Origin of the sequence: Nonomuraea jiangxiensis (assembly GCF_900099965.1) — a bacterium.
In the GTDB taxonomy this organism is placed as follows: domain Bacteria; phylum Actinomycetota; class Actinomycetes; order Streptosporangiales; family Streptosporangiaceae; genus Nonomuraea; species Nonomuraea jiangxiensis.
The window spans coordinates 54,404-112,074 of sequence record NZ_FNDJ01000035.1 but is presented as its reverse complement, the minus strand read 5'-3'; the positions used below and the strand labels follow the sequence as shown (position 1 = coordinate 112,074).

The window sequence follows — 57,671 nt, the reverse complement described above, 5'->3', positions numbered from 1 at the left end:
CACGGGTTCGCGCCGGTGGTCGGCCAGAGGTTCCAGTTGCGTGCCGAGCCGATGCCGGGCTGGGACGGGGTGATCGAGGCCAAGGTCCTCGAAGCCAAGGAGCCGCACCGGCCTGAGGTCGCGCCCGTGGGAGAGGGCGATTCCCGTGAGGGCGTGGATCAAGTCCGCAGCGGTTGCTCACGTTTCAGTGGTGTTCCGATGCGAGGAAGCGCAGCTCCAGTGAGAGGCACGGTCAGGGCAGGTCACGGCGGCCTCTCAGGGGTAGGGATTCAGAACTCCCCCAGGCTCGCAGGGGAGCCGTTGGATGTCGTTGCCCTCGCGTGCCACCTCGCTGTGTTTGCGTGCCACCCTCCGCCACGTCGCCTTCCGGTGCTCCCGCCCGCGGGCCCGTCATCCGGATGTCGGGGTGGTCGCGCGGACAACACCGGATGTTAGGGATCGCCCCGCGGCCGGATGATGCGTGCGTCCGCTCCTTCCGACCGCACCCAAGGAGACCTGTCCATGCGACCTCCGCGCCGGTTATGGCGACGGCTCACGCACTGGTGGGCGATCCTGATCGGGCTCGTGACCGTGCTCGCCGCGATCACCGTGATCAGCACCCCGGCGGGCGCCAACGGCTCGATCTTCCCCACCACCCGCCCGACCATCCGGCCGACCCTCCAACCGCCCCCACCGACCTTCCCGCCCCCGACGTTCAGACCGCCGTCCCCGACGCCCACCGACCCATCGACGTGTACGGGGTTCTGCGTGCCCCGGATCCCGTTGAAGATGGTGGTGGTCGGCGACAGTTACACCAGTGGTGAAGGCGCGACCACCAATCACCAGTACGTCAGGATGGTGGACGGCTCCGAGGACTGGCGGCACCAGAGCGGCTACGCACCACCCCATCTGGCCTGGTCCTATCTGGAAGCGACCTATCACAACAGCCAGTACACCGTCGAGCCCGACAAGATTCGCACCGAGTGGAATGGCGACCGCCTCTACTTCAACGCGTCATCAGGGGCCGAGGTCAGACACCTGAAGGAGGTGCAGTTCGAGGACGAGGATCATACCGACATCAGGGAGGTGAAGAACGTCGCCCAGCTGGCGGGCGTCCCCCGGGACACCAACATCGTCTACTTCGGGCTCGGCGGCAACGACGCCGACTTCGGGCCGCTGATGAAGACCATGCTCATGGCCTACTACTCGACCCTGCTCACCGACAACTACATCGACAGCCGCAGGGCTCAGGCACGCGCCGTCCATCTCAAGGTGCAGCAGTTGCTGCAGACGATGGGGCAGGTCTCGGCGAACGTCGAACAGGGCCTGGTGAACGTGAAGGACGCCACGGACCACGCGGAGATCATCGTGGCGCTCTACCCGCTGGCCGTCAAGCCGTCCGGCAACACCACGTACAAGCACATCGGCGGCCCGGCCATGGACCAGCTCTATCCGTACATCGTCGCGGTGAACAAGGCGATCCAGGACGCGGTCCAGCGGTTCCGGGCGAGGTTCCCGCAGGTCCAGGTGCACGTGTTCGACCCGAACACGGCGGGGCCGAACGGCACCAGCGTGGTGGCCGGTCACGAGATCGGCCAGCCGGACTCGTACTTCAACGGCGTGATAGCCCGGAACGACCTGCTGCGGCAGGGCCGGATCTTCAACGGGCTCCAGGAGAGCTTCCACCCCAATGAGCGCGGTTCCGTGGCCATCGGCCGGGCGCTGGCGACCTGGATGGCCGAAAGGTTCTCGGGCTTCTTCCCGAACGGTCCCGACTTCAACCGCGTCGTCACCAACGCGCAAGCCTCCGCCGATGACCCGGACGCCGAACGGGAATTCGACGAGTGGGCAGTCGAAAACACCGACAAGCTGTGTGATGGAGCCTCCATCGACAGCATCTGCCACTACATCGACACAGATGGCGACATCTCGGTGCCGTTGGAGGTGCTGCTGAACCCGATCCCCCTGGCGCCGGTACCGGGAGCTCCGACGGTCGGCGGCCCTGGCGGCGGCGCGCCGGGTGGTGGGGTATCGACGTCGACCTGGATTTCGGCCACCTACAGCAGCGCCCCGTCCGGCGTCCCGCCGGACGGCGGCATCGGCAACACCGCCACCGGGGACCCCTGCGCGCTCACGGCCGTGGATCCCTACCAGCGGACCGTGGCGGTCTCCACGTCCGTGCTGAGGGGCGGCAACCTGCAAACCCCCATCGAGCTGACCTGGATCCACTTCAACCGGACCGTGGACGACGACCCTTGCGTCAAGGGCGAGAAGGTCGACCCGGAGGCCCTCCGCGAGCAGGGAGAGGCGTGGTTGAACGGCGGTCCGCTCCCGGAATGATCGGCACCGGCTGACACCGGCGACCACCGCCGCCGGGCGGGCGAGTACCGCCCGGCGGCACGGCCCCGGCGGGCTACTCGGCGACCGGGAGATCCTCCCGGCTCGCCAGCCGCCGGGCCAGCGCCACCCGGGAGCGCACGTCGTACTTGCTGAAGATGCGCGCGACGTGGGTCTCCACCGTCTTCTGGCTGACCTGGAGATGCTGGGCGACCTCCCGGTTGGTCAGTCCCTGGCTGACGAGTTCGGCCACCTGCCGCTCCCGAGCGGTCAGCGGCGGCGGACCGGCGCTCTGCCGCGCCGCGTACCGGGGGCCCCGCGCGGCCAGGCGCCGCTCCTCCCGCGCGAGCCGGCCGGCCAGCCAGTCCGCGCCCGACTCCTTGTAGGCGGCCTTGGCCCGGCCGAGTTCGGTACGGCATCGCGCCACGTCGCCCATGCGGCCGTGGACGTCGGCGAGCAGTTGATGCGCCAGGCCGCGTTCGGCGGCGGCACCGCTCTCGGCGAACCGCTCGGCGGCGATCTCGGCCGCTGCCGCGGCTTCGTCCAGTTCGTCCCGGTGGCACAGCGCGCGGGCCCGGGCGTCGTACGCGATCCCGAGGTGATAGGCGGGACCGCCCGCCGCGGCGGCGAGCGCCCCGGCCGACCGGGCGAGCGCGGTCCCGACGTCACCGTCCGCGCCGGCCTGGAGCGACTGCACCGCCAGCCGTTCCACCTCGGTGTCGCTGGACAGGGCCGGCGGCAGCGGCGGCGCGTGCACCCGGGTACGGCCGGCGGCCAGGCGGACCCTGGCCACGGCCACGTGCGCCATGGCCAGCCACCACGCCGAGCCGGGAGCGGCGTCGGTGAGCTGGTCGGCGAGTTCCATGGCCGGGCGGACGCCGTGCCGCCACAGCACCGGCAGCAGCATGACGCATCGGGCCATCGCCAGGGTCTCGCTGCTGCGGATGTACTCGGAGGCGGCGGCGGCGTGTTCCGCGGCGTCGATGGCCTCCGCCAGGCGGCCGCCCCGAGCCTTGCGGTGGGCCTGGGCGATCAGCAGGTACGGCATGTCGTTGCTGCGGCCGGACATCCTCGCCAGGTCGATGCCCCGGTCCAGGTGGCGCTCCGCGTCGGCGGGCCGCTCCAGGCAGGTCTCGCCCCAGGAGAGCGCCGCGACGAGCTCCACGTGCGTCGCGAGGGCGGTGTCCGGCGCGCTGTCCATCAGCCACCCGGCCCGCCTGCTGTGCGAACGCGCGGCGGCGACGTCGCCGTCCTGCAGGCACGCCAGGGCCAGCAGGGCGTACGCCGCGGCGCCGAGCGTCGGATCGGCCGCCTTGGCGAGCAGCCCGATGGCCTCCAGCGCATGCCGGCGCGCCCCCTCGGGATCCGCGCGCAACACGGCAACGGCGGCCACCTCGACCAGGAGCGGGGCGCGCACGCGCGGGTCCTGCCCGGCCCGGCGGGCGTGCGCGCTCAGCAGGGCGCGCGCCTCGTCGAGCCGGCCGAGCAGCCGCGATATCACCGAGGAGAAGGCCACCGCCGCCGTGGCGACGTCATGCGGCAGGTGGATGACCTCCTGCAGGATCCTCCGGGCCTCCGTCAGCGAGCCCGGCGCCGTGCCCCGGGCCAGCCAGGTGAGCAGATGGCCCCGGTACGGCACCAGGTCGTCGCGTTCGGGCAGCAGGCGCAGGGCGTCGCTCAGCAGCCGCACGGCGGTGGCGGGCGCCGAGTCCACGTACGCGATGCCCGCCTCGCCCAGCGTCCTGGCGGCCTCCTCGTCGCCGTGCTCGGCGCACCGCTCGGTGTGGTGGGCCAGCAACGCCAGGGACCCGTCGTTGCGGCGCAGGTAGTCGGCGACCCGGGCGTGGGCGGCGATGCGCCAGCCGGGCCCGCACGTGTCGTAGGCGGCGGCGCGTACGAGTGGATGGCGGAACACGAACCGCGCGCCCGCCAGCGTGCCGAGCCCCTGTCTGCAGAGCTCGTCCACGGCGGCGGCTGCCGTCGCGGCGTCCAGCTCCGCGACGTGGGAGATGACGAGGAGCGAGGCGAGCTCGCCGGAGACCGCCGCCGCGTGGGCCGCCCGGCGGCCGGTGGGGGTGAGCCGGTCCAGCTCCCTGCGCAGCACCGCCAGCAACGTCTGCTCAAGTGCGAGCGCGGCCCCGGGCCTGCCGTCGGCCAGTTCGGTCAGCGTGGTGTCGCCGGCGTCCAGGAGTGCCCGCAGGAAGAGCGGATTGCCGCCGCTGACCCGGTGCAGCAGCCGACGCCGGCGCGGGCCCACATCGGCCGGCATCAGCGACGCCACCGCTCCCTCGTCGAGCGGGGCCAGACTCAGCCGGATGACGCGGGGATCCCGCCGGGCGACGGCGTCGCCGACCATCGAAGGGATCAGATCCGATCGGCAGCCGATCGCCAGCAGCAACCCGACCGGCGGGCGGCGCAGCAGGAACTCGGTCAGTTCGAGCGACGGGGCGTCCGCCCAGTGCAGGTCGTCGAGCGCCAGTACGGCGCCCCGGTCGGCGGCCAGGTGGGACAGGAACGCTCGAATGCCTCGATAGGTGTGGTAGCGATCCAAACGGGCCCGGACGGTGTCGCCGTCGCTCGTCCCGCCCATCGACAACAACGTACGCAGTGCCGCCTCGGCCAGGTCGCCGGCCGGCGTTCCGCGCGGGGCGCCGTACTCGTCGGACAGCCGGGTGAAGGCGTCCACGTACATGCCGAACGGGACGAGGCTCTCGAACTCGGTGGCGCTGCCGGCGAGCACGGTGCGCCCGGCCGCGTGCGCCCGCTCGACCAGGTGCTCCAGCAGCCGGGTCTTGCCCATGCCCGGCTCGCCGTCGATGAGGACCAGACGGCATCCGCCGGCGACGGCCTCCTCGACGCGGGCGAGTTCGCCGGCCCGCCCGACCAGCGCGGGCGGGGAGGGAGGCACGGATGCCGATCCGGTCAGCCCACCATCCGCCATGGCGCCCCCTCCGGTCGGTCCGGCGATCGCACCGGCTGCCGGAGCGCAAGTCGGCGAGCACGCCGGGACCCAGTCGCACGGTCAACGTCGCGATGATCTTACAAAGCGGGTTCGATGTCCATCGCGAGCGGGGTCACCTGCGCGGGCCGTACTCTCCAGGGCTTCCTTCCCTGGCGGAACGGCTCGCGGGGCCGCTCGTCGGCGGGCGTTCGTTCAGTCCAGGTCGGGGGAGTCAGGAGGGCTGGCTCCGGCCGAGGCCGTTGGGGGTGGCCTTGGTGGACAGGCGCTGGCGGGTCTCGCCGCGGCCCTCGGGGAGGACCTCCAGTTCGCCGGTGCCGTACACGCCGGGGAGACCGGCGATGAGGTCGGCGCGGCGGTCGCCGCGGACGTCGGCCAGGCGCAGGCTCGTGCCGTATCCGGTCTCGTAGGTGTCGTGGGAGTAGCGGCGGGCCGGTTGGTTGGTGACGCCGGTCACGGTGCCGGGGTGGAGGACCGCGTGGTCGTGGTTGCCGTTGGAGAGGTGAACGGCCAGGTCGGCGCGGCCGTCCCCGGTGATGTCGCCGAGGCCTACGCCTGCGGGGTGGTCCTCGCCGTACGTCAATGTCTGCGCGGGGGCGAAGCCGGTGCCCCGGCTGAGCTGGACGACCACCCCGAACGTCTCCCCGCCGGCCGAGGTGATCCGGACCAGGTCGGCCAGGCGGTCGCCGTTGACGTCGCCGACGGCGAGATCGCGGGCGGCGCGCTCGGCCGGGGTGATCGACCAGGCGCGTGACAGCGAGAGTCCCGAACGGGAGCCGGGCACGACCGTGATCCGCTGTGGCCCGACGGGGTCGGGGTAGGCCACCCGGTGTTCGGTGGTCACGAGGTCGGGCAGCCGGTCGCCGTTCACGTCCCCGGCGGCCAGTTCCGCGCCGAACCGCGGGGCGCCGTCGGCCAGCCGTCCGGACGGGCGCAGGCCGTGTTCGCCGCCGCGCAGCACGACGACCTGTTTGTTCCCGGTGACGGCCACGTCCCCGTAGCCGTCACCGTCGAAGTCGGCGGCGGCCATCGCGGGCGCGGTGACCGGCCAGGGGATCACCGTGGCCGCGTCGCCGCGCAGCCCCGCCTTCGAGCCGTGGAAGGCCACGAGCCTGCCGCGGGCCGAGGTCAGGACATCGGCATAGCCGTCCCGGTCGAAGTCGCCCGTGGCGAGCGTACGCCCGAGATTCTCCCTGGCGACGGGCGTGGTGAGGGTGACGATCCGCCCCGTGGCGGACACCTTCGCCGGGCCGCCGAAGTAGACGACCACCCCGCCGGCCTCGCTCCTGCCCTTCACTGCCAGCAGGTGCATGCCCGCGATCACGTCGGCACGCCCGTCCCCGTTGACGTCACCCGCCAGAGCCGGTCGCGCGGCCGCCGCCTGGGCAGGACTCACCGGCCCCGGCAGGCCGATCACGGCGGCCATGAGGCCGGCCCTCCACACGGCCCGGGAGACTCTGCGCACGGTAATCACCTCTGTCCAGGCAGGCCATCGAACGGGAACTCATGGCGCTCACTATGCGACGTTCCGGACATGAACACCAATGCCGCTCCAGCCCACGCTCCCGCCCCACCTGCGGCACGCTGGTCGCGATGAACGTCCTCGGCCACCACGAGATGCGCAGGCCGGCCAGTCGGTCAAGGTTGCGTGTGCCGGTCGAGGCCGAGCGTGGCGATGAGGTCTTCGTGGAGCTGGAACCAGACGCGATGGCAGGAGTCGACGTCGGTGCGGTCCACCCAGGCGCTTTCCCCGCCCCTGGCGCGCGTCAGGGCCGCGGTGAATCGGGTGTCGTATCCGCGCAACCGGGTCAGGACGCTCCCGAGCCGGTCGGCCAGCGGCGTGAGTGCGCGGGAGATGCCGGCGAGCTCGTGGAGGACCCCGGCGTCCCAGACGGGATCGCGGTGGTCATTGACGGCGAGCCGGTCGCCGGGGGTGGGCCGGAGTTGCCAGTCGGTGCAGGCCCGTAACAGGAGGGCGTTCAGCGGGAGGAACTCGCGGTAGACGTCCCGGACCTCGCCGGCACCGCCGACGCGTGCGAGCTCGGCCGCGAGCAGGCGCTCGTTCTCGGCCCGGCCCGGTTCGGTCAGCGACCAGCCCGCGGTGCCGGCGAAGGCGGCATGCCCGGCCCAGCCGCACGCCTCGTAATCGCGCAGCAGCTCTTCCGTCTGGGCCGCATCGAGCCCGTACCGCTGCGCGACCATCGGGGTGTCCGCGAACCCGAGGATGCGCACCGCGTGCAGGACCAGCAGGCCCGGCGGAGAGTCGCGCGTCACCGGTCGGCGTCCTGTCGCGCCGTCAGGCGGGTGTAGTGCTGCTGGCACGCCTGGGGGGAGTTGAATCCCATCGCGTTCGCCATCTGCGCCCAGGTCAGTCCGGCGCCGCGGGCGATGAACAGCAGGGCTGATTCGAGTCCTTCGACTTCGGCGCGCGCGGCGGGCAGGAGAGCCAGCGCGCTCAGGGCGTCCTCCGGATCCAGGTCGGCGTTGCGCCAGACGGCGAACTGGACGAGGTCGACCGCCGATGGCGGGGCCGGCGAGGGGCGCCACGGACGGGCGTCGAGCGCGTCCGCGCCCAGGCGCAGAAGGCGTTCGCTCGCGTCGTGCTCACGGTCGGCCTGGGCGTGGTCCGCGCGCCCGGTGTGAGTGATGTCCTGCTTGCGTGACATACCCTTCATGATCCACAATCAAGAAATTGTTGTCAATCTTTCGTTGAAAGGCGGGGCGGATGATCGTACCCCTCATGTCGGCGGACGCCGATACGTGCGGGGGCAAGGCCGGTGCGCTCGGCGCGCTGCTTCGCGCGGGACTGCCGGTTCCCGACGGCTTCGTCGTGCCGTTCGCCGCTTATCGCGCCGCCGTTCGCGACCTGGACCTCGAGCGGTTCGCCGGCGAGCCGGACCATGTCGACGCCGTGCGGCGGGCGATCGAGGCCCGCCCGGTCCCCGCCACCCTGATCGACGCGCTCCGACGCGCGCTCGACGAGCTCGGCGATCCGCCCGTCGCGGTGAGATCATCCGCCGCGCATGAGGACACCGGCCAGACGTCGGCGGCCGGTCAGCACGACAGCTTTCTCGCCGTGCGCGGAGTCGGCGCGGTCACCGCCGCCATACGCGCCTGCTGGGCCTCGCTGTTCACCTCGCGCGCCATCGACTACCGGGACGCCTCCGGCCGGCCCTTCGACGATCTCGTCATGGCCGTCCTCGTGCAACGCCATCTGGACGCCGAGGTGTCCGGGGTCATGTTCACCCCCACGGAGCCGCATGACGCGATCCGCATCGAGGCGTCCTGGGGGCTCGGCCCCAGCATCGTCGGTGGCACGGTCACCCCTGACGCCTACCGCGTCGCCGAGGACGGGTCGGTATCCCGCATGGTCGCCCACAAGCGGACCCGCCTTGACCGGCGCGGCGGGCAGCTCGTCACCTCCGATGTGCCCACCCGTGCCCGTGACCGGCCGACGATCGACGACGCGACCGCCGAACTGCTCGCCGAGCTGGGTAAGGAGATCGCCGCCGTACGCGGTGGACCGCAGGACGTCGAGTGGGCCTTGGCCGATGGCCGTACCTGGATCCTGCAGGCACGGCCGGTCACCGCCGCACCCCCGGCGTGGCCTCCGCCTGCCGGCCGCACCTCGGCCGCCGCGCCCACGCTGACCGGAACACCCGGCGGCCACGGGGTCGTGACCGGCCCCGCGAGGATCATCCGCGGTCCCCGCGACTTCACACGCGTACACCCTGGCGACATCATCGTCTGCCCCTTCACCGACCCCGCCTGGACGCCACTGCTGCGCATCGCGGCCGGCGTCATCACCGAAACCGGAGGCGTGCTCTCCCACGCCGCGATCGTCGCTCGCGAGTACGGCATCCCCGCGGTCCTCGGCATCCCGAACGCGACGAGCAGACTCCACGACGGCAGCACCATCACCATGGACGGCACCACCGGCACCATCACGGCGGCCGATGCGTGACCGATCCTCCGTATCTCCGGCCAGAAAGCCATCACCCGAGAGCCGCACCCACACCCACGTCATCCACGGATCGGAAGGAGACGGGAAGCGCGCCCAGGCGGGCGCCGCGTCCCAGCCGTTCATGACCACGCGACACCTCTACCTGGCACGACACGGCGCGGCCGACGCATTCGGGAACCTCACCGACATCGGTCGCCGGCAGGCGGGCCTGCTGGGCGAACGGCTCGCCGGCCTACCGGTCGACGCCGTGTGGCACTCTCCGCTACCGCGCGCCGAAGCCAGCGCGCACGAACTCGCCCGCCACCTGAAGACCGCGTCCGTTGCCGAGGCCGCCGAACTCATCGACCATGTGCCCTACGTTCCCCAACCGGCCGAAACACCCCCATCCTGGGCCGGCTTCTTCGACGGCTACGACGATGCCGAGGCGGCCTCGGGCCAGAAGCTCGCCGAGGCCCTGGTGGCCCGGTTCGCGAAGGTCCCCGACACAACCGCGACAGGAACCAGGCGCGACACCCACGAGGTTCTGGTGACGCACGCCTACCAGATCGCGTGGCTGGTGCGGCACGCTCTGGACGCGCCGCCATCGCGGTGGCTCGGCCTGAACAGCGCCAACGCCGCACTGACGATCATCGACTACCGCGCCGGCCTGCCGCCGACGCTCGTGATGTTCAACGACATGAGTCACCTCCCGGCCGACCTGCGCTGGACCGGGTTCCCCGACGGCATGAGGCCATGAGACGGCCCCTCAAGGCCCGAACGCGTCCGCCGGCTTTGTGAGTCGGTGGGAACGGTCACCGAAGGCGGCGTGGTGCGGGCGCCGGCATCCAGCAGAAGATCGTCTCGGCCGTCTGACCTGGGTGCGGCTCAGCGGGAGGTGAACCGGCGTGGCCGGGTCAAAGCCGTGGCCACCATGTGGCCCGACCCGCCGCCCAGGCCGGCGCCGGGATGGGTAGAGGCCCCGATGTGCCAGAGCCCGCCGACGCCGGTCGCATGCCGTCCCGAGGAGGGCAGGGGGCGCCACAGGTAGCTCTGGTCGAGCTCGTTCGCGCCGCCGTACGGGTCGCCGCCGACCGCGTTGGGATTGCGGGCGGAGAGCTGGACGGGGGTGATGACGTCTCGGGCGAGCACCTTGTCGCGCAGGTCGGGGGCGTGCCGGGCGATGCGGTCGAGCACCCGGTCGGCGTAGCCCTCGGCCAGCTCGGAGGTCCAGCCCCCGGAGGTGTCCAGCTCGCCGGCCGCGTCCCCGCGCGGCGCGAAAGGCATCTCCTGGAGCTGCAGCCAGAGCGCCGCGGCGCCCTCGGGCACCCGGCCGGGGTCGAGGACGTGCTGCTGGCCGACGACCACCGTGGGCCGCCCTGGCAGCAGGCCCGCCTCGGCCTCCGCGCACGCGATGCCGGTGCTGCCCGAGCCGTCGGCCAGGTGGATGAGCGGTATCCCGTTAAGCCGCTCGTCCCGCCAGCCGAGCGGCCCGGACAGCGCGACGTGGATCTGCATGGCCGCCCGGCCGTACCTGAAGCGGGTGGCCTCCTCGCGGAGCCTGGGGTTCACCGATCCTTCGGGGAGGAGGCCGCCGTACAGCGCGCTCGGGGTCACGGAGGCGAGCACGGCACGCCGAGCGCGGATGACGCGGTCGCCGGCCGCCACCCCGGTGGCACGACCGCCGTCGACGATCACGCGATCGACCATCGTGCCGGTCTCCACCTGGACGCCGAGGGCGTCGAACAGCGACCGGAAGGCGTCGAGGAACCGCCCGGCGCCTCCGGCGACCACCGGCAGCCCGAACCCATGCAGGGTCGCGGCGAAGAGCGGCAGCATGAAGCCGCCCGAGGCGTGGTCGGGTGAGAGCCCGGCGTGCAGCAGCCACGGGGCGTAGAGGTGGTCGACCTCGTCCCCGCGGAACCGCTCGCGGGCCCACGCCCGGCCGCTGGTGGCCACCGAGCGCAGCCATCCCTCCAGCCCGGTACGGCCGCCCGAGCGCATCAGGCCCGCCGCGTGCCGGAGCAGGGCGGGGGAACGGAGTTCAGCGCCGAGCAGCCCGCCGATCGGTCCCATGGCCCCGCCGAGCCGGTTCAGGCAGTCCAGGTAGGCGTCCCGGTCGGCCTCGTACGCGAACCCTTCGGCCGTCCGCACGGGGTCCCGGTGGGCCAGCGTGACCCGGCCGTCGTCGGCCACGCTGGCCGTGACCCAGCCGTCGGTGTTGCGGTACTCAAGGCCGTGCCGGTGCAGCAGCTCGCCGAGGCTCGCGTAGGCGCCGCCCGACACGAAGAGCGGGTGCCAGGAGGAGTAGGTGTCGTGCAGGTAGCCGGGGAGGGTGCGTTCCTCGGTGGCGATGAAGCCGCCGATGTCCTGGTTACCTTCGACCAGGGCGACCGCCCAGCCCGCCTTGGCCAGTTCGGCCGCGGCGACGAGACCGTTGATCCCCGCACCGACGACGACGGCGTCCACTTCGTCCATCAGGCGCTCCTCCGTTTGATAATCCCTCGTCCTGGTACATCTACGCCATCGTCGGTAAAGAGATCCCAATGTTCGCGATTCGCCGAGACCGTCGCGCTTCGCCCACTCGTCCTCCAGGCGCCGGCACCGGTGATCGCTCGGATGCTCCGCCACAGCCACGAGCAAACCAGCCGCCTCGCCACTGAAGGCGGCGTCGCAGGTTCGCTGTACGGGTACCGGTACACCTCGTTACGGTAGCCGTACATGCAGAAAGCATGGGCCATGCCGGAGGGAACGCTAGATGGGCCAGGTCAGCAAAGAGGAACGGCAGGCTCAAGTGGCCCGGGTGCTGCAAAACGCGGCCGGGTCGCGCACACAAGCGGTGGCCACGCTGCAGGCGGTCACCGCCAACCTGCGCACCGCGGTGCTCGCCGCGCGCCGCGTCGGGCTGTCGGTACGGCGGACCGCCGAGCTGGGGGAGGTCTCGCCCGACACCGTCAACGAGTGGACCAACGCCGCCCGGGCTGAGACTCTCGCTGCCCTGCGGCGCATGTTCGAGCAGGCCGCCGATCCCGCCCGGCGCGGGACGTACCTGGGGTTCCGCTTCACCGAGGAGTGGGTCAGCGCCGGAAACCAAAGCCGTTGCACGGTCCAGCTGTTCGGCGACGGGCCGGCCAACCGGGGCCGCATCCTGAGAGCCGCCTACGCCGCCGTACGGTCCGGCGACCCGATGCCGACCATCGAGGCCGGCGCCGCCGAGGCCGCAATCGCCACCGCCCTGGCCTCGATCGGTACCCCGCCGGCCGGAGCCCTGACCCGCCACGTGATTCGGGCCGCCGACCATCGCCCCGTCGACAGGGCGATGGCTCCCCTGGACATCGCCGCGCGCCGCCTGCTGGCCGCGCCGCCTCCCCATTGGCAGGCCGCGTTGCTTCCACACCTGCCGGGGCGTTCGGGACCGGCGACCTTCCGGGGTATTGTCAGCGCCCGCCAGGCGCTCGACGTGACCTTGTCCGCCACCTTCGACAACTACGTGCCGGGCACCGCGGTCCGGCTGCTCGACGGCAGCACGGTCGTGGTCATGGAGGCCCACTGGAGTCCGGACCTCGCGCGCCCCATCGGCTACCGGATCGCCTCGGGCGAAGCGGACCAGGCCGAGACCGTGGTGGATGTCGAAGAGATCACCGGCCCGCTGTCCACCCCGGCCCGGCGGTGAGCGTCACAACCCGCATCCCGGCGCGCTCCCGATCCGCCCGAGGGTCCAGGGCCCGGATGCCGCGCCGGGTTGATCTGCTCAGCGGCAACCCGTTTACTCCCATCAGCGGTCGTCAACGCCACTGTCGAGTTGCGGCAGCACCTTGGCCGCGATCAGCTCCAGGTGATCGAGATCGGCGAGGTCGAGCAGACGCAGATGCACCCGGGTGGCGCCGATCGCGGCGAACTCGCCGATCCGATCGACGAGCTGGGCGGGCGAGCCGATCACCGGATCCTCTGGAGGCAGCGCGCTCGGTACGTGCAGCGGGGCCGCCCGACGCCGGGCCTCCGCGTCGTTGCGCCCGATCGCGACGACGATGCCCGCGGAGAGCACCAGCGGTGCACGGCCGTCGCGAGTCCGGCCGGCCCGTTCCTGCGCCTCGATGACCCGCTCGAACGCCTCCGCGGTCTCTGACACGTTCCTGAACGGCAGGTTGAACTCGTCCGCGTAGCGGGCGGCGAGCCGCGGGGTGCGCTTCGGTCCGCGGCCTCCGATAATGATCGGCGGCCGGGGCCGCTGCGCCGGCCTGGGCAGGGCAGGGGCGTCGACCAGCCGGTAATACTCGCCGTGGTGGCTGAACCGGCCGCCGGACGGCGTGGCCCACAGCCCGGTGACAATGGCGAGCTGCTCCTCCAGCCGGTCGAAGCGCTCACCCAGCGGGGGAAACGGGATGCCGTAGGCGGTGTGTTCCCGCTCGTACCAGCCCGTGCCGAGGCCCAGCTCCACCCGGCCTCCGCTCATCTGGTCCACCTGCGCGACGGTCACGGCGAGAGGCCCGGGCAGCCGGAAGGTCACCGAGGACACCAGCGTGCCCAGCCGGATTCTGGTGGTCTCCCTGGCCAGGCCGGCCAGGGTCACCCAGGCGTCCGTGGGGCCGGGCAGGCCGCCCTCGAGCTCCATGGACCGGTAGTGGTCGGCGCGGAGGAAACCCTCGTACCCGCCGTCCTCGGCCAGCCGCGCCATCCGTAACTGATCGTCGTAGGTCGCGCCGCGATGAGGCTCGGTGAATACACACACGCGCATGCTCAGCGTCCTGTCTCCCCGGCCACCGCCGAGGTGCCGAAGCCCAGTAGCAGCTCGTGCAGATCGGCGCTGCAGCGTGCGACCTCTTCGAAATGGGCGTTGCGGCCCAACGTCCGTGGGCGCGGGATGCGGATTTCGACCACCTCCCGGATTCGCCCAGGACGCGGTGTGAGCACCACCACCCGGTCCGCCAGGAGCACCGCCTCGTCGATGGAGTGGGTGACGAAGACGATGGTCGAGGCGTTCTCCATGTGCACGCGCTGTAACTCCACCGACAGTTCCTCACGAGTGATCGCGTCGAGCGCGGAGAACGGCTCGTCCATCAGCATCACCCGGGGGTTGCCGATCAGCGACCGGCAGAGGGAGACCCGCTGTTGCATGCCGCCGGACAGCTCGTGCGGCAGCCGCTTCTCGAAGCCGGCCAGCCCGGCCATCTCCAGAAGTCGCGCAGCGCGCTCACGGTGCGCCGCCCGGCGCCAGCCGAAGATCTCCACCGGGAGCAGCACATTGTCGATGACCGACCGCCAGGGCAGCAGCGCGGGCCGTTGGAACAACATCGCGATGTCGCGCCGTGCCTTGGTGACCCGCTCGCCGGCGACCGTGATCTCACCTTCGGTCGGCAGCAATAGGCCGGCGATAAGCCTCAGAAGTGTGGATTTACCGCACCCTGATCGGCCCACCAGCGCGACGAACTCACCCTCGGCCACGGTCAGGTCGATACCGCGCAGTGCCTCCACCACCCCGGATCGCCCGCTGAAACTGCAGGAAACCCCGGCCAGCTCAATCATGCGGGCAGCTCCATCTGACTGCAATTTCAACCCAGTCGACCAAGACTATACGGATGGACAAGAAATGGAAGTCTTATGGGATAGATGCCATTGTTGTATTATTTGGCGGGTTCCCAGCTGAGGACTCAGGCGCCTCGTACGCTGCCGCTACAGCCGCTCCGCGACATCACCTCACTCAGGATATCCCGTCTCCGGCCACGAACGCCCCCCGCGCGGGCCGATCGGCTCCGGACGAAAGGAAACGGTGCATGAGCAGGCTCATCCGTACTGTCGTGGCTCTTGCCTTGACTTGCACGTTCATCGTTGCCTGCGGAAATCCTGACAATCCACAGCAGACGTCGACTTCTAGCAGTAAACCACTAGAAAAGGTGACTTATCTAACCTCGTTCGGCAACTTCGGGCGAGACGCGTACGCCTGGGTCGCGAAGGACAAGGGGTTCTTCCGCGAGGTCGGCCTTGACGTGGACATCAAGCCCGGAAGCGGTACGGGCGACAACATTTCGAAGATCGAGGCCGGAGCGGCGATGTTCACCCCGGTCGACCTCACCGGCCTCCTGCTGGCGCGCGGCAACGGCGGCGCCGAGAGCATCGTCGTGGTGGCCGGAATCCAGCAGCACACCATGGCCGCGCTCATCAGCCTCCAGGGCAACGGGATCGCCACGCCGAAGGACCTGGAGGGCAAGACACTTGCCGACAGCCCCGGTTCAGTGGTGCGCAACCTCTTCCCCACCTACGCCAAGCTGGCGGGCATCGACGCGACGAAGGTCACCTGGGTCAACGGCGCCCCCGCGAACCTCATCGGCCTGCTGGCCAGCGGCACCGTAGCGGGCATCGGCCAGTTCGTGGTGGGCGAGCCGACGGTCGAGTCGGTGGCCAAGGGCAGGCAGGCGGTAGTGCTTCCCTACAGCGACGTGATGAACGACCTCTACGGCAACGTGCTGGTCACCACGACCAAGATTGCCCGGGAGCAGCCGGACCTGGCCAAGCGCTTCATCGCGGCCCTGATGAAGGGGCTCGTCCACAGCATCGACAACCCGGACGAGACCGGCCAAATCCTCAAGAAGAACGTCCCAGCGGCAGTGGTCGCCCCCGCTGCCGCCGAGTGCACCCTGATGAGTGCTTTCGTCCGGCCGGAGGGCTCGGGCAACGTGGTCGGCACGATCGATACGAAGCGGGTCGCCCGCAGCATCGAGCTTCTCCAGGACGCCGACGCCATGCCGGCCGGGCTGACCCCCGACCAGCTCGTCAGCGCAGACCTGACACCGAAGCCCTGACCGGCCGAGGAGCATCTGACATGGCCGAGGCAGGCGACACCCCGCACGCGAGACGTTTCGTTCCCAGCGGGCGCACGACGGTTACGGCGGTGGGGTGGCCCGCTCTCGGGCTCGCGGTCGCGGTCGGCGGCTGGTGGCTGATCACCTCGGCGATCCCCCTCATCCATCCCGCGGTGCTGCCACCACCCGCCGAGGTCCTGACCGCTTTCCGGGAGAAGTCGGCGGAACTGCTCGGCGGGCTGGCCACGACGACGCTGGAGACGGTGGCCGGCTTCCTGCTCTCCGTGGTCGCCGGAGTGCTGATCGGCCTGCTTCTGGCCGCCTCGCGGGCGGCCGAGCGCATGTTCTCACCGCTGCTGGTGGCGATCAACGCGGTGCCGAAGATCGCGCTCGGGCCGCTGCTGGTCGTCTCACTCGGCTGGGGACAGCGGCCGATCCTGACCATGGTCTTCCTGCTCTCCTTCTTCCCGATCGTGCTCTCCACCACGACCGGCCTGACCACGACGCCTGCCGAACTCGCCGACCTGGCCCGATCCCTGGACGCCTCGCGCTGGCAGACCTTCCGCAAGGTACGGCTACCGGCCGCACTGCCGCACATCTTCGTCGGGCTGAAGGTCGCCATGCCGCTGGCCGCGATCGGCGCTGTGATCGGCGAGTTCCAGGCCGGCGAGGGCGGCCTCGGCTACCAGATCGTCCAATACAGCGGAATCGCCGACAGCGCCACCGCCTGGGCGGCGATCACCCTGTTGGCAACGATGAGCGTCGCGCTCTATTCCTCCCTTGTGCTCGTCGAGCGACTGGCGTTGCCCTGGGTCCGGGAAACCACGTCGGAGCGCTGACCTTCATCAGGCCCGTTATGCTGCCGGCCATCGCTGTGCTGCACCTGCCCCTGATCACGATCGGTGGCTGCCGCCGTGGTGGCCCGGACGGGTACGGGCCGAGCCGTTCCAGGCCCATGAGGGGAACATTTCACCGTCGTGCACCCCCCGCAGCCTGGCATAACATGGGATGTGGGGCCATGGCGACAGTCTCATACCAAGACCGTCACGCCGCCCCATGGACAGGTTTTCGTCGGCCGTGACAGCACAGTTGCGCGGCGTCTGGAGCCGATCGCGACCGGTGCCACCTCCGGAGGGAGGAAAAGGTCATGTCGATCGACCTGACCGAGAACTCGATCACCAAGGCGGTGCAGTGCACTTTCGACGGCTGCCATGACGCGCGCACCCGGGAGCTGTTCCTCACGCTGGTCCGGCATCTGCACGACTTCACCCGTGAGGTGCGGCTCACCGGCGAGGAATGGTTCACCGCGATGGACTTCCTGGAACGGGTGGGCAAGATCACCACTGAGACGCGCCAGGAATACGTGCTGATCTCCGACATTCTCGGAGTGAGCGTTCTGGTCGACCTGATCAACGACCAGAGCCGGCCATGCACCACCGACAGCACCCTCCTCGGACCCTTTTACGTGGAAGGCCGGCCGACCGCGCCCAACGGAGCCGACATCTCCGGGGACGTCCCGGGTATGCCCCTGTTCTTCACCGGCAGGGTCGTCAGTCCGGCTGGAGACCCCATCCCAGGAGCCCGCGTGGACACCTGGCACAGCGACGGAGACGGGCACTACGACGTGCAACAGGCCGAGCGGCTGCACGGCCGGCTGGCGATGCGAGCGTTGCTGACCACCGACGAGGAGGGCCGGTTCTGGTACCGGTCGATCGCCCCGCGGTACTACCCGGTGCCCACCGACGGACCGGGCGGAGAGATCATCCGCGCGACCGGCCGCTCGCCGATGCGGCCGGAGCACATCCATTTCTGGTTCCACGCGGAGGGCTACGACCCTCTGATCACCATGCTGTTTCGCAGTGACGACCCCTACCTGGCCTGCGACCCCGTCTTCGCGGTCAGACGTTCGCTGATCGTGGACTTCGTCCAGCACGATCCCGGCGCCGCTCCCGACGGGACCGTCGTCGATGAGCCCTTCCAGACCGTGGACTGGACCTTCACTCTCAGTCCTGCACGGTAGAGGCCAGCCGGCATTCGACCTCGTGTCTCACGATGTCGGGCAGTTCGGTCCAATCTTGCCGCTGGGTTCTCACGCGTCCCAGCCAACCAGGAGTTGCCGGTCGACGGCGAACTATTTGCCGACGGCATCGAGCCATCCGAGTGGCAGCCTGGGGCGGCGGCCGGCCACGCCCCGGCTCGTACGGCGCCGTCCCGTTGATGGTGTGCCCCACGCGCTGGGCGAGGGCGCCACGCCGGCCCGTTTCCGCCGAATGTCCTTGAAGATGATCAAGAATGGTGGGCCATGGGATGGATCGGGATCGCGACGGGCCACGAGCTCACCGTCGAGGGGACGCGGCGGCCGGTGTTCGCCTGCCGGACGGCCGCGGGTCTCGTACTGGCCAAGATGCCCGCCAGCGTCAGGAAGGATCCGATCGCGGTACGGCTTGCCGCCCTCTGCGACCGGTTCGGCGAGCACGCGCGGGCGGTGCACGACCGGGTCGAGTCCTGGATGGTGCGGTCGCTGCCCGGCCCGGCTGGAGTGACGTTCCCGGAGGTGTGCGGGTGGTGGCAGGCGATTCAGTGGTTCGGGGCTGCTGCGCACTGAGCAGCGCGACCAAGGCGTCATGCGGCTCCCGCGTGATCGGCCGCAAGCAGGGGTCAGAGGCGATGCTGGTGGGCGTAGATCACGGCGTGTACGCGGGTGCGCAGGCGTAGCTTGGCGAGGATGCGGTTGACGTGCGTCTTGACCGTGCCCTCCTCGATCCAGAGTTCCCGGGCGATCTCGGCGTTACTGAGCCCTTGCGCGAGGTGGTGGAGCACTTCCCGCTCGCGGGTGGTGAGCAGGTCGAACGCCGGGGTGACCGGTTTGGGGCTGAGGTCGGCGAAGCGGTGGATCAGCCGTCTGGTCACCTGGGGATCGATGAGTCCGTGGCCCTGGTGGGCCGCGCGGACGGCGTCGAGCAGCAGGCGCGGGTCGCTGTCCTTGAGCAGGAAGCCGGCGGCTCCCGCTCGGAGGGCGCCGAACAGGTACTCGTCGAGGTCGAACGTGGTCAGGGCGATGATCGTGGGTACGGCGCCCGCACCGGCGAGCGTCTGGATGGCGGCCAGGCCGTCCATGCGTGGCATGCGGATGTCCATGATGACGACGTCGGGCCGATGCCGGTGTGCCGCGCGCACGGCCTGGGATCCGTCGCCGGCCTCGGCGACCACCTCGATGTCGGGCTCGGCGTCGAGTACGAGCCGCAGCGCGGAGCGGACCTCGGCTTGGTCGTCGGCGATCAGTATCCGGATCGTCATGTCATCCTCCGCTGTGGGTGGGCAGGACGGCCTCGACGCGCCAGCCGTGCGGCGGGCGGGGGCCGATGTCGAGCCGTCCGCCGAGCAGGTGCGCGCGTTCTCGCATGCCGCGCAGGCCGCTCCCGGCCAAAGGGCGACTGGTCGGCGGGCGGCTCTGGCCGTCGTCCTCGACGAGGATCGTCACGGTGTCCAGGTTCTGGCGGATTCGCACGTCCACGCGGGTGGCGGCGGCGTGCCGTACCGCGTTGGTCAGGGCTTCCTGGGCGAGGCGGTAGCCGGCGTGGTCGACCAGGGCGGGCAGGGGCCCGGCCGCGGCGTGCCGGTCGATCCTGACGTGCACGCGGCAGCCGGGGGAGGACAGCCGGTCGGCGAGGGCGGGCACGTCGGCGAGGGTGGCGCCGGTGGGCCGGTGTTCGTCGCGCAACGCGGCCAGGAGCAGGCGTACGTCGCGTAATGCGGAGGCGGACAGGTCCGCCACCGTGCCGAGGGCGCGTGCGGCCGGTGGTGGCGCGTCGGGGAGGACGTGGCGGGCTGCGTTCGCTTGCATACGGATGGCGGTCAGGTGGTGGCCGACGGCGTCGTGGATCTCCCTGGCGATCCAGGCCCGTTCCTCGGCCACGACCCGGGCGGCCTGGGCCTGGTGCAGCAGGACCTGTTGCCGGGCGCGTTCCTGGTACAGGTGCAGCGCGTATCCGACAGCGACCGGCGCGACGGCGATGAGCACGCCCTGTGCGAGGGGCGTGGGGCCGACCCGGGCCGGGAACCCGGGCGGCAAGGGGCCGCCCGGGAGCGGGGTGGCGAACAAGATCGGTGTCAGGGCCGATGCCACGGACAGGAGAAGCAGGACGGATGCCTGCCGCGGCCGATGATAGGCGGCCGAGCAGAGCGCGACGGCCGCCACCAGCCGCCCCGACCATCCCGGCACGTTCGTGGCGAGCAGCGCCGCGGCTACTGAGACGAGCGCCGCGCTCACCGGGAACCGGCGCCGCAGCGCCAGCGGCGCGGCCACGCCCACGCTGAAACCGGCCAGCACCAGTGGGGTGCCCACGCCCGGTCCGCCTGGCACGGGCGGCGTGGCGACTCCTCCGCTCGCCCCGGTCAGGCCCCATAGTGCCCGCTCCCAGGTCGCCGCCGTGTAGACGGCGGTCGCGGCGGCGAGCGCCAGCAGGGCATCCGCGGCCATCGGCGGGATGCCCGCGATCACAGACGGGAGCCACCACCTTCGCGTGCGGCGGCTCCCGTCTGCCGGCAGGCGGGTGGGCTGGGGGAGGCGACGGGTGCCGGCAGGCATGCGGAACATCCGGAGCCGGTCTCTGCGCTCAGGCGGCATGCGGCTCACTCTGGCCACACCCTCCTGTCAGGGCAAACCCGGGCGTCAGCATTCGGTTCCGGGAGCAGGGAGGATCTTGCCGACGAAGTATGCGTTCACCTTCTCCGTGACGCAGGCGTTGCCCGAGAGGTAGATCTCGTGGCCGGGCCCGTCATGGTAGATCGTCGCGCTTCCCCGTACCTGGCGGATGACCCGCTCGGTGCCAGGGAAGTCCGCCCAGGTGCCCACGCCGAGCAGCGGCGGCACGGTCTTGGGCAGGGGCCCGGTGGGGAAGGTCACCGGTGCGGGATAGCCGATGCAGGGAAGCCTGGTCACCGTGGTGCCGCCCGTCCCGGTGTTGGGCGCGAGGTCGCGCAGCCGTTTCATGGCGGCCTTCAGGGCGGCATGACCGGCAGGTCGCGGCATGTCCTGGCACGCGATGACGTCAGGGTTCGGCCCACCCGGAGCGGGAAGGGCGGCGAACCCGGACGCGTCGCCACGGGCGGCGGCGGCGATGGCCTCGGCGGTGGCCGGCCACTGCTCGGGTCCTTGCGTGATCAGCGCTTGTCCGAGGTAGTCCTGCAGTTTGACGCCGTCGAAGCCGCCGGGCTGGAGCGGTACGCGGTCCGCCCGCGCCACCAGGTCCTGCCACAGGCGCGGTACGTCCTTGCCCCGCAGCACGCAGGAGGGCTCGTCCGCGCACCACGCGAGGAAACGCCGCAGTCGCAGCTCGCTGTCGCGCGCCCGGGCCGCATTCTCCTTCTCCGGGTCGGTCATGTTGCCTGTCCCGTCCAGGACCATGGTCCGGATGCGCTTCGGAAACAGCCGCGCGTACGCCTGCCCGAAGACGCCGCCGTACGAGCCCATGAAGAGATTGATCTTGGAGTCGCCGAGGGCGCGTCTGATCGCCTCCATGTCGCGGGCGTGCGTGACCGAGCCGATGCTGTCGAACAGCCGAGGATCGGGATCGTGGCATGGGGCGGCGTCCGCCCGGTTGCCGGCTGCGATTCTGTCGAATCCCGCCTGATCTGTGGGCAGTACGGGATCGGTCGCTCTCTTGATCTCGCAGGGCAGGTGCGTGCTGTAGCCGTTGGTGTAGCCGCGCGGGTCCCAGGTGACGATGTCCATGCTCTGCCGGAGCTGCGTGAACGCGGCCGACACGCCCGGCACGTCGCGAAGATAGGCTATACCCGGTGCGCCCGCGCCGAAGTTCGCCAACACCGTCCCCTTGGCTGGGCGGGATCCGGTGGCGGCCAGCCGGCCCAGCTTGAGCTCGATCCTGCGGCCGCCGGGTCTGGACCAGTCCACCGGAACCCGCAGTGTGGCGCAGCGCATGCCCGTGGCACCGTCGCCTCCCGGGCAGTCACCCCAGCTCAAAGCACCTTCCCTGGCAGCGGCTGTGGCGGGGAACTGGCAGAGGGCCACCAGCGTGACTGCCGCGGCCAGGGCGCGTGTGATGTTCATGTGCCGAGCCTGTCGCGGACCGGCCTGAGGATGCGTCATACCTTCGATAGACATGCCCGGCGCGACCGGTCGCTTGGATAACGGGGCTGCGCTCGGCACACGCGCGCTTCGCCCTGCGCCCTGTCATCCCGCTGCTGTTCGGATGCCTCCTGGCCACCGCCACGTCGGCATCACTCCTGCGGCCCGAACTGCTTCCGCACTACCGTGACCTGCTATGGAGCGCGCAGGGCACTGGCTGCGCGCAGCGGGGGTAGAGATGCGCAAACCGGGAGGATCGCAGGCAGGACGCCGCACCGGACCGGGGGAGGGGGGTCTTCCCACTGCAGGAGGCATTGCATGACGGCGCAGCAGGTGATTGCCGCCCTGGCCGGCAGGTCTCGAGCCCTAATGGGCGGCGCTAGCCCAAGTGCCCCGTATTGCGGCAGCATGAGCGGATCGTCGAAGCCGTGGGAGGGCCTTTGGTCGTTTTCGCCTGTGCGGGATGCGGTGCCGTGCTGACCGCGCGGCTGTCGCGGGTCGAACTGCCCGAGCACGCACACATCTCATGCGGCGATCGCAAGTGCCCCTCGCTCCTGGAGCCGGGGACATACGCGGTGGACCCCCAGCCCTCCTATCCACCGTTCCCGGCTGTGGGACGAGGTCGGCGCCAAGGAGGCGGAGGCCCGCGGCGTCTACGCGCCGGTGTACTCCTTGCCGTACGGCCCCTCGGGACGGATCGGGATCGCGCCGGGAGATCTGCACGGAACCCTCCACATCCTGCGGGACGAAAACTCCTGTTGTGGGCTGAGCGGCAGCGCCGGCCCCAACCTGGCGTGCGCGGAGTGCGGGAGCGCGGTGGCCACCCTCGTCGACGACTGCTACCTCTGGTTCGTGGCGTGGCTCGATCCGGACGCGGTGCGCCCCCTCAGCGTGTCCGGCCCCGCCCACCGGATGATCGGCTGGGAGTCGTTGCGGGAGGCATGTCCCGGCCTACCACCCGTCGAGGAGCCTGGATGGTGGAGCATCCAGTGGCGGGGGGCCGTCGCGGTGTCGCTGGCCCACTTGCTGGCGGCCTCGGACGGGAAGCGGGTGGTCGTGCCCGATGGGCTCCTCGCGCAGCTGTTTCGAGGACCGCTCGACAGGATGCTCCCGCCGGGCCCGCCGGCACGGCGCCTCGTCCTGGCCGGGCCTGGACTGCCCGCCGCGTCCGGGGACCTTCTCCTGGTGCCGCGCCACCCGCAGACCGGCGAGGTATGGCCGACCGGCGCGGGAGCTGTGGTGCCGCTGGCCGCCGAGGTGTGGACGTACCTGGCCTTCCACGACGACCGGCGGCTCTTCCCCGCGGCGAACCGGATACCCGCCGACGTACGCCGCGACGATCCACCACCGCTGTTGCCGTATGGCCGTTTCCGCCCCGATGAGCGGGTGTTCAGGGGCACGCTGGCGCGGCTGCCGGCGGTTCGCCACCCATGGTTGCGCGCGATCTATGACCGGGCGGCCGGGTCCGCCTTGCCATAGCCACATAGCACTCCGAGCCTCGAACGCGTCTACGACACGAAGGGACCCGGACCGGCGTCCGAGTCGCGGGGGCCGGACGGCTGCCAGCGTGGGTGAGCGCCTGAGGATCATCGGCGGCTTCTTGCCGGCCTTGGTGGTGTGGCGGCGCCTGCATCCGTCAAGCTCGTCTTTGGTGCGGTGGTCGTGCTGACCGTCTCGGCGGGCGTGTTCGTGGTGGTGGTCGAGGTCGCGCTGGTGGTCTCCGGCGTCTTTCTGCTGGTCAGTGGCCCTTCGTGACGCCGCCGATCAGGCTTCGACCCGGACGGGATGGGACAGCACAGGATGATAGAGGTAGCCGAGGTCGTTCCAGGGAACGGTGTCGGGCTGGGTACGGCCCTGATCGTCGGTGGCGCGTACTTGGATGACGTGATCACCCGGCCGGGGAACCCAGGTGAACTGCCAGCGCACCCAGGCCGCCGGCAGCTGCGGTGACGCCGGCGACGCCGCGCGCCAAGGACCCTCGTCGATGCGATATTCCACGGAACTGACCGCGTTCTCACCGGCGAACGCACGCCCTCGGATGACCTGCGGTTCGGGCCTCAGGCGCGCCGGCCACGGCAGTTCGACCATGCTCGCCACCGGTATGCCGGTGATCGGTATCGGGCCGTCAGGATAGTCGCGGCCGATTAGCACGTAGTCCTCGGTGTTCCATGGCACGCGCAGCGGTCGCTCCGACACCTCGATCCGGCCCACCCACTTGATGCTGGCCGCGCCGAGCCATCCGGACACCACGACCCGGGCAGGGTAGCCGTGATCGGGCGGCAGCGTCTCGCCGTTCATGGCCAGCACGAGCAGGGTGTCGTCGGCGAGCGCCTTGGCCAGCGGCATGGGACGGCGGGCCCGGATCCGGTCGAGCCCCTCCGGCATGACCTCACGAGCTCCCGGCGTGACCCCCGCCGGTTCCAGCAGGTCGCGCAGCCGTACGCCGGTCCACTCCGCGGTGCCGATCGCACCGCGCCCCCACTGGGTGCCCCCGAACGTGCGTCCGTACGCCTGGCCGAACAGCACGCGGCGGTTACCCGCGCACTCGATCGTGCGGACCGTCGAGGCCAGGGGGAACCGGTTCCACAGATCGGCGTAGGTGTACGTGACCGGCTCGCGCACCCCGTCCCCTTCGATCCGAAGCGACCATGTCGCCGCGTCCAGGCGGGGAGTGGGCGCGTGGCTGCGGATGAAGAATCGGTCGATCGGGGTGAGGTATCCGGGCATGCGGTCCGGCCGGACCCCATAGTCCAGACCGGTCCCGGCGTCCTCCATGAGTTCGGCGGGGGTCGGCTTGACGACCTTGCGTTCCGTCACCGCCGTGGCTGTGCCCTCGAGGTCGCTGCTCATCGTGTAATGCCTCTCACCTGGTGCAACGTGCTTTACCATCGTGTCATCGCGAATTGTCGAATGCCCTCAACGGCTCGCTGGAAGCCGGGAAGCCGGACGGAGCGCCTGATCGGTGAGTGAGCCCTCCATCGAAGCCGGCGATCTGCGGGTTCGAGAACATCTGGCCAACGAGCGCACCTACCTCGCCTGGCTGCGTACGAGCCTGGCGATGATGGCCTTCGGCCTGGGGGCGGCGAAGTTCGGCTCACGTCACCAGGCTTACGCACTGGCTGCGGGCGGGGTGCTCGTATGTACGGCGATCGCCGTGTTCGGCTACGCCACCGTCCGCTACCGCGTGCTCAACCGGGAGATCACGCGCGGCCGGGTGCGCGCCGGCGCCAGCACGCGCGGGCCTGCCGCCGCCGGGACGCTCCTCATGGTCGGCGCCCTCGTCGCAGCGGCGCTGCTCGTTCGCTGACGCCGCACGACCCTCCCCGGGCCCAGGCGACCCGAGTGGTATGGGGTGAGTGACCGGGTGGGCCGGTAGGTGCCACGAGGCGCAGGCCTCGGAAAAGGGGGGCAGCCGTGGAAAGCTGCGGGTCGGAATGAGAGCGGTCGTCTTCGCGAGCATTCGTTCCGACGGTGGAGGACGTCTCGGACGCGGTGATCGAGGAGTCATCGGCCAGTAAAGTGATCATGATGATGGATACGCGGCTGACGACCCACGGTGACGTTTCCACGGCCATGGCCCGTTACGACGACCGGAAACTGGCCGAGCTGCTGGAGCGCGAGGCCGTACCCCTTGGCACCGGCATCGGCGGGGCGTCCGCGCGGCTCGAGGTCGGCGGCACCTTGGTCTTCGTCAAACGCGTGCCCCTCACTGAGCCCGAACTGCGCCACCCGCACTCGACGGCCAACCTGTTCGGGATGCCGCCCTTCTGCCAGTACGGCATCGGCTCGCCCGGCTTCGGCGCCTGGCGCGAGCTGGCCGCGCACACGATGTACCAGTGGCTGGACGAGCGGGTGAGCGCGGGCGACGCCGACCGCGCCTGCGCCCTGGCGGACCAAAGGCTGCGTGAGGCCGTGTCCTTCATGAACAAGGGCGGCCTGCTGCACTTCGACGCGCACTTCGAGAACATCCTCACCGACGGGCACCGCTTCTACCTGACCGATTTCGGGCAGGCTGTGTCGACCCGGTTCGACCTGTCAGAGGAGGAACAGGCCTTCTACCACCGGCACCTCACCTTCGACCGCACCTACACGCTGACGTACTTGGTGAACTGGCTGGCCGGCGCCTTCCACGGCGTCAACTGGCAGGGGCGTCGCGAACTGGTGCGGCAATGGGCGGCGGGACAGCGGCCAGCCGGTGTGCCCGGCGGGGTCGCGACCCTGCTGTCGCGGCAGAGCCCACTGGCCACCGTGCTGAACGACTTCTACCACGATCTGCAGAGTGAGAGCAGGAAGACGGCGTACCCGCTGGAGGAGATCCGCCAGGTTGCCGGACGGCACGCCCTGCCGCTCGACTAAAGGGTCACCCACCGCTTGAGGAGACGCACACCGATCAGCAAGAACCCTCCGCAATGGTGAGGCGCCTGCCAGGAACCCATCTGCGTTCGGGGACCTGCGCCTGCACCACGCACGGGTTCCCCCAACTACAGGATGAGGAATCCGCGAACCCGCGCGCTTCGGCAGGAGGCCGACTAAGGACCCCGCCGACTGGCCGCCGATCGAGCAGGTCCTCTGCCGCTATGTCGCAGAGTGGATGGCCATCAAGCGCCACGATGGCTTGGTTGGACATTCTGGGCCAGCCGGTGACCCTGCTCAAGATCGATCAGCTAGCGCCGTGGGTCCAGCGCATCGGCCACGTCACTCGCCGGGAAGTACTGGCCTGGCAGGCGTTGGTCAGCCGCGGTGAACTACCCACTCCGGAGGCCGTCGAGCGGGAGGTCCTGGCTCAGGGATCTCGAGTGCCTGAAGATCTCGCTGGTCGTCGCGTTTGTCATGAACTTTGTTGCCCGGCGCAATGTCGGCCCCACCTGGCAAGAGGTCGGGGTGATCTGCGCACGACCAACCGGCAAGGCGGCGACCTGTGACGGTCGGCGCGACGTGTACGCCCGCTGTCGGCTGACAGTGCGACGATGAGTGAGGAAGCCCAGCACCCCTGGCGCCTGAAGAGCGGCACCGTGAGCAAGGGCGGCTGCTTGACCAGCAGACGCACGGAGCGACTGGCCGCTCGTCGATCGGGTCGGGGACGAGCTGGCGACGCTGGGGGTCAAGGTTTTCGGCATACCCTCGGGCCGGGTTCGGACCTGAAGGCGGGAACCGGTAGGCCGCGGGCGGGCAAGTAAGGTGTCCCATCCGTGAGCCGAGAGGCCAGAGCATGTCAGAAACGAGCCCCGCCGATTCCGCCGTCATCGCGCGGTCCCGGCAGGAGCCCGAGGTGTTCGCGGAGATCTTCCGAAGACACGCGCCTGAGATCAAGAGATTCGTCATCCGCCGCCTCGGACTCGACGTCGCCGAGGACGTGGTGGCGGAGACCTTTCTCGCCGCCTTCCGTCAGCGCGGCCGCTACGACCTGGCCAGGCACAACGCCCTGCCGTGGTTGTACGGCATCGCGACCAACCTCATCGGCCGCCACAAGCGCACCGAGGCCAGGCAGCTGAACCTGCTGGCCCGCACCGGCGTGGACCCGGTCACCGAACCCTTCACCTCGCGCAGCGACGAGCGGCTGAGCGCCCAGGCCGTACGGCAGCGTCTGGCCGCCGCGCTTGCCGCGCTGCCCGCCGGGCACCGCGACGTGCTTCTCCTGGTGACCTGGGGCGGTCTCAGCTACACCGAAGCCGCCGAGGCGCTCGGCATCCGCGTCGGAACGGTCCGTTCGCGCGTCAACCGGGCCCGCGCCAAGATCCACGAGGAACTGGGCGGGACCGACCCCACAGCAGTCGTCATCGGGGAGGTTCGCCATGGATGAGTTGGCCCAGCTCAACAATTTCCGCTCCGAGGTCCCCGTGCAAGAGGACCTGCGGGCCGAGGCGGAGCGCCTGATGGCCGGCATGTCGGCGCCGGTCCGCTCCGACTTTCGCCGCCTCGGACTGCGGGCCGCGTCGGCAGGGGGTCTGGCGGCCGCGTTGGGCGTGGCGGTGTTCGTTGTCCAGAGCCAGCCCGCCCCGGCGCCGCCCCCACCGCTGATCCGCACGGTCGCGGCCGTGGAGGTGCTGTCGAGGGCGGCCGAGCACGCCGGCAGCCGTCCAGAGCTGCATCCCAGGCCCGGCCAGTTCCTGGTTTACCAGTCGCAAAGCATGTACACGGCCCAATCGGAGGGGCAGATCTGGCTGACGCGCCACAAGCGCACGATCTGGCTGCCGGCCGAAGGCAGCGCGGTCAAGGGAGTCCTGCAGGAGGAAACCCTGGCGCCGCTGCCGTATCCGGGGCACACGCTCCCGCCGAATGCACGAGCGGAGCAGGCGCTAGTGGGCAAGCCCGGCCGGCCGGACCGGGCGGCCGACTTCGACGACCGCGCCGAGTTCCTGCGCACCGACTACGCCTACGTCAGCAAGCTGCCGACCGACACCGAGGGCATGCGCAGGCACCTCTACACGCAGCTGCCCTTCGACGGGTTGCAGAACTACGAGGCGTGGAACCGGGTCGGCGGGCTGCTTGATGAGTCCTATCTGCCCGCCGCGCAGCGGGCCGCGCTCTTTCGCGCGGCGGCCACGATTCCCGGGGTGGTGACGGTGAAGGAGTCGCAGGACGCTGCCGGGCGCAAAGGCATAGCCGCGGCGATGGTGTCGCCCCTCGGGGTCAGGGAGGAGTACATCTTCGACCGAAAGACCTACGACTATCTCGGCCGCCGGGGGGTGGTCGTGGACGCGAAGCTGGCCAATGCCCCGGTGGGGAGCGTGGTGTCGTCGAGCGCGCTGTTGAAGGTGAGCGTCGCCGACAGCGCGCCGATCGTGGAGTAGACGGGGCGACGGGGCTCGGGCAGACGGCATGGCAGGGACCGTCTGCCCGATCGACGCACCAGGGCTGCAGATGTTTCTGGACATCGCCAGGAGGATGGCTGATGACCGTCTGGGCATACGGTGATCGGGTGGGAGCCGGATGACTCCAGCCGTACCTCGTTCTCGTCGGCGAGGAGGATGCGGATCACGCTCTAGAGTGGCTCGATATGGCGCAGGTGAAGATGTATGGCCGCAGGGACGTGTGGACCGGGCGGCAGCGGGAGATCTCGGACCTGGTGCAGTCGTGCCTGGTGAGCACGTGGGCGTTGCCCGAGGACAAGCGGTTCCACCGGTTCCTGCTGCTGGACGCCGACGACTTCATATGCCCGCAGCGGAGTGAGCGCTACCTGATCGTAGAGGTGGTCTGCTTCACCGGGCGCACCGATGACGCCAAACGGACGCTGATCCGGGAACTCTACGGCAAGTGGCCGCACGATTCCGAGGACCTGGAGGTCACGATCATCGAGATGCCCAGGACAAACTGGGGTATTCGCGGTGTTCCCGCTGATGAGCTCGCACTGTCGTACAAAGTGGAGGTCTAGCGTAGAGGGCGGGGGCGTGCTGCCCGGCCCCTCGTAGATCGACGCCATGACCACTATGGCGCAAGTCGTCGGCTTTCGGCGGAGTGGTGTTGCTGGGGCCATGTCGCCAGGCCCGGACCGAACGGTCACTGATCGCGGGCCGCGGTCGACGACCCTGCTGGTGCTGTCGGTTATCATGGCGGCATGGATTGCGTCGCCGCTATGAACATTCGCACCGCCGCTTAGCGGCGGTATCGCGGTTGCCATAAACCGCGGCCTCATTGCCTGCCCCGCTGGGGTCAGTGCCAGGGCGTACCGCCGGATCAGTGTCCCGCCGGCAGCCCCAATCGCGTGTCTCGCTGTGCTGCCGGATCGTCCCGCGTGATCCGGGGAGCAAATCCATGTCGCAGCAGTTCCATCCAACGTACCAAGATCCTTTCCCTCGCACGTCCGAGGCATTCCTCGCTGTCGCCGACAAGCCGGCCGCAGCCACCGCGAAAGCGAAGCCGAACCATGACGTGCAGCCCGAACCCGCCAAGCTTTTCCTGATGGTCGGGCTCCCCGGCGCCGGAAAGACCACCCGGGCCAAAGAACTTGCCGCGGCGCACCGCGCGCTGCGGCTGACCCCGGACGAGTGGATGATCTCCCTGTTCGACGGGTCGCAGCCCGACGGCAAGCGCGACCTCCTGGAAGGACGGCTCATCGCACTAGCCCTGCAAGCGCTGCAACTGGGCACCAACGTTGTGCTCGACTTCGGGCTCTGGAGCCGCGACGAACGGTCGGCACTGCGCTGGCTGGCAACATCGGCCGGGGCGGCCTGCCAAGTCATCTACCTGCCCATCGACAAGGACGTCCAACGCGCCCGGATCGCACACCGCCAGGCAACCGCACCGCACGCGACATTTCCGATGAGCGAGGCGGACATCGACAAATGGCGCAAGCAGTTCCAAGCACCAGATGCCGCCGAACTCGGCGGCGGGGACATCCCCGGTCCGCCACCGGGGTGGCTGGGCTGGCCGGAGTGGGCCGCGGACCGATGGCCCTCGCTCGCACACGGCAATACCTCAGAGGCGTGGAGGCGACATCGGCCGGCGGCCGAGTGACGGATCCGTCGGGCACCGGCACGTACGTCCGCCCTCGGCGGAGTCAGCGTGCCGGTCCCGGCGTCGCGGCCGCAGCACGCTCGATCGCGCGGTAGACCGTCAAGCGGCCACGCCAAACAACTCGGCGCTGGTGTGTTCGCCGGCCTTTGTAGGGCGACGGGGTGCGCTTCCGAAGACGACCTCGTCATGTCCGTCTGCTCCTGCTGCGCGGTGCAAACCCAGGGCAGACGCTTGCCATCATCATCACGCGCGAAGAAGACGGTCGGCCCATCCGCGTGATCAACCACTTTTAGTCCTGGCAGGACCAGCCGGCCGCACCGGCATCAACCACCTGGACGAGAACGCCTTGACCGTGTTCACGATCGCGGATACAAACCTAGCCCCGACCAGCGGTTATGCCCGACCGCTGCCCCTTTCTGGCGTATTCGGTTCCCACCCCGAACACGCACCGCCCCATGCCCCGGCCCACCCGCGGCCCCTCTGCGTCAACGCCCGGCGCCGGGCTGCATGGCCGGTGAGGGGTAGACGGTGAACACCCGTTGGCCGTCGAGCCACGCGCTGAGACGCCGCGCTTCGGCCGCCAACGCCTCGCGGGCCTGCGGGGAGACATCGTCATCAAGCAGGCGCAGCTCGACCACACCGCCGGGATCCTGCACCCATGCACCGACGACGCGTCCGTCGACCCAGGCGGTGGTCCCGGCGTTGCCCGCACTGTCGAACAACTGTGGTGCGTGCGCACCGAGGTAGAAGGCGCGTGCCTTCCAGCCCATCACGGTCGGATCGAGCAACGGCAGGAGCGCGACCCACGGCTCGGCGGCGAGGACCGGAGCGAGATCGTCCTCCCGCAGCCACCCGACCGAGCCGTCCTCCAGGGACACCCGCTGCGCGCCGATGTCGTCCAGCGCGGTGCGGACTGCGGACTTGGTGCCGCCGAACCACCAAGCGAGGTCGTCGACGGTGCCGGGACCGTAGGACCACAGCCACCGGGACACCAACTCGGCATAGCCCTGCCGCGTCGCAAGCGCCTCGGGCACCTCGGCCCCCCACCACGCCTGTGTCGTCGTCCATGTCGGGCGACTCGTGTACCAGGCTCCAGCGTTGGCCGCGCGCGCCACCGCGCCGTCCAGGCTCAGCTGGGTGAGCACTCGCGGAGCGATCGCGATCCGTCCTCCCCAGGACTTGTCCGGAGCCTGCTCGATGACACCGGCGGCCTCGGGCACTTCCTCGCGTACCCGCTTCGACGACCGCGGCACGCCGTCGGCCAGGTGCGCCAGCACCGCCTCCTCCGCAGTCGCGAGCCATGCGGCTCCCTGCCCCTCAGCGGCCGGTCCCCAGCGTTGGAGGTCCCTGACCAGTCGTTTGCGATGGGCCGCGGCCACCCGGGCCGAGGCGCTTCCCCACACCGCCGGCACAAGATCGCGGGGGAACACGAACAGAGTCTCGCGCATCGACTGCTGTCGAATGAGGGAACGTGTGTCGTAGAGCGCCCGTTCGACGTCGTCGATGTCGAGCGCGTCGACCCGTGCCCAGCAGGACAGGTGCACGCTCGGCGGGTCGGTGGCGTGTAGACACACCACCGCACGCGCGGCCTCCTCGGGAGAGGCCGCCTTGGCCGTGGGTGGGAGAGCGTGCCGTACGCCTAACCGGGCGCGCCGCTCCTCATCGGTTACCAAGCGCATGGGGCCATCCTGGCGCAGAGGGCCGACAGATCGAGGCGCACGCTGGCCCAGGTTGGTGCGAGTGACGCCCCTGGCGATGAGCGCGTCCGTGGGAGCTATACCTAATCAGGACGGCGGTTAGAGCACTTTGGGGGGGCTGGTCGTCGCGGGGCACGCGGGCCGGCTGTCCTGGGAGCACGACCCGGTGCCCGGCGTGAGCTTCCCGTTCGCTGGGGGAGGTGTTCGACTCCCTGGAGCTGGCGCAGGGGGAGTGAGCGGCGCTGCGAGGAGTTCGAGAGCGCCCAGAGCGTGCCCGACGGGAGCGCGGGCACACACACGGACAACGTGCTCACGATCCGGCGGCTGCGCTGACCGTCTCGGGAACGCCGCTCGGCGTCTGGCTGCGGTAGGAGTGGCCGAGCTGGTCGCCGAGGCCGAAGTAGTGGCGGAAGTTGTAGACGAGCGGGCTCCACGCGGCCGGATCCACGTGCTGGGTCCCCGGTACGACGATGCGCGGGTCGGCGTGCACTTTGGAGACGACCGCCTCGGCGATGACGAACGAGCCGGACACGTCCAGGCCCACCCGCACGGCCATGGCCTCGAACTGCAGGGGGCACTCGGCCACGCGCGGCGGCCGCACCCCGTCGGAGGGCTGCGCCCGCAGCCCGGCGGCACCGAACTTGTCGGGCTCGAAACGGCTGCGATCGGCCTTGCTCGCGGGCACGGGGTCGCGGCCGGTCAGGGGCGCCAGCCGCTCCACCGCCTCCCACAGGTGCGGAGCGGGCAGGTTGATCACCAGCTCGGGCCGCTCGGCGAGGTTGCGCGCCGTGTGTCCCTCGGCCCCCAGTCCCAGGACGATCACGTTGCCCAGCGCCCAGGCCGACGACATGGGCGCGAGGTTGAAGGTGCCGTCCACGTTCTCGGTCGAGAGCAGCACGACCGGGGTGCCGAAGTACAGGATGCTGGGCTCGATCGTCATGTGGTTCATGAACAGGGAGCCTAAGAACGGGACGTTCAAACGGCGGACGAAACGTCCCATGAAGTGGGCGTTGAGAAGAGTCGGCCAGCCTGGGGCAGGTCAGCTTGAGGGTGGTTCGGGCAGAGCCGCCAGGAGTTGGTCGAGCTTGGCTCGACCTGCCCGAATCGCGTTTCGATCAGGCCTTTCATGTGTTGCTCAAGCTGGTCTAGGTGCTCCTTCGTGGCCAGCGAAGCAGGGTCGGCCATGATCTCGCCGAAGACGGGCTCGGTGTACCCGAGGATCTCCTGACGGATCGTGTTGGGAAGCCCCGCTGGCGTCCGTTCCCGCGGCAGCCCACCCTTTCGCGGGTTGCGGGAGCGGCGGCGGGCGGGGTCAGCTCCATCTAATAGACGTCGTCACCGCTCGGGTCGGCGCCGGTGCAGGGCGCGCAGGTTGGCCCCCTCGTCGCCATCGCAATGAGGCTCACGCCGCATGTGAGGCCATTGATTCATTCAAAAGCAGATGCTGTTGCAAGGGCCGAGCCAAAAGGACCCGCAGCCGGTGGCCAGCAGATCTTGCGGCGAGCAGGGTGGCACACGATGTCGGCGTCGATCTACCACGTCGGTGCAGGATCGGCAGCCGGCGTCAAACGCGAGGACCCAGCCTGTCATCGCTGGTCTCCCGTTCGTCACACGAGGAAGACATCCGGTCCGTATGCCGCCACCTTGCCCTATCTCGCTGGCGTGTGGCGGGACGGTGACCTGGGAGATCGGCCCGCCGCGCTGACCGTGCTCATTCGGTCGTGGGTCGCTCAGGCCCTGTAGTCACAACCGCAGCTCGCACGGATGGTCAAGGTCGCGAGGGATTCGCGGTCGTCGGGGTGCCCGGTCAGCAGGCCGACCGCCCGGGCGGCCATCGCCTCCACCGGCTGCCGCACGACCGTCAACGGGGGAGAGGTGAACGCCGTCTCGGCGGATCCGTCGAGGCTGATGACGGCGAGGTCGTCCGGGATGCGCACCCCCAGCTGGTAGGCCGCGGACAGGATCCCGAGTGCCTGGACGTCGGAAGCGACCACCAGCGACCTCGCCAGTGTCCCGAGCCGGTGCTGTCGCCGGAACTCGGCGGCCGATTCCTCGCTGCTGTAGCCGGACCGGAGGAGCGACCCGTCGTCGCCGACGAGCGCGGCCCATGCGCGGATGCGCTCGCCGGTGGGGCCGACGTCGTCGGGGCCTCCCCAGAACGCCGGCGCACCGTAGCCATGGCCTTGGAGGTGCCCCACCGCCTCATGGACGCTGTGCGTGTTGTCGCTCTCGACAAGCAGGCCCTCGACACCGGCGGGTTTGTGGTGGACGTAGACGACCGGGACGTCGATTTCGACCGAAAACTCCTGGTCTGGCCAGAACGCTGTGATCAGCAGCCCGTCGACCTGGGCCGAGAGCAACGCCTCGATGGCCTGGCGCTCGGATCGTCCCGACACCGCGGCGTGGCTCACGAGCGCGAACCGGTCGGCGTCGCCGACGGCCTGGACGATCGCTCGGGTGAGCTCGCCGAAGTAGGGAATGGTCGGGTCGGGTGTCAGCACCCCGACGAGGCCCGTACGGCCGGAACGCAGGGCTCGCGCGATCCGGTTCTGCCGATATCCGAGATCCGCGGCCGCGGTGAGCACGCGCTCCTTGGTCGCGGGCGCGACGTTGCGCGGCCCGTCGTTCAGCACGTAGCTCACTACGGCGGTCGACGTGCCCGCGCGCTTAGCGATATCCGCGTACGTGACCATGAATACCCACTCTACTGCCGCGTGGGCCAGGCGCCGGTCGGAGAGCCTCGGCCGGCGCCGCCCCTACAGCGTCAGAGGGTCACGGCGGCCCGCAGCGTGTCGAGGAAGATCTGGCCGTCGACACTCGTCACGACGCGGGTGTTCACCGGGCGCGGTGGGGTGCGACGGTCGGCGTAGGTGTGCCCACGGGTCGTCGGGTCGGTCGCCACCTGCAGGTGGAGATCCTCGGCGTTGACGATCATGCCGGGATCGATGGCGATCGCCATGGCGATGGGGTCGGGGAGGTCGTAGCCGGCCAGCCCGGTCTCCTCGACCGCGAACACGTGCACGTCGCGGTTGATGTCGGCGACGAACTGCCCGAGCCTCCCGAGGTCGCGCAGGCGGCGATCCTCGTCCGGATCGATCACCGCGTACTTGCGCGAGATGTCCCAGCCGACCATGGTCTTGTCGCCCGGCGCCTGGAGCACGATCTGCGCCGCCTCGGGGTCGGCCCAGGCGTTGTACTCGGCGATCGCGGAGACATTGCCGTTGCCGTCGCTGGTGCCCAGCATCATGTAGGTGTGTCGGAACCTCGTGAGGAACTCGGGGTCGATCGTGATGGCGGCCGCGATGTTCGTCAGGGGTCCCAGCGTCACGAGCGTATGCCGCCCGGGCTCGTCGCGGGCGATGTCGAGAAGCGCGAGCACGGCGTGGCCGTCCCGCGTCGCCATCCGAGGTTCGGGCAGCGACGTTCCGCTCATTCCATCGGAGCCGTGCACGTTCTGCGCGGTCCCAAGCTCGCGGACGAGCGGAGCGGGGCATCCCGCCCACACCGGCACGTCGCCGGCCCCCGCCAGTTCGAGGGTGACCTTCGCGTTACGGACGCCCTGCTCGATGGGCACGTTCCCGGCGACGACCGTGACGGCGCGGATCTCCGACCGTGGATCGCGCGCGGCCATCAACAGGGCGACGGCGTCATCGGACGCGGTGTCGGTGTCGATGACGAGACTCTGGGGCACGGGTGATCTTCTCCTTGTTTCTGTGCGTTCAGGACTTGGTGGAGGACTCTCAGGACTTGAGGTACGGCTTTCCGCCCGCCGCCGGCGCGCGGGACCGCCCGACCAGGCCGGCGACCGCGAACACCGTGATGACGTAGGGCAGCATGAGCATGAACTCGCTCGGCACGGGGGAGCCGATGATGCCCAGCATGCTCTGGAGGTTCGTGGCGAATCCGAACAGCAGCGCCGCGAAGGTGGCCCTGATCGGATGCCATCGGCCGAAGATGACGGCCGCGAGGGCGATGAAGCCCATGCCGTTCGTCATCTCCTTGGTGAACGCGCCGACGGAGTCGAGTGTGAAGTAGGCACCGCCGACACCGGCGATCGCGCCGGCCAGGGCGACGTTCCAGAACCGGGTGCGGTTGACGTCGATGCCGACCGTGTCGGCCGCGGTCGGGTGCTCGCCGACCGCGCGGACCCGCAGACCCCAGCGGGTCCTGAACAGGCCGAACCACACCGCGAACGCCGCGACGTACATGAGATACACGATGATCGTCTGCCGGAAGAGCACCGGCCCGACGATCGGGATCGCCGACAACCCGGGAACCGGCAGCACCGGGAACCGGTCCGGCGCGTTGAACAGGTCGGCGTCGGACTTCAGCACCTTCACGTACAGGAAGCCCGTCAGGCCGGTCACGAGCACGTTCAGCACGATGCCGACGATGACCTGGTCGACGACATAGCGGATCGCGAAAGTGGCGAGTATGAGAGCGACGAGTACGCCCCCGGCCATCGCCGCGACGAGCCCGAGGACGGGCTGACCGGTGACCGACCCGACGACGGCGGCCGAGAACGCGCCGAGCAGCAGTTGGCCCTCGAGCGCCACGTTCACGACGCCCGCGCGCTCGCCGATGACGCCCCCGAGGGCGCCGAAGACCAGCGGGGTGCCGAGCGCGAGGCCGCCGATCAGCAGTCCGGTGACGGGGATGGTCCGTCCCGCCGACGCCCAGGTCAGGAACGCGACGAGGAACACGATCGCGAACACCGCGACGAGCCGGCGCGGCACCCGCCGTCCGGCACCGAACAGCACGAGCGCGTGGGCCGCGACCGCGAGCCCGGCGAGCACGAGGGCGAGCGCGGCGACGGTGCCGCCCGTGGGGACCGCCAGCGGAGCGAGCGCGACGAGGTCACCGGGCGTCGTGAGGCCGAAGGTGCTCGTTCCGGTACGGGCGACCGCGAAGCCGAGGACGAGCGCGATGACGGCGAACGCGTAGAGCGCGATCGGCGCCTTCCAGGAGCGGCTCACGGCCGTCCTGGCACTGACGGTCGCGGTGCCGCTCACGCTGCTCACCTGGTCACCGCCTTCGGGGTGCGGGGGAGCCGGGCGCCGGCGGCCGGGGCGGGCAGCCGGAACACGGCGCGTACGAGGGGCGGCGCCGCGATCAGCAGCACGATCACGGCCTGCACGACGAGGATGAGGTCGATCGGGACCGTCTGGGCCGCCTGCATCGCGTACCCGCCCGTCTTGAGCGCGCCGAACAGCAGGCCGCCGGCGAAGACGCCCCACGGGCGCGAGCGCCCGAGCAACGCGACCGTGATGGCGTCGAAGCCGATGCCCGCGTCGATGCCCGAGCCGAACCCCGTGGTCGTCGTGCCGAGCACCTGCGAGGCTCCGGCGAGGCCGGCGAGGCCGCCGGACATCATCATCGCGACCAGGTACACGCGCCGCACCTCGATGCCGGCCACCCGCGCCGCGTCCGGGTTCTCGCCGACCGCCCGGAACCGGAAGCCCAGGCCGGAACGGTTCAGCACCCACCAGACGAGGCTCGTGGCCGCGACCACGAGCACAAACCCGGCGTGCAGGCGGAAGGAGCCGATGCCGAGCAGATCCGACAGCGTCGGCATCACCGCCGTGTCGAGCGCCGCCGGCGACTTCGGGCCGTTCGAACCGGGCGCCTGCAGCGCCCCCGGGGTGCGCAACAGGAACGACACCAGGTAGAAGGCGACGTAGTTGAGCATGATCGTGACGATCACCTCGTGCGCGCCGGTCCTGGCTTTGAGCACACCCGCGACGCCGCCCCAGAGCGCGCCGCAGGCGACCGCGCCGAGCACGCAGACGAGCATGTGCAGGGGGTACGGCATTGGAAACGACCAGCTGATCCAGCCGGCGGCGGCGGCCGCGACGAGCATCTGCCCTCGGCCCCCGATGTTGAACAGGCCACTCCGGAACGCGACGGAGACGCCGAGACCGGCCGCGATGAGCGGGGTCGCGAGCGTGAGCGTCTCGGTGAGCGGCTTGATCTGGTTCGCCCAGCCCACGCGCGTCCCGTTGAAGACGGCGCCCTGGAACAGTGCCGAGCACGCGCCACCGATGGCGTCGCCGGCCGCGAGGACGGCATCGGCGGGACGCGCGAACAGGTAGCCGGACGCCGCCTGCACCTCGGGATCGGTGAGCACGATGAGGACGCTGCCGACCAGCAGGGCGAGCCCGATCGCGAGGACGGAGACGACGGCGTTGCCGCCGGAGATCTCCCTGAGGATCCGATGGGAGCGGGGCGTGTCCTGTGTCATATCGCCACCGCCTGGGGTGCGGCACCGGCCATCATGAGGCCGAGCACGTCGCGCGGGCTGTCACCGGGCACGACGCCGACGATCTCGCCGCGGTACATCACGGCGATGCGGTCGGCGAGCGCGACGACCTCGTCGAGCTCGGTCGACACGACGATCACGGGCACTCCCGCGTCGCGGGTCCGGACGATCCGCTGGTGGATGAACTCGATCGAGCCGACGTCGACGCCGCGGGTGGGCTGGGCGGCGACGAGCAGCCGCAGCTCGCGGTTCAGCTCGCGGGCGAGCACGACCTTCTGCTGGTTGCCGCCGGACAGGCGGCCGACGTTGGTGCCGGTCCCTTGCGCGCGGATGTCGAACTCGGTGATCGCGGCACGGGCGAACGTCTCGATCGTGTCGAGCTGCAGCGCGCCCGCCCGTACGAACGGAGCACCGTACGAGCGGTCGAGCATGAGGTTCTCGGCGATCGTGAACTCGGCGACGAAGCCGTCCCGCGCGCGGTCCTCCGGCACGAACCCGACGCCCGCGTCGAGGACCTGCCGCGGCGTGCGACCGGCCAGCTCGACCCCGTCGAGCGTGATCGAGCCCTCGACCCGCGGCTGCAGCCCGAGGATCGCCTCCGTCAGCTCGGTCTGGCCGTTGCCCTGCACACCGGCGATCGCGAGGATCTCCCCGCGCCGCACGGCCAGGTCGACGTGCGACACGACGTACTGGCCGTGCGCGTCGATGACGGACAGGTCGCGCAGCACGAGCGCGGTGTCCCCGGGCTGGGCCGGCGCCTTCCGCACGGTCAGCTCGACCGCGCGGCCGACCATCATCGAGGCGAGCTCGGCGTTGCCGGCCGTGGGCGACGCCTCGCCGACCACCTTGCCGAGACGCACCACCGTGATGCGGTCGGCGACCTCGCGCACCTCACGCAGCTTGTGGGTGATGAACACGATTGCGGTGCCGCGCTCCTTGAGCCGGCGCATGATCGCCATCAGTGCGTCGGTCTCCGGGGGCGTGAGCACGGCGGTGGGCTCGTCGAAGACCAGGATCCGGGCGTCACGGGAGAGGGCCTTGACGATCTCGACCCGCTGCTGGACGCCCACCGAGAGATCCCCCACGAGCGCGTCGGGGTCGAGGTCGAACCCGAAGCGCTCCGAGATCTCCCGTACGCGGGCCCGGGCGGTGTCGAGGTCGAGCGTGCCACCGGCACGCGTGGGCTCGTTGCCGAGCATCACGTTCTCGGCGACCGTGAACACGGGGATGAGCATGAAGTGCTGGTGCACCATGCCGATCCCGGCGTTCATCGCATCGCGCGGGCCGGAGAACCGCTGGACCACGCCGTCCAGGAGGATCTCGCCCTCGTCGGCCTGGTACAGGCCGTAGAGCACGTTCATGAGCGTGGACTTGCCCGCGCCGTTCTCACCGAGAAGGCAGTGGATCTCGCCGGACCTGACCACCAGATCGATGTGGTCGTTCGCCGTCAGGCTACCGAACCGCTTGGTGATGCCGCGGAGCTCGAGTTTCATGAGGTCTGGCCTGCCTTCCGGGTCACGGCTTGATGGAGCCGTCGATGAGTCCGGCCCGGATCTTGTCCAGCTCCGGGCCGAGGGCGGTGCCGGCTCGGTCCGCGAGGTCGTGGAAGGGCGCGACCCCGACGCCGTTGTTCGACAGGGTGCCGACGTAGCCGGCCGCTCGGGCCTCTTTCCCCGTCGCGCCGGCCGCCTGGGCGACCGCCACGTCGACATGCTTCAGCACCGACGTGAGGAACAGGCTCCGGTACTTCGGATCCGACTCGTACCCGTCGGTGTCGACGCCGATGAGCGCGGCGGACGTCCCCCGGTCGCGGATCGCCTCCGCCGCGGACTGGTAGATCGGACCGCCGACCGGCATCAGCACGTCGGCACGCTGGTCCAGCAGGCTCTGGGCGACCGTCTTGGCCTCGACGCCCGCCGCGTAGCCGCCCACGAACGTTCCCGTCCGCTTGGAGACGTTCCATCCGACCACCGCCACGGAGGCCTTGTTCTGCCTGTTGAAGTAGTCGACGCCACGGGCGAAGCCGTCCATGAACGCGGTGACGGGCGGGATCTGCGTGCCGCCGTACGTGCCGACCACGCCGGTGGTCGAGTAGCTCGCCGCGATGTAGCCGGCCAGGAACGCCGCGGGAGTGATGTCGAAGGTGATCGTCGTCACGTTCGGAAGGTCGATCGAGCCGTCGTCGACGATCGCGAACCGGATCCCGGGGTTCGCCTCGGCGGCGGACCTGATGGCGTCGACCAGGTTGAATCCGACGCCGACGATCACCCTGCAGTCGCCGTTGATCAGGCTCTCCACGTTGGGGACGTAGTCGTCGGAGGTACGCGAGATCGTCACGGTCGGCTTGGTCCCGCCTGCCCGGGTGAGCCCGGCGTAGGTCAGCTCGTTGAACGAGCCGTCGTCGATCCCGTTCGTGTCCGTGACCATGCAGAGCGACGACGCAGCCCCGCCGGCACCGCCGCTTTCGGGCGGTGCGCCGCAGCCGGCCAGTGTCGTGCTCATCGCCGCGATCAGCAGGGCCAGCACGCTGACCCGCACCTTGTTGATGTTCATCGATTACTTCCTTGTTCATCTCCGATGCCCGATGCGCCCCATCGGCGCACGGCACGAGCCCCGGCGGCGACGCCGTGCTCCGCGGCTTCGTACAGGGACAGGCCCCGGCTCAGTGCGGCGGCGACCGTTCCCGCGAAGGCGTCACCCGCTCCCGACGTGTCCACGACGACGTCGACCAAAGGCGCCGGCACCCGGCGGATCTCGCCGTCGGGCGAGATGATCGCAGCGCCTTCGGCGCCGAGCGTGATGACGATGTCGATGCCCCATCGCCTCGCGAGGTCCGCGGGGCGCGAGTCCTCGCCGAGATGGCGGCGGGTGAGGGCGGTCGCCTCGCCCTCGTTGACGATCAGCGGCGCGGCCGTCCTGAGCGTCGCCTCGCTGACCTCGATGACCGGCGCCAGGTTCAGCACGAACCGCAGGCCGTGCTCCCGTGCGAACGCGGCGACGGCGTGGACGACCGCGGGATCGACCTCCCCTTGGGCGACGAGCGTGGTGGTGGTCCTGTCGCTGCCGCGCGTCCTGTCGAGGACGGCGGCGATCGCCAGGTCGGCCGTGAGCGCCGCGTTGGCGCCCCGGTCGACGACGATGGCGTTCTCGCCTTTGTCGTCGACGATGATCCAGGCCTGACCGGTGGGACGGGTCTGGTCGCGCACCGGCCGGACCTCGACGGCCCGCGACCGTAGCCAGCCGAGGGCCTGTTCAGCGGCGGGGTCGTCGCCCAGCGCGCAGACGATGGTGACCGTCGCCCCGGCCTCCGCCGCGGCGACGGCCTGATTGGCTCCCTTGCCACCGAGTTGCTGGTGGTTCGTCGCGGCGAAGACCGTCTCGCCCGGGACGGGCAGCATGGCGACGTGGACGGTCGTGTCGAGGTTCACGGATCCGACGACGACGACAGTTGGTTCGAAGGTGAACGCCATGGTGCATCCAATCGATTAGATGACGACGTTTCTAATCGATTAGGCGGGCAGAGCGCAAGCCCCTCGAACCGTCCGGTTGGGCGGGTGGTGCGTGGCCTGATCAGGGCCGATCGGGGGAGCGGAGGCATGCGAAGGCGAAGTGGGCGTCGGCCGGCCGGCGCGCGGCATGCACTCCCCGCCGATCCGTAGGACCATGCCGGTGCCTCGACGCTCGCCGCGCGGCAGCGGGCCTACACGAGCAGGGGCAGGCGCAGGACGAAGCACGCTCCGCCGACCGCGGACCGCCGGACTCCCATGCAGCCGTGGTGGGCCTGGGCGATTTCGCGGGCGATCGCCAGACCGAGGCCGGCTCCCTCCTTGTCACGACAGCGCGCACTGTCCAGCCGGGTGAAGCACTCGAAGATCCAGTCCCGGTCCGCTTGGCCTGCTTCCTCACCGTCGTCGGCGACGACCAACTCGGCCCGGCCGTCGCGGCGGTGCACGCGCACCTCGACCAACCGGTCAGCATGCCGCTGGGCGTTGTCCAGCAGGCCGGTAAGAGCACGTACGAGCTGAACGGGCACCGCGTGAACGGTGACGCCGGAGGTCAGCCGGAGCCGCACAGGGATGCGATCCGATCGGCGCAGGACCTCGTACCGCACCAGGTCGGCCAGGTCGAGGTCCTCCCAGCGGTCCGACGCGCCGGCCCTCGGCCTGGCCAGATGGAGAAGGTCCGCCACGATGCCCTCCAGGCGGTTGACGTTCTTCAACGCCCGCTGGAGCAGCTCGTGGAGGTCGGTCTCCTCGGGGTGCATCACCGCCTCTTCGAGCTCCACGCGCAGGCCGGTCACCGGGCTCCGCAGCTCGTGAGAGGCGTCGGCGACGAACTGGAGCTGTCGGGCGAGCGCCTCCTGGCCGGCCGCGACGGCACAGGCCCGCCGGTCCATCGGACAGTCACTGAGCACGTCACAGTGCGCGCAACGATCGGCGACGCTTGTCGAGTAGCGTTCCATCTGAGTGGTCATCTCGTTCCCCGTCACCGGCCGCCCGGCTGCCACCTCGGGGTGGCTGCTCCGCGACCAGGTGGACTACGGCGGTCTTCCCCCATGATCCGGCGCGTGTGGGCGCCCGCGCATCCCGCCGTGAACGACGGTACGGGAAGGTGCTGACGGTTTACTGACGCCCGACCGTCAGCCGGGCCAGGTTCACGGCCTCCTGCCGGGTCAGGCGGGCTCCCCGCCGGTAGGACTCCGCGAAGGCGTCCTCGCCCAGGACGGCGGTCGCCGCCGCCGTGATCCGGTCCACGTCACCGCGTTCGGCGGGAGGCAGCGGGGCTCCCACACCGCGGCGTGCCGCGTCCGCCGCGCCGAGCAACTCGGCCGCGCGTGCTGCTCGGCCCGCGTCCCGCGACAGCGCCGCCGCGCCCGCCAGCCCTTCGAACGACAGGGCCAGCGCTCGCGGCTCTCCCATGGAACAGGCGAGCTCCAGGCCGCGGAGATGGTGGGCCGTCGCCTGAGCCTCGTCACCACGGAGCTCGGCGGTGAAGCCGCGCTCCGCCCAGAGCAGGTGGTCACCCACTTCCGAGGAGGGATAGTGGTCGAACAGGCGCATTAGGTACGCCTCCGCCGCGTCAAGATCCCCTGAGCGGCGAGCCCCGAGCGCGAGCCCGATGACCGCGAGACTCTCCACGTAGACGTTGCCCTGTTCGCTTGACAGCCGCCGCGCCCGCTCGTGCAGCTCATGAGCCCGCTCCCAGTCACGGGAGAGCAGTGCCAGCCGCCCCAGACCGGAGTAGCGGGCGGCGAGGTCGGCCGCCAGGCCCAGTTCCTGCGCGATGCGCAGCCCCTCATACCGGCGCTGTTCCGCCTCCGCGTAGTCGCCCCTGATCTCGGCGAGCTCGCTCAGCGGGGACGTGGCCTGCAACTCGCCCCACTGATCTCCAAGCCGACGGAAGATCTCCGCGCTTCTCACGCTGTTCCGCTCCACACCGGTGAGATCTCCCTGGACCAGCGCGTGCATGGCCCCCAGCCCGAGCGCGGCCGCGATGCCCCACGAGTCGCCGGCGGCGGTGAAGAGGTCGAGCGCACGAGCGTTGGTCGCCCTGCTGCCGGCCAGTTCCCCGACGTTGTACAGTCCGTACGCGTACAGCCACACAGCGCGCCCGCTCCGCACCGGATCATCGATGGCCGGGTCGGCAGGCGGTGGCGTTCCCGGCTGGGTGCCGTTCAACAGGATGAACGCGTCCCGCAGCAGGTGGAGTTCGGCGGATTCGCCGGTGACGGTGAGCACCGCCGACATGGTGCGGCACCCCTCGTTCAACCGTCCACGCAGCAGCCACCACCAGGACAGGGCGGTGGCCAGCCGCACGGCTTCGCGACCGCCCGCGCCCTCCCGCGCGCGGCGCAGCGCCGCCTCCAGCGCGGAGCGCAGATTGGCCGCCTCGGCGTCCAGCCGGGCGAGCCACGCCTGCTGCTCCCCGTCACGCAGATGGGGTTCGGCCTGTTCGGCGAGGTCGAGGTAGTAGCGCATGTGCCGGTCCCGGGTGGCGGTGAGATCCGCCATCTCGGCCAGACGCTCCAGCGCGTACGCGGCCACGGACTCAAGCAGCCGGTAGCGGGGGCCCTCGGATCCGTCGACCACGACGACCATGGAACGGTCCACCAGTCGCGCCACCAGGTCCAGGACTTCCTCGCGGGACACACCGTCACCGGAGCACACCGCTTCCGCGGCGTCCAGGGTGCAGCCGTCGCTGTGCACGGCGAGGCGACGCAGCATGATCCGTTCCGGCACGCTGAGCAGCTCCCAGCTCCAGTCGATCATGGCCCACAGGGTCCGCTGGCGCGCCGGCGCGCCCCGCTGTCCGGACGTGAGCAGCCGGAACCGGTGCTCCAGGCGGGCCGCCAGCTCTCGTACGCCCAGCCCGCGGACCCTGGCCGCCGCCAGCTCAAGAGCGAGCGGTATGCCGTCGAGCCGGCGGCAGATCTCCGACACGGCCTCGCGTGTCTCGGGGGTGGCCCCGTCGAGGGAGAACCCCGGGGCCGAGGCCGTGGCCCGCTCGGTGAACAGGCGTACCGCGGCGGCCGGTCGCAGCGGTTCGACGAGAAAGACCATCTCACCGGTCAAGCCGAGCGGCTCGCGACTGGTTGCCAGGACACGGAGGTCGGGCGCGGCACACAGCAGTCGCCGGGCGAGTTCGGCCGCCGCCGCGACGACATGTTCGCAGTTGTCCAGGACGAGCAGGATCCGGCGTTCCCGCAGAGCGGCCGTGAGCCGGTCGATCAGCTCCGACGGGCCACCCCATCCGGGCGTCCCGGAGGGCGCGTCGTCCCGGATCCCGAGTACGGTGGCGACCACCTGCATGAGGTCGGTCAAACCCCCGTGCCGCGGGGCGAACTCGACGAGCCACGCTTCGTCGACTTCCTGGGCGAAGCGCGTCGCGGCCGCCACCGCGAGCCGGGTCTTGCCCACTCCTCCGGGCCCCGTGAGCGTGACGAGGCGGGCACGGCCTAGCAGGTCGCCGACCTCGCCGAGGGACTGTTCGCGGCCGATCAGCGTACTGAGCGGTGCCGGCAGGTTCGACTGCGGGCAGGCAGGGGGCGGCGGGCCCGATGGGCTCGCGGAGGTGTCAGGCGGTGCGAGCGACGCGTCCTGACGCAGGATCGCGCCCTGCAGCGCGGCCAGCTCAGGGCTCGGATCGAGGCCGAGATCGGCGGTCAGGAGCTCCCGCAACTCCGCGTACGACGCCAGCGCCTCGCTCTGACGGCCGGCCAGGTACAAGGCGCGGAGCTGGATGGCCCGCAGCCGTTCGCGCAGCGGATACCGGGCCACGAGGTCGGCGAGCTCCCCGATGAGCAGGATGTGGTCGCCCAGCTCCAGCCGGGCCTCGGCCTGCTCCTCCAGGACCGCCAGGCGTTGTTCGGTGAGGCGTTGGGCCGCCGCTCGTGCGAACTCCTCGTCCTCGACGTCGGCGTAGGCGGGCCCCCGCCACAGTCCGAGCGCCTCGGTGAGCAACCCGGCCCGCGTACGTGCGTCGCCGACGGACCGGGCCTGCGTCACCAGGGACTGGAAACACTGCGAGTCCACCTCGTCGGCGGACCGGTCGAGGCGCAGCCGGTAACCGGCCGACTCGTGGACCACGCGATCACGGCCGAGCGCGCGGCGTAGCTGGGAGACCTTGACCTGGAGGGTGTTGGCGGGGTTGCCCGGAGGTTCCTCGCCCCACAGGTCGTCGATGAGCCGGTCCGCGGTGACCGGCCGGCCCTCGTGCACGAGCAGGTCGCTCAGCAGCGCCCGGACCTTGGACTCTGGGACCCGCACCGGATTTCCGTCGCTGTCCCACACCGACAGTGGACCCAGCACTCCGAACCGCACCAAAACACGATACACATCGCTGAACAATGGGCCGTCAGCGAATCATCAGGTCTGCAAAGCAGGGCAAAACACAGGTATTCCCGGCAAGGTCACACGTACTGGATCAGGGGCTCTCGGCTCATGCACAAGGCGGTCCGCCGCAGGAGCTCGTCCCTCCGCCGAACCGGAGCGTCACGCGAAGCCAAAAATTTCCCCCATTTCCCGGCAGTGGGCGACGGAATGCACTACTGCCTCGCTCATACTGGCCGCTGCAGCGGCGAGCACCCGCCGCCTTCGCCCCGCCGTCTCACCCGCTGGATCACCACCAACCTAGGCGTCGTCGAGGTCGCAACCTGATGGACGACGGGCCGAGCGGGCTATCGTTCCGGGACGGCCGCTCCATCGAGTGGTGACCGAGGCACCGGAGCAGCGTGGTTGGCGAGCGTCCGGCGGACGTGCCCACCCGGCCCTGGGCGGAGCCCGGCTTTATCGGGTCTTGCGGGTGTACACGACGCGGTCGACCAGGCGTTCTTTCTGGCCGGGCGGCGTGAAATACAGGTCGAACGTGTGCTGTTCGTTCGACCTGATGGTGATCACAGTGCGCATCGGGATCGTCTTGCCCAGGTAGTCGGGGCCGAGAATGCCCGGGTCGGTGAACTGGCCGGGCATGGAGATCTTCGACGTTCCGTGCGTGAGGGCAGGGCCGCGGTAGGTCATCGAGGTCGGGGTAACGTTGTCGAAGGTGGTCCACTCATAGCGGCGGTCGATGTTGGAGAAGCCGAGCACGCCCACCCGGAAGTACTTGTTCCCGCCGAGGGTGCCTTCGGTCTCCTCCTCCAGGAACCGTCCGCTGGTCTTGGCGATCCAGCGGGTGCGGACAGTGATGTCCTTGGACACGATCGGCTGGCCGTCTGGGCTGAGAACATAGTTGGTCTTGATCGCCTGCCAGGTGCCGACCAACGGGTCGAGGGCGTGCTGGTAGGGGCCGGGCGTCAGGTTGTCGGCAGGTTCGCTGGCGGCGGTGGCGGATGCGCCTGTCGTACCGGTCAGGGCGAGGACGGCCGCGGCGACCGCCCAGACGAGTTTCCTGATCATGAGAGTCGCTCTCTTAAGTCGGAGGCATGGGTGGTGACCCACTGGTCGAAGGTGCGGGGCGGGCGGCCGGTGAGCTGTTCCACGGTGGGGTGGACAGTGGTCTCGTCGATGGTGTGGTCGCGGTAGAAGCTGAAGAACGCCTTGACGTACTCCACCGGTGTGGTGGCGCTCATCTCGGCCCAGGCGTCCTCGTCTGACAGTGCCTCGAAGCGCAGGTCACGGCCGAGTGCCCGGCCCAGGATGCGCACCCGGGCGGCCGGCAGCAACGCCTGTGGTCCGGTGAGCGAGTAGGCGCGGCCCTCGTGCCCGGGCTCCAGCAGCGCCAGGGCCGCCACGGCGGCTATGTCGGCCGGGTCGATGCTCGCAATCGGCACATCACCGAAGGCGTCGCGCACCACGTCGCCGGCACGCAGCTGCGGCAGCCATCGCAGGGTGTTGGACATGAAGGCGGCCGGCCGTAGGAACGTCCAGGCCAGGCCGGACTCGCGGACCGCCGTCTCAGAGGCGATCATGTACTGCGAGACGGCGTTCCCGGTGTCGGTGGCCACCGCGGACTGACCGGACAGCAGCACCACCCGCTCGACCCCGGCGTCCACGAACTCGGCCGCCAGTCCAGGCATGTCGCGGTAGCCGGGTAGCAGGAACACCGCCCGAACCCCGTCCAGCGCGGGGCGCATTGAGGCTGGATCGTTCAGATCGGCACCGGAGGCGCGAGACACTGCGCGAACCGGGACGCCGGCCTCGGCCAGTGCCCCCGCCACCTCGCGTCCGACGTTGCCGGTGGCACCAGTGACCAGGATCATCGCAGCGTCCCTGCGAAGTGCGCGACGGACCTCCGCCGAGGTCCGGCGGCGGACCTGCTCGTGCCCGCGGAGCCGGCGGCCGAGGTCGATGACCACGGCGTCCGGAGGCGAAGGCGGCCACCGGAACCGCCTGTCACCAAGATCATGGATTTCCTCCTTCAGAATGTTAGGGATCGTTCCCTAACAGTGGGCTACAGTAGGACAGTTCCTCCGTCCTAACAAGGGGTCGCACATGCGGCGCAGCGCCGTGCAGACGCGTGAGCACGTGCTCCAGATCGCCCACGACCTGTTCTACTGGCACGGCATCCGGGCCGTCGGCGTCGACCGGATCGCCGCCGAGGCGGGCGTCGCGCCCACGACCCTCTATCGGCTGTTCGCCTCCAAGGACGACCTGATCACCGCATACGTTGAACGAGCCGGTTCGCTCTACAGGGACTGGTTCAATGCCGTGACCGCGGACGACAGCCGGGGGCCGAGCCAACGGATACTCGCGCTCTTCGACGCGCTCGCCGAACAGGTACGCCCCGGCCAGTGCCGCGGCTGCCCCTTCCTGATGGCCCTGGCCGAGATCCCCGACCCGCATCACCCCGCCCACCAGCACGCGGCCGGCACCAAAGGCTGGGTCCGTGCGCGCCTGGGCGAGCTGGCCGAGGCCACCGGAGCCGCCGATCCCTCCTCGCTCGCCGACCACCTCACCCTTGCCATGGAAGGCGTGTACGCGTCCGTCCAGGCACTTGGCGACCAGGGCCCCGCCCGGCGCGCCAGGTCACTCGCCGAACTCCTTCTCGCGTCCGCGACATCCGCGAACGAATGACGCGATCACCTCCGATCGACAAGGCCGTGGTCCCGATCAGCCCAGCAAGCCCCAACCATGACCACCCGCCAAGGGGCAAGAACGAGCGCATGCCAGCGTCCGACGCATGACGATCGCCGCCCCGGATCGTGATCAATGCCCGTGATCTGGCCTTCTGCGATTGCCATGCCCTGTGGGTCCTGATCAGCGGCCAACGCCGGGCCGAAGAACGGGGCGGCGCCGTCCGGCTGATCGGCGTGCAAGGAGTGCTCGCCGGCGGCCTCGATCTCCATTCCGCCGACGCTGTCCACCCCGCAGGCCGCGGCCTGGTGGATTCGGCTGGCCGTGCTCCTGGTCGGCGCCGCCGTGGGTGGCACCTTGTGGTGGTTGCTGGCCGATCTGTCCGGCCAGGCCGGACAGCCCACCCTCGGGGCAGGCAGCGCGCGGGGGGAGGTGCTGCGCACCGCGCTGGCATCCGGCGCCGGGGTGGGTGCCGCCATCACCTTGGGCTTGGCCTTCCATCGTCAGCGCCACCAAGAGATCACCGCCGCGCACACCACCCACGACGCCACCGAACGGCGGGTCACCGACCTGTACACCAAAGCGGTCGAGCAACTCGGCCATGACAAGGCCGCCGTACGCCTGGGCGGCCTGTACGCCCTGGAACGCCTGGCCCAGGCCAACCCCGGGCACCGCCAAACCATCGTCAACGTGATCTGCGCCTACCTGCGCATGCCCTACACCCCGCCCACGACACCGGACCCGGACCACCAACGCAAGGCCGCGCTGCAGGCGGCCCGGCACCGCTACCGGGCCGCTCGCACAGCCGCCGTCGCGGCCCCGGCGGCACCGTCACCAGACCCGGCCGACCAGGAAGGCGAACGGCAGGTACGCCTGACCGCCCAGCGCATCCTGGGCGAGCACCTGCGCGACGATCGTCCGCTGAAGCGGCGGGACAAGCTCCCGCCCAGTCCGCTGCTGTGGGAAGGGATGCGCATCGATCTAACCGGCGCCACTCTCATCGACTTCGACTGGATCGACGCCCACATCTCCACCGCCGAATTCAGCCGCGCCCACTTCATTGGAGACGCCCGGTTTTTGCGCGCGACCTTCGGCGAAAGGGCCTCGTTCAAGGTGACCTCGTTCGAGGCGGCGACCTTCACCGGGTACGCCGACTTCGGCGAGGCGACCTTCGGCGGAGGGGCCAGGTTCGAGGGGGCGACCTTCGCAGATACAGCCTGGTTCGGGTGGGCGACCATGTGGGGCGCCGACTTCAGGGGAGTGACCTTCGCCGGAAACGCCTACTTCGAGGAAGCGAGCATCCCTGGGAGCGCCTCGTTCGAGGCGTCGATCTATACCGGGGACGCCAACTACACGGGAATGGGTGTCGCGGGGGAGGTCAGGTTCGCGAATGCGACAGCCGATCCTTCAGGTAATCACGTGTGGCCGGACGAGTGGCATCTGCAGGTGACACCCGAGGGCGTGGGGCGTCTGATGTGGGCGCCCAGGGGCGAGAACCCCTGACCGGTCGGATCGGGTTCGGCGTGCAGACCGCACAGTGCATCAATGCCGCCCTCTTCCCGGAACAGCGTCACACCAGGTCAACGCCCTGTCGCTTAGCGCAGGTCCCCGTGGTCGCAGGGTTCGATCGGGGGATACATCGCCCCAAGATACAAGCGCCAGCGCCCGAGTTAGCAGGACTCCACCGACCACCTGACCAGAAGTCCGACCCGTGTCACACACCACCAGCACACGCGGATCGCTCTCAGCACGAAGGCCCCCGTGCAGAATCCCGCGCACCGGATACCTGCCTCGGAGCGGGTACAGGTCGGTGCGTGCCTTGGTGATGTTGAAGGCGAACGTGCCGTCGGAGCGGAGTTCGGCGCTGCTGCTGAACGCTTCGTCGATCCCTGGTATGTCGTCGATCAGGCACCTGGCGGCAAACCTGAGGGCCTTGACTGTGAAGCTGAAAGCCGAGCAGCTGAGCGAGTTGGGCGGCTGAGATGTTCCGTTGACCGCCGCCCGACGAGTGTGGCAGCTTGCGGATCACGAGATTCCAGGTCGCCCGTGCCACCGCCGCCGCCGTCGGAATGCTGCTCGCGCTAACGGCATGTACGCCGGCAAGCGGTGGCCGGACCGGGCTTATGCTCGGCAGGGACGGCGATTTGACGGTGGCGGTGGCCTGGTGCGACCAGGCGCCGGATTCGGTGGTCGTCTACCACCGCTCTGGTGGCGAGTTGCTCGATCAGGCCAGGATCAGCGGTCCGGCTCTGCAGGGTGAGAAGATCGGGTTCGTCGACCTGGAGGAGCTGCCCAAGGGCTGGTCCGTGACGGAGGGCGATCTCGACCTGCGCGAGGACCGGTTCTACGAGATCAGGGCGTACAAGACCGGAGTGCAGCTCACCTACGGTGGGGTCACGCTCAGAGCAGGCCATAAGAAGGACCTGTACCGGGACGGGATCGTGATCCAGTACTACGACGACAGCTCCGAGTACGGCTACGACGTCAAGCTCAATCAGGACGGCCTCAGGAACAAGGCCGAGGAGATGTGCTGAGGCCGCCCCCCAGGCGCGGAGAGCCCCCGGCGGGGCCGTCGCCGATGATGACGTCCCAGCGTTTCACAGGCCACCAATGAAACAAGCCCGAACGGCCCCTGGTAACGCAATCCGTGAGCGTGATTACAGTTAGCTACCTGTGGGGCTGGTCGCGCAACACGATCGCGAAACGCCCGAAGCCGGACAGAGGGGGCCGCGTGTGCCAGGATCGCCCGTATGACTTTCGCTCCCAAGAGTTCCACCGGGCAAGCAGGCACCGCACGCGTCACGCGGCCGTCGTGGATTCGTTCTGTTCCCGAGGGTGCCGCCGGGCCCGCAGAGGGAGTTGTGCCCAACGACTACGACAGTATCGCCGAGGCGTATTCGGCCGAGAACGAGACCAGCCTCCTCAACGCCTATTACGAGCGACCTGCGATGCTGGACCTGGCCGGTGACGTGGCCGGCCGGCGGATCCTCGACGCCGGTTGCGGCTCCGGCCCCTTGTCCGCGGCACTGCGCGACCGCGGCGCCATCATGACCGGCTTCGACGCCAGCGCCAAGATGCTGGAGCTGGCCCGGCAGCGGCTCGGCGACGATGTGCCCCTGCACCTGGCTGATCTGAGTAGCCCGCTGCCGTTCCCCGATGCCGCATTCGATGATGTCGTTGCGTCGTTGGTCCTGCACTACCTGGAGGACTGGACGGCACCGTTGGCCGAACTGCGGCGCGTGCTGGCGCCCGGCGGCCGACTGCTCGTGTCCGTCAATCACCCTTTCGCCGACTTCCTGCAAGCCGAGCCCGGCACCAGCTACTTCGCGACTCGCAGCAGCTCCGACGAATGGACCCTTGGCGGTCACACCGCCCTGCTGACCTTCTGGAGTCGGCCGCTGCACGCGATGGCCGACGCCTTCACGGGGGCAGGCTTCCGGATCACCGCCATCAGCGAACCGGCCCCCGCACCGAGCGCCCGCGAAGCGTTCCCCGAAGCCTTCGCGGACAGACCCTCGGGAAAGTTCCTGTCCTTCTTGTTCTTCGTCCTTCAGACCGACTGATACCCGTACCAGGCCACGTTTGCCTTGGCGACGACGCCTGGGCAGGGAGGAGGGGTCGTGAGGATCCGCGGCGGCCTGGTCGAGGTCGCCGCGTTGCTGGACAACCGTACGGCTGGCGGCCGCGTGCTCTGCCCGGAACTGCCCCCTCACAGCGTGGATGGGCTGCTGCACTTCCTGCACATCTCACCTTCTGGGTCAGCGCGTCCAGCCACACGAACGAGTACGGGCCGGCGTCCAGCGCCCGCGTCCGGAACGCCTCCACCTGCTCATCCAGCACCTTGGCCATGTGTGAGACCTCGTACACCACTCCCGTGGACGCAACCCTGCCGAACTGAACTCCAGACCAAGAAAGACGCTCGACTGGGCTACCCCAGCCGAGCGTCTCGCTATGCTTCTCGCCGTCATCAACTAGAGCCACTGTGTTGCGACGACCCTGGAAAGTGCCGCTTCTTACCGGCCGGGGGCAGATTCCCTCGGCGGTGACCGGGAAATGCTCTGGCAAAGGCCGTCGGCATCACTAGTGTCCCGTTCCTGGTCCTCCTTTGGCTAAGGTTCGATAGGGCCAAGAAAAGAAAGCCTCAGCGTCCGAACAACACGATTGATGGCCCCAATCCAGCCGCAAGAAGTAACTCGCTGATGGGTCGTCGGCCTGGTCGACCGCGTCCAGGGGACGATCTTTCCGGTGATCATCGGTAGGACCCGGATTGGGACCGATCTTCCAGGGCGGGGCCGACTTCGACCTTGAGCTGATCGAGAGTCGGACGCTCGACGGCCACACCCAGGAGCTCATCTACCGGCCCACCCTGCACGTCTGAGCCTGTCCATGGACCCGGTGTTCCACGGTTCCATGGTTCGCGCCGGTCGCCTGCGCGCTCATCGCGTGAATTCGCTGGTCGTATGTTCCCCGATCGCGGAACATAGGCCCTGGGAGGCGGAAGGGGTGCAGATGGGGACGATTCCGATGCGGATCGGGCAGGCGACAGTGGTGGTCGAGACCACAGCCGTGAGCGGGTCGGAGTTCACCTCGCGGGGTGCGAACCCGGCGGAACACCTTCAAGACCTTTGGCCCCGGGCGCAGGCGACCATCGCCGAGATCGCCTCGTCGACCGCCGCCATGATCCGGGACACCGGGCGGCGGGCCGCGGCCCCGTCGGCCGTGGAGGTGGAGTTCGGACTGAAGTTCTCGGCCAAGGGGAGCATCATCCTGTCCGAGGCATCTGGAGAGGCGTCCCTCAAGGTGAAGCTGGTGTACGGGCAGGTCATGCCCGTACCCGAATCGCCCGAGCCGCAGGAGGACGCCGAGGCGGCGCCGGCGTGAAGGTTCCCGCTTTCCTGGGGCGGATCCTGGACGGTGACGGCTTCGCACGGGGAACCTGTTTCCAGTTCGCCCCCAGGATCACCGTCACCGCCTGGCATGTGCTGGTCGAGATCGGCTGCGACGAGCCGGACGCCGAGGTCGAGGTCGACGCGCTCGACGGCTCCCTGCCGGCGTTCAAGGCGCAGTTCATCGCGGGGGATCCCGCCTGTGATCTGGCCGTGCTGCTCACGGAACGACCGCTCGACGGGTCGGTACCCGGCCTCGCCGCGTCGGCCGGCGTGCGGTTGCGTACCGACGGCTATGTGATGGGCGTTCCTCAGATCGACGACCCCGGGCACGAGTACGGGCTGCTGACCGCCACCGGGCACTGGGAGGGACCCGTCCAGCGCGACGGCGTGAGCTTGGCCCGGTTCAGCAGCAGCTCCGTGCTCAAAGGCATGAGCGGCGCACCCCTGCTGCGCACGGCCGACGACGTGGTACTCGGTGTCGTGTCGGGCCGCTACAGGAGCGGGGACGGGTGGCTGCGCGACTCGGTGTGGATCAGTTGTGCCGAGCATCTGGCCGAGCTGCTGTCCGCCGTGCCGTGGTTACGCCTGCACGATGAGATCGTCATTGTCGACGGAGCCGCGGGTTCGATCCTGGTTCCTGCCCGGCCCGCGGACATGCAGGAGCCTGGGAACTCGTCGGGTGCGGGTCCGGGCGAGGCCGCGTTGGAGGCCGCGACGGTCCTGCGCGATCTCGACCGGTCATGCCGCGGGCCCGGTGGACTCGGCGCCGTCGTCGACCGGCTGGCCGTCGAGACGGCCCTGGCCGCGCGCCAGGACTCCGTCTGGGCCCTGGAACTGCGCGAACGCCTGCGGCGTCACGGCCTGGACGCCCGGATCCTGCTGCCAGGACTGCCCGGCCACGACCGGGCCGTCGACCTGTGGTGCGCCCCGCTGGGCGACGGAGTGGTGCGACCCAGGGAAGCCTGGGAGAGGCTGGTCCAGGTGGTCGGGGACCAGATCCGTGGCGCCCTGTTCCGGCACCTGTCCGCCGGCTGCCGCCATCACCTGACGGCCGCGCTGGCGGGATCCACGGCCGCCGCGACCCGGCGCTTCCTCGGCCATCTCGAAGCGCTGCTGCCCCCGCTCCTCTCGCCCTCGACCGAGATCGTGCTGGTGGAGCGCGGGTCCGAGGAGGTGACCCTGGCGGAGGTGCCGCGACAATCCGGTCGAACCGGCCACCAAGCGCTGATCGGGGCGACCGCGCAGCGCATGTGCCGGCTGCCGCCGCCCGACCCGTACTTCCTCGGACGGGACGAGCTGCTCACCCGGATTTGCGACGGACTGGTGGGAAACCTGGAGTCACGGGGCAGCGCCGTCACCTATCTCTCGGGACAGCCAGGAGCGGGGACCTCGGCCGTGGCCGTCGAAGTCGCGAGGCGGCTGGCCGATCGTTTCACCGGAGGGGTCTACTACCTCGATCTGTTCGGGCTGGACCCGGAGCGGCGGCGTGGGCCGCGCACGGCCGTACGGATCCTGTCCGAGGCACTCGGGGTCGGCCTCAGTGAGACGGCCACCGACGAGTCCGCGGCGCTGGACCTGTTCCTCACCGCGTTGGAGGGCCGGAACGTGCTGCTGTTGTTCGACAACGTCCGCGACGCCGCGCATGTCGCGCCGCTCGTACGGCGGGCCGCTTCCTGCGCCGTCATCGTCACCTCCCGGGACCGCCTGCAGGATCTCGCCGACCCCGGGCTGTCGTTCGGGGTCGAGCCGATGTTCCGGGCGGAGTCGGTGGCCCTGCTGCGGATGTACGCGGGCGAGCGCGGCGGCGACGGGGTCGCGCTGGACGACATCGCCCAACTGTGTGCCGACATCCCGCTGGCCCTGCGCGTCGTCGGATCCTGGCTGGTGGCCGCCCCCGAGACTGACCTGTGGCATCTGCGGGACATCCTGGCCAACGAGGTCACCCGGCTGCAGTACCTGGACACCGGCGCCCGGCCGGTGGGGGCGGCGATCGCGCTCAGCTACGCGCTGCTGCCCGACGACGGCCGCCGGGCCCTGCGGCTGATGACGGCGTTCCCTGGTGCCGCCGTGACGGCCCGGGCGTACGCCCACGCCGCCGGCCTGGATCCGTTCAAGCAGGGCCTCGTCCTCCACCGCCTGGCCGATCAGAACCTGAGCGAACGTACCTTGACCGTCGATGTGCAGGGCGCCAAGGAGAGCAGTTTCGCCCTGTACGAGCTGATCCGGCTGTTCGCCCGCGAACGGCGCGACTCCCAGGAGGACCCCGAGGTCCTGCGCGCGTTCCAGGAGCGCGCGGCGTGGTTCCTTCGCGACCGGCTGCGTGAGATCACCGATCTGTCCCCTGAGGCGGAGTTCTCCGGCGAACTGGACCCCGAGATCTTCCACGCGGCAGAGGAGCTCGCCGAGCGCCTGGCCCTGATGCCGACGGCCACTGATCTCGCCCTCGATCTCTGGCTTCTCTACTCCGCGCGCAAGGAGATCGACGGAATCGCCCGAATGTGCCAGATCCGGATCCGCTTGCATCTGCGGAACGGCGAGCCGGAGCGGGCCGTCACTGCCTGCCACGACACCGCCGAGCAACTGGAGAAGATGGGATCGCCCGGGCTCGCCGCGGACTCCTACCGCGAAGCACTCCAGATCAGCTCCGCCTACCGGCTGCCGGTGCCGGAGGCGCGGACCCACTTCAAGCTGAGCATCCTGCTCGGCCGGCAGGGAGAGTCGAGCCAGGCCCTCGACCACGGGCGGACGGCCGCCGACCTGTTCTCGGAGCTCGGCCTGCACCCGGACGCCTTGTCGGCGATGCTCAACAACGTTCATCTCTGCGGCCGGCTGAACGAGCAGGCCGACCGGCTGTTCTGGTGCGAGCAGGCCCTGGCCTCTCCCTCGATCCACCTGGACCAGGACAAGCTCTCGCTCGCCAAGTACGAGGCGGGCCGCTCGCACCTGGCGCTGGGCGAGCTTGAGATCGCCCTTCCCCTGATCCGCGAGGCCGGGGAGATCGACGCCCGGATCGAGGCCTGGTCGAACGCCGGCATCACCACCACCACGCTGGCCAACGTGCTGATCGATCTCGGTCGCCGCGAGGAGGCCTTCGAGGCGTTGTCCCGGGCGGTCGAGCACCATTCGCGGCATGAGCGCACGGAACGTCTCGTCGCCGTGTTGATCAAGCTGAGCTCCTGGCAGGTCCAGGCGGACGATTACGCGGACGCGAGTGCGACCCTGGCCCGCGCGGTCCAGGCCGTCGCGGACCTCCAGAACTCCGACGTCGCCGCACCTCTCAGGCGGGAGACACAGATCCGCGCCCTCCTGCTGCGCGAACTCCTCGGCCAGGACGACTCTGGCGGATCCTCCGCCCCGGTGCTGCCGAACGACGACGCCGCGGAGGACACCAACGAAGAACTGGAGAACGCTCTGGAGCTCGTCACCCGCTGGAAGAGGGGACGGGTGTCAGGCGACGAGGCGCGGCACCTCCTGCGGGAGTTGTTGTCCCGGCCGAGCCTTACCTACCAGCCCGACGAGCCGCTCTGGTTCTACGAGAACCTCGCGCCGGAACATGAGCGCCAAGCGGAATTAGGCAGCTGAGGGGGCGTGGCCGGGGGACGGGTTATGGCCGGGCTGCTTGTGCCATGAGGAGTTCGTCGCGTGACCACACGAGGTTCGGCTGATATTCGTCGGCCCCGCGTACTCGTGGCTACGCCCTCCCTTTATGCCTGGAAAGCGGGTCGAACATGCCCGAGTTAAGTCGCAGGACGTTCCTCTTC

Annotated in this window: 49 protein-coding genes and 1 pseudogene (1 of these 50 cut by a window edge); 24 read left to right on the top strand and 26 right to left on the bottom strand. The window is 70.0% G+C overall.

Annotation, left to right across the window (positions count from 1 at the left end; genetic code table 11):
• Positions 1-501: 501 nt before the first annotated feature.
• Positions 502-2,319 (top strand): SGNH/GDSL hydrolase family protein, encoded by a 1,818-nt coding sequence (locus BLS95_RS46815; protein WP_090946079.1) that lies wholly within the window; start codon positions 502-504, stop codon positions 2,317-2,319.
• A gap of 73 nt (positions 2,320-2,392) precedes the next feature.
• Here the strand turns inward: BLS95_RS46815 and BLS95_RS46810 are convergent, their stop codons facing one another.
• From BLS95_RS46810 to BLS95_RS46795, 4 genes are all read right to left on the bottom strand, one after another.
• Positions 2,393-5,257 (bottom strand): helix-turn-helix transcriptional regulator, encoded by a 2,865-nt coding sequence (locus BLS95_RS46810; RefSeq protein ID WP_090946078.1) that lies wholly within the window; start codon positions 5,255-5,257, stop codon positions 2,393-2,395.
• A 232-nt stretch (positions 5,258-5,489) separates the two neighbouring features.
• Positions 5,490-6,740, bottom strand: a complete 1,251-nt coding sequence (locus BLS95_RS46805) for an FG-GAP repeat domain-containing protein (protein WP_143044193.1) — start codon at positions 6,738-6,740, stop codon at positions 5,490-5,492.
• Positions 6,741-6,913: 173 nt separating this feature from the next.
• Positions 6,914-7,549, bottom strand: coding sequence for a transcriptional regulator (locus BLS95_RS46800; protein ID WP_090946076.1), 636 nt, complete (start codon positions 7,547-7,549; stop codon positions 6,914-6,916).
• Positions 7,546-7,941 (bottom strand): DNA-binding protein, encoded by a 396-nt coding sequence (locus BLS95_RS46795; RefSeq protein ID WP_090946075.1) that lies wholly within the window; start codon positions 7,939-7,941, stop codon positions 7,546-7,548. The genes BLS95_RS46800 and BLS95_RS46795 overlap by 4 nt, the downstream gene beginning before the upstream one ends.
• Before the next feature lie 59 nt (positions 7,942-8,000).
• Between BLS95_RS46795 and BLS95_RS46790 the strand changes: the two genes are divergently transcribed.
• Together BLS95_RS46790 and BLS95_RS46785 are read left to right on the top strand one after the other, a co-directional pair.
• Positions 8,001-9,239: a PEP/pyruvate-binding domain-containing protein gene (locus BLS95_RS46790; RefSeq protein WP_090946074.1), complete on the top strand. Its 1,239-nt coding sequence runs from the start codon at positions 8,001-8,003 to the stop codon at positions 9,237-9,239.
• Positions 9,240-9,360: 121 nt separating this feature from the next.
• The gene (locus BLS95_RS46785) at positions 9,361-9,975 is read left to right on the top strand and encodes a histidine phosphatase family protein (protein ID WP_090946073.1); all 615 of its coding nucleotides are present in this window, start codon (positions 9,361-9,363) and stop codon (positions 9,973-9,975) included.
• A gap of 128 nt (positions 9,976-10,103) precedes the next feature.
• On the opposite strand, the gene BLS95_RS46780 is transcribed toward BLS95_RS46785, so the two are convergent.
• Positions 10,104-11,693 carry a phytoene desaturase family protein gene (locus BLS95_RS46780; protein ID WP_176993761.1) on the bottom strand — a complete coding sequence of 530 codons (1,590 nt, stop codon included), beginning with the start codon at positions 11,691-11,693 and terminating at the stop codon, positions 10,104-10,106.
• A gap of 280 nt (positions 11,694-11,973) precedes the next feature.
• On the opposite strand from BLS95_RS46780, the gene BLS95_RS46775 reads away from it, so the two are divergent.
• Positions 11,974-12,888, top strand: coding sequence for a hypothetical protein (locus BLS95_RS46775; RefSeq protein WP_090946072.1), 915 nt, complete (start codon positions 11,974-11,976; stop codon positions 12,886-12,888).
• 102 nt (positions 12,889-12,990) lie between these two features.
• Here BLS95_RS46775 and BLS95_RS46770 read toward each other — a convergent pair whose 3' ends face one another.
• On the bottom strand, positions 12,991-13,950 hold the full coding sequence (locus BLS95_RS46770) for an LLM class F420-dependent oxidoreductase (RefSeq protein WP_090946071.1): 960 nt from the start codon (positions 13,948-13,950) through the stop codon (positions 12,991-12,993).
• A 2-nt stretch (positions 13,951-13,952) separates the two neighbouring features.
• A complete protein-coding gene (locus tag BLS95_RS46765) occupies positions 13,953-14,738 on the bottom strand; it encodes an ABC transporter ATP-binding protein (RefSeq protein ID WP_090946070.1) in 786 nt (261 codons plus the stop codon).
• A gap of 248 nt (positions 14,739-14,986) precedes the next feature.
• On the opposite strand from BLS95_RS46765, the gene BLS95_RS46760 reads away from it, so the two are divergent.
• The 4 genes from BLS95_RS46760 to BLS95_RS46745 all read left to right on the top strand — a co-directional run bounded on the left by BLS95_RS46760 (position 14,987) and on the right by BLS95_RS46745 (position 18,617).
• Positions 14,987-16,012 carry an ABC transporter substrate-binding protein gene (locus tag BLS95_RS46760; RefSeq protein ID WP_090946069.1) on the top strand — a complete coding sequence of 342 codons (1,026 nt, stop codon included), beginning with the start codon at positions 14,987-14,989 and terminating at the stop codon, positions 16,010-16,012.
• A 20-nt stretch (positions 16,013-16,032) separates the two neighbouring features.
• Positions 16,033-16,851 (top strand): ABC transporter permease, encoded by an 819-nt coding sequence (locus BLS95_RS46755; protein WP_090946068.1) that lies wholly within the window; start codon positions 16,033-16,035, stop codon positions 16,849-16,851.
• A 308-nt stretch (positions 16,852-17,159) separates the two neighbouring features.
• Positions 17,160-18,032 carry a dioxygenase family protein gene (locus BLS95_RS46750; protein ID WP_090946067.1) on the top strand — a complete coding sequence of 291 codons (873 nt, stop codon included), beginning with the start codon at positions 17,160-17,162 and terminating at the stop codon, positions 18,030-18,032.
• A 282-nt stretch (positions 18,033-18,314) separates the two neighbouring features.
• Entirely contained in the window at positions 18,315-18,617 is a 303-nt protein-coding gene (locus tag BLS95_RS46745) for a hypothetical protein (protein WP_090946066.1), read from the top strand.
• A gap of 53 nt (positions 18,618-18,670) precedes the next feature.
• Here BLS95_RS46745 and BLS95_RS46740 read toward each other — a convergent pair whose 3' ends face one another.
• The 3 genes from BLS95_RS46740 to BLS95_RS46730 form a co-directional block, all read right to left on the bottom strand.
• Positions 18,671-19,309 (bottom strand): response regulator, encoded by a 639-nt coding sequence (locus BLS95_RS46740; RefSeq protein ID WP_090946065.1) that lies wholly within the window; start codon positions 19,307-19,309, stop codon positions 18,671-18,673.
• Between the two features lies 1 nt (position 19,310).
• A complete protein-coding gene (locus BLS95_RS46735; protein WP_176993760.1) occupies positions 19,311-20,513 on the bottom strand; it encodes a sensor histidine kinase in 1,203 nt (400 codons plus the stop codon).
• 171 nt (positions 20,514-20,684) lie between these two features.
• Complete coding sequence (locus tag BLS95_RS46730; RefSeq protein WP_176993759.1) at positions 20,685-22,082, bottom strand: alpha/beta fold hydrolase; 1,398 nt, start codon at positions 22,080-22,082, stop codon at positions 20,685-20,687.
• Positions 22,083-22,763: 681 nt separating this feature from the next.
• Between BLS95_RS46730 and BLS95_RS46725 the strand changes: the two genes are divergently transcribed.
• Together BLS95_RS46725 and BLS95_RS56375 are read left to right on the top strand one after the other, a co-directional pair.
• Entirely contained in the window at positions 22,764-23,579 is an 816-nt protein-coding gene (locus BLS95_RS46725; protein ID WP_245765707.1) for a hypothetical protein, read from the top strand.
• Positions 23,580-23,717: 138 nt separating this feature from the next.
• Positions 23,718-23,855: a hypothetical protein gene (locus BLS95_RS56375; protein ID WP_176993758.1), complete on the top strand. Its 138-nt coding sequence runs from the start codon at positions 23,718-23,720 to the stop codon at positions 23,853-23,855.
• A 9-nt stretch (positions 23,856-23,864) separates the two neighbouring features.
• Here BLS95_RS56375 and BLS95_RS46720 read toward each other — a convergent pair whose 3' ends face one another.
• Positions 23,865-24,950, bottom strand: a complete 1,086-nt coding sequence (locus BLS95_RS46720; RefSeq protein WP_176993757.1) for a sulfite oxidase — start codon at positions 24,948-24,950, stop codon at positions 23,865-23,867.
• Positions 24,951-25,062: 112 nt separating this feature from the next.
• Here BLS95_RS46720 and BLS95_RS46715 point away from each other — a divergent pair, with 112 nt between their 5' ends.
• From BLS95_RS46715 to BLS95_RS46690, 6 genes are all read left to right on the top strand, one after another.
• Entirely contained in the window at positions 25,063-25,407 is a 345-nt protein-coding gene (locus tag BLS95_RS46715) for a YidH family protein (RefSeq protein ID WP_143044192.1), read from the top strand.
• 164 nt (positions 25,408-25,571) lie between these two features.
• Positions 25,572-26,456 (top strand): protein kinase family protein, encoded by an 885-nt coding sequence (locus BLS95_RS46710; RefSeq protein WP_245765706.1) that lies wholly within the window; start codon positions 25,572-25,574, stop codon positions 26,454-26,456.
• An 853-nt stretch (positions 26,457-27,309) separates the two neighbouring features.
• On the top strand, positions 27,310-27,900 hold the full coding sequence (locus BLS95_RS46705) for an RNA polymerase sigma factor (protein WP_090946061.1): 591 nt from the start codon (positions 27,310-27,312) through the stop codon (positions 27,898-27,900).
• Entirely contained in the window at positions 27,893-28,891 is a 999-nt protein-coding gene (locus BLS95_RS46700; protein WP_245765705.1) for a CU044_5270 family protein, read from the top strand. The genes BLS95_RS46705 and BLS95_RS46700 overlap by 8 nt, the downstream gene beginning before the upstream one ends.
• Before the next feature lie 206 nt (positions 28,892-29,097).
• Positions 29,098-29,472 (top strand): tautomerase family protein, encoded by a 375-nt coding sequence (locus BLS95_RS46695; protein WP_090946060.1) that lies wholly within the window; start codon positions 29,098-29,100, stop codon positions 29,470-29,472.
• Positions 29,473-29,852: 380 nt separating this feature from the next.
• Positions 29,853-30,554, top strand: coding sequence for a P-loop nucleotide/nucleoside kinase family protein (locus tag BLS95_RS46690; protein ID WP_245765704.1), 702 nt, complete (start codon positions 29,853-29,855; stop codon positions 30,552-30,554).
• A gap of 485 nt (positions 30,555-31,039) precedes the next feature.
• On the opposite strand, the gene BLS95_RS46685 is transcribed toward BLS95_RS46690, so the two are convergent.
• The 13 genes from BLS95_RS46685 to BLS95_RS46625 form a co-directional block, all read right to left on the bottom strand.
• Positions 31,040-32,233, bottom strand: a complete 1,194-nt coding sequence (locus tag BLS95_RS46685) for a winged helix DNA-binding domain-containing protein (protein ID WP_090946059.1) — start codon at positions 32,231-32,233, stop codon at positions 31,040-31,042.
• A 328-nt stretch (positions 32,234-32,561) separates the two neighbouring features.
• Positions 32,562-33,200 carry a flavin reductase family protein gene (locus BLS95_RS46680; protein ID WP_218136327.1) on the bottom strand — a complete coding sequence of 213 codons (639 nt, stop codon included), beginning with the start codon at positions 33,198-33,200 and terminating at the stop codon, positions 32,562-32,564.
• Positions 33,201-33,981: 781 nt separating this feature from the next.
• Positions 33,982-34,944, bottom strand: coding sequence for a LacI family DNA-binding transcriptional regulator (locus BLS95_RS46675; protein WP_090946057.1), 963 nt, complete (start codon positions 34,942-34,944; stop codon positions 33,982-33,984).
• Between the two features lie 71 nt (positions 34,945-35,015).
• A complete protein-coding gene (locus BLS95_RS46670; RefSeq protein ID WP_090946056.1) occupies positions 35,016-35,942 on the bottom strand; it encodes a nucleoside hydrolase in 927 nt (308 codons plus the stop codon).
• Between the two features lie 49 nt (positions 35,943-35,991).
• Positions 35,992-37,263: an ABC transporter permease gene (locus BLS95_RS46665; protein ID WP_218136326.1), complete on the bottom strand. Its 1,272-nt coding sequence runs from the start codon at positions 37,261-37,263 to the stop codon at positions 35,992-35,994.
• A 5-nt stretch (positions 37,264-37,268) separates the two neighbouring features.
• Positions 37,269-38,492 carry an ABC transporter permease gene (locus BLS95_RS46660; protein ID WP_090946054.1) on the bottom strand — a complete coding sequence of 408 codons (1,224 nt, stop codon included), beginning with the start codon at positions 38,490-38,492 and terminating at the stop codon, positions 37,269-37,271.
• Complete coding sequence (locus tag BLS95_RS46655; RefSeq protein WP_090946053.1) at positions 38,489-40,003, bottom strand: ABC transporter ATP-binding protein; 1,515 nt, start codon at positions 40,001-40,003, stop codon at positions 38,489-38,491. The genes BLS95_RS46660 and BLS95_RS46655 overlap by 4 nt, the downstream gene beginning before the upstream one ends.
• A 22-nt stretch (positions 40,004-40,025) precedes the next feature.
• Entirely contained in the window at positions 40,026-41,063 is a 1,038-nt protein-coding gene (locus tag BLS95_RS46650) for a BMP family ABC transporter substrate-binding protein (protein WP_090946052.1), read from the bottom strand.
• Positions 41,060-41,980 carry a PfkB family carbohydrate kinase gene (locus tag BLS95_RS46645; protein ID WP_090946051.1) on the bottom strand — a complete coding sequence of 307 codons (921 nt, stop codon included), beginning with the start codon at positions 41,978-41,980 and terminating at the stop codon, positions 41,060-41,062. Before BLS95_RS46645 ends, BLS95_RS46650 begins: the two co-directional genes overlap by 4 nt.
• A 230-nt stretch (positions 41,981-42,210) precedes the next feature.
• The gene (locus BLS95_RS46640; protein ID WP_090946050.1) at positions 42,211-42,984 is read right to left on the bottom strand and encodes a sensor histidine kinase; all 774 of its coding nucleotides are present in this window, start codon (positions 42,982-42,984) and stop codon (positions 42,211-42,213) included.
• Positions 42,985-43,132: 148 nt separating this feature from the next.
• Positions 43,133-46,330, bottom strand: coding sequence for an AfsR/SARP family transcriptional regulator (locus BLS95_RS46635; protein ID WP_176993756.1), 3,198 nt, complete (start codon positions 46,328-46,330; stop codon positions 43,133-43,135).
• Between the two features lie 465 nt (positions 46,331-46,795).
• Positions 46,796-47,404, bottom strand: coding sequence for a DUF1579 family protein (locus BLS95_RS46630; protein WP_090946049.1), 609 nt, complete (start codon positions 47,402-47,404; stop codon positions 46,796-46,798).
• Positions 47,401-48,207: an NmrA family NAD(P)-binding protein gene (locus BLS95_RS46625; RefSeq protein WP_090946090.1), complete on the bottom strand. Its 807-nt coding sequence runs from the start codon at positions 48,205-48,207 to the stop codon at positions 47,401-47,403. Before BLS95_RS46625 ends, BLS95_RS46630 begins: the two co-directional genes overlap by 4 nt.
• Before the next feature lie 232 nt (positions 48,208-48,439).
• Between BLS95_RS46625 and BLS95_RS46620 the strand changes: the two genes are divergently transcribed.
• Positions 48,440-49,021 carry a TetR/AcrR family transcriptional regulator gene (locus BLS95_RS46620; RefSeq protein WP_090946048.1) on the top strand — a complete coding sequence of 194 codons (582 nt, stop codon included), beginning with the start codon at positions 48,440-48,442 and terminating at the stop codon, positions 49,019-49,021.
• Between the two features lie 5 nt (positions 49,022-49,026).
• On the opposite strand, the gene BLS95_RS46615 is transcribed toward BLS95_RS46620, so the two are convergent.
• A complete protein-coding gene (locus tag BLS95_RS46615) occupies positions 49,027-49,293 on the bottom strand; it encodes a hypothetical protein (protein ID WP_090946047.1) in 267 nt (88 codons plus the stop codon).
• 52 nt (positions 49,294-49,345) lie between these two features.
• Here BLS95_RS46615 and BLS95_RS46610 point away from each other — a divergent pair, with 52 nt between their 5' ends.
• From BLS95_RS46610 to BLS95_RS46600, 4 genes are all read left to right on the top strand, one after another.
• Positions 49,346-50,524 carry a pentapeptide repeat-containing protein gene (locus BLS95_RS46610; protein WP_090946046.1) on the top strand — a complete coding sequence of 393 codons (1,179 nt, stop codon included), beginning with the start codon at positions 49,346-49,348 and terminating at the stop codon, positions 50,522-50,524.
• A 307-nt stretch (positions 50,525-50,831) separates the two neighbouring features.
• The gene (locus BLS95_RS56370) at positions 50,832-51,002 is read left to right on the top strand and encodes a hypothetical protein (protein WP_176993755.1); all 171 of its coding nucleotides are present in this window, start codon (positions 50,832-50,834) and stop codon (positions 51,000-51,002) included.
• Between the two features lie 142 nt (positions 51,003-51,144).
• Positions 51,145-51,555 carry a hypothetical protein gene (locus BLS95_RS46605; RefSeq protein ID WP_090946045.1) on the top strand — a complete coding sequence of 137 codons (411 nt, stop codon included), beginning with the start codon at positions 51,145-51,147 and terminating at the stop codon, positions 51,553-51,555.
• A gap of 327 nt (positions 51,556-51,882) precedes the next feature.
• Entirely contained in the window at positions 51,883-52,584 is a 702-nt protein-coding gene (locus BLS95_RS46600) for a class I SAM-dependent methyltransferase (RefSeq protein WP_245765703.1), read from the top strand.
• A 172-nt stretch (positions 52,585-52,756) separates the two neighbouring features.
• Here BLS95_RS46600 and BLS95_RS55020 read toward each other — a convergent pair.
• Positions 52,757-52,882 (bottom strand): annotated as a pseudogene (locus BLS95_RS55020) (transposase); the annotation flags it as partial.
• 648 nt (positions 52,883-53,530) lie between these two features.
• Here BLS95_RS55020 and BLS95_RS46585 point away from each other — a divergent pair.
• From BLS95_RS46585 to BLS95_RS46575, 3 genes are all read left to right on the top strand, one after another.
• Positions 53,531-53,902 (top strand): CU044_2847 family protein, encoded by a 372-nt coding sequence (locus tag BLS95_RS46585; protein ID WP_090946042.1) that lies wholly within the window; start codon positions 53,531-53,533, stop codon positions 53,900-53,902.
• Positions 53,899-57,492, top strand: coding sequence for a S1 family peptidase (locus BLS95_RS46580; RefSeq protein ID WP_090946041.1), 3,594 nt, complete (start codon positions 53,899-53,901; stop codon positions 57,490-57,492). The genes BLS95_RS46585 and BLS95_RS46580 overlap by 4 nt, the downstream gene beginning before the upstream one ends.
• A gap of 146 nt (positions 57,493-57,638) precedes the next feature.
• Positions 57,639-57,671 carry the 5' portion of an alkaline phosphatase D family protein gene (locus BLS95_RS46575; protein ID WP_090946040.1) on the top strand. Its footprint extends 1,494 nt past the window's final position, so the window shows 33 of its 1,527 coding nt (coding positions 1-33); its start codon is at positions 57,639-57,641; the stop codon falls past the right edge of the window.

What these genes read in the sequence shown, in the direction of transcription:
- BLS95_RS46750 (WP_090946067.1), top strand. Translation starts at nt 17,160, where the DNA reads ATGTCGATCGACCTGACCGAGAACTCGATCACCAAGGCGGTGCAGTGC.
- BLS95_RS46625 (WP_090946090.1), bottom strand. Translation starts at nt 48,207, where the DNA reads ATGATCCTGGTCACTGGTGCCACCGGCAACGTCGGACGCGAGGTGGCG.
- BLS95_RS46680 (WP_218136327.1), bottom strand. Translation starts at nt 33,200, where the DNA reads ATGAACCACATGACGATCGAGCCCAGCATCCTGTACTTCGGCACCCCG.
- BLS95_RS46745 (WP_090946066.1), top strand. Translation starts at nt 18,315, where the DNA reads ATGGGATGGATCGGGATCGCGACGGGCCACGAGCTCACCGTCGAGGGG.
- BLS95_RS46700 (WP_245765705.1), top strand. Translation starts at nt 27,893, where the DNA reads ATGGATGAGTTGGCCCAGCTCAACAATTTCCGCTCCGAGGTCCCCGTG.
- BLS95_RS46755 (WP_090946068.1), top strand. Translation starts at nt 16,033, where the DNA reads ATGGCCGAGGCAGGCGACACCCCGCACGCGAGACGTTTCGTTCCCAGC.
- BLS95_RS46775 (WP_090946072.1), top strand. Translation starts at nt 11,974, where the DNA reads ATGGGCCAGGTCAGCAAAGAGGAACGGCAGGCTCAAGTGGCCCGGGTG.
- BLS95_RS46815 (WP_090946079.1), top strand. Translation starts at nt 502, where the DNA reads ATGCGACCTCCGCGCCGGTTATGGCGACGGCTCACGCACTGGTGGGCG.
- BLS95_RS46605 (WP_090946045.1), top strand. Translation starts at nt 51,145, where the DNA reads ATGCTCGGCAGGGACGGCGATTTGACGGTGGCGGTGGCCTGGTGCGAC.
- BLS95_RS46770 (WP_090946071.1), bottom strand. Translation starts at nt 13,950, where the DNA reads ATGCGCGTGTGTGTATTCACCGAGCCTCATCGCGGCGCGACCTACGAC.
- BLS95_RS46730 (WP_176993759.1), bottom strand. Translation starts at nt 22,082, where the DNA reads ATGAACATCACACGCGCCCTGGCCGCGGCAGTCACGCTGGTGGCCCTC.
- BLS95_RS46655 (WP_090946053.1), bottom strand. Translation starts at nt 40,003, where the DNA reads ATGAAACTCGAGCTCCGCGGCATCACCAAGCGGTTCGGTAGCCTGACG.
- BLS95_RS46705 (WP_090946061.1), top strand. Translation starts at nt 27,310, where the DNA reads ATGTCAGAAACGAGCCCCGCCGATTCCGCCGTCATCGCGCGGTCCCGG.
- BLS95_RS46785 (WP_090946073.1), top strand. Translation starts at nt 9,361, where the DNA reads ATGACCACGCGACACCTCTACCTGGCACGACACGGCGCGGCCGACGCA.
- BLS95_RS46630 (WP_090946049.1), bottom strand. Translation starts at nt 47,404, where the DNA reads ATGATCAGGAAACTCGTCTGGGCGGTCGCCGCGGCCGTCCTCGCCCTG.
- BLS95_RS46780 (WP_176993761.1), bottom strand. Translation starts at nt 11,693, where the DNA reads ATGGACGAAGTGGACGCCGTCGTCGTCGGTGCGGGGATCAACGGTCTC.
- BLS95_RS46650 (WP_090946052.1), bottom strand. Translation starts at nt 41,063, where the DNA reads ATGAACATCAACAAGGTGCGGGTCAGCGTGCTGGCCCTGCTGATCGCG.
- BLS95_RS46640 (WP_090946050.1), bottom strand. Translation starts at nt 42,984, where the DNA reads ATGACCACTCAGATGGAACGCTACTCGACAAGCGTCGCCGATCGTTGC.
- BLS95_RS46645 (WP_090946051.1), bottom strand. Translation starts at nt 41,980, where the DNA reads ATGGCGTTCACCTTCGAACCAACTGTCGTCGTCGTCGGATCCGTGAAC.
- BLS95_RS46695 (WP_090946060.1), top strand. Translation starts at nt 29,098, where the DNA reads ATGGCGCAGGTGAAGATGTATGGCCGCAGGGACGTGTGGACCGGGCGG.
- BLS95_RS46690 (WP_245765704.1), top strand. Translation starts at nt 29,853, where the DNA reads ATGTCGCAGCAGTTCCATCCAACGTACCAAGATCCTTTCCCTCGCACG.
- BLS95_RS46685 (WP_090946059.1), bottom strand. Translation starts at nt 32,233, where the DNA reads ATGCGCTTGGTAACCGATGAGGAGCGGCGCGCCCGGTTAGGCGTACGG.
- BLS95_RS46810 (WP_090946078.1), bottom strand. Translation starts at nt 5,257, where the DNA reads ATGGCGGATGGTGGGCTGACCGGATCGGCATCCGTGCCTCCCTCCCCG.
- BLS95_RS46760 (WP_090946069.1), top strand. Translation starts at nt 14,987, where the DNA reads ATGAGCAGGCTCATCCGTACTGTCGTGGCTCTTGCCTTGACTTGCACG.
- BLS95_RS46675 (WP_090946057.1), bottom strand. Translation starts at nt 34,944, where the DNA reads ATGGTCACGTACGCGGATATCGCTAAGCGCGCGGGCACGTCGACCGCC.
- BLS95_RS46740 (WP_090946065.1), bottom strand. Translation starts at nt 19,309, where the DNA reads ATGACGATCCGGATACTGATCGCCGACGACCAAGCCGAGGTCCGCTCC.
- BLS95_RS46615 (WP_090946047.1), bottom strand. Translation starts at nt 49,293, where the DNA reads ATGGAGATCGAGGCCGCCGGCGAGCACTCCTTGCACGCCGATCAGCCG.
- BLS95_RS46795 (WP_090946075.1), bottom strand. Translation starts at nt 7,941, where the DNA reads ATGTCACGCAAGCAGGACATCACTCACACCGGGCGCGCGGACCACGCC.
- BLS95_RS46620 (WP_090946048.1), top strand. Translation starts at nt 48,440, where the DNA reads ATGCGGCGCAGCGCCGTGCAGACGCGTGAGCACGTGCTCCAGATCGCC.
- BLS95_RS46660 (WP_090946054.1), bottom strand. Translation starts at nt 38,492, where the DNA reads ATGACACAGGACACGCCCCGCTCCCATCGGATCCTCAGGGAGATCTCC.
- BLS95_RS46765 (WP_090946070.1), bottom strand. Translation starts at nt 14,738, where the DNA reads ATGATTGAGCTGGCCGGGGTTTCCTGCAGTTTCAGCGGGCGATCCGGG.
- BLS95_RS46720 (WP_176993757.1), bottom strand. Translation starts at nt 24,950, where the DNA reads ATGAGCAGCGACCTCGAGGGCACAGCCACGGCGGTGACGGAACGCAAG.
- BLS95_RS46790 (WP_090946074.1), top strand. Translation starts at nt 8,001, where the DNA reads ATGATCGTACCCCTCATGTCGGCGGACGCCGATACGTGCGGGGGCAAG.
- BLS95_RS46585 (WP_090946042.1), top strand. Translation starts at nt 53,531, where the DNA reads ATGGGGACGATTCCGATGCGGATCGGGCAGGCGACAGTGGTGGTCGAG.